Annotated in this window: 49 protein-coding genes (2 of these 49 cut by a window edge); 18 read left to right on the top strand and 31 right to left on the bottom strand. The window is 29.6% G+C overall.

Annotated elements, in window-relative coordinates; all coding sequences use genetic code 11:
• The 5 genes in view from purQ to purE are tightly spaced (at most 2 nt apart) and all read right to left on the bottom strand, a layout consistent with a single transcriptional unit that may run on beyond the window.
• Positions 1-586 carry the 5' portion of a phosphoribosylformylglycinamidine synthase subunit PurQ gene (gene purQ, locus ER639_RS00505; protein ID WP_129063791.1) on the bottom strand. It extends 80 nt beyond the left edge of the window, so 586 of the gene's 666 nt are visible here — the first part of the coding sequence; its start codon is at positions 584-586; its stop codon lies off the left edge, out of view.
• Positions 586-846: a phosphoribosylformylglycinamidine synthase subunit PurS gene (gene purS / locus ER639_RS00500; protein ID WP_129063790.1), complete on the bottom strand. Its 261-nt coding sequence runs from the start codon at positions 844-846 to the stop codon at positions 586-588. Before purS ends, purQ begins: the two co-directional genes overlap by 1 nt.
• Positions 847-848: 2 nt before the next feature.
• Positions 849-1,547, bottom strand: a complete 699-nt coding sequence (gene purC, locus ER639_RS00495; RefSeq protein ID WP_129063789.1) for a phosphoribosylaminoimidazolesuccinocarboxamide synthase — start codon at positions 1,545-1,547, stop codon at positions 849-851.
• Positions 1,548-2,660 carry a 5-(carboxyamino)imidazole ribonucleotide synthase gene (gene purK / locus ER639_RS00490; protein ID WP_129063788.1) on the bottom strand — a complete coding sequence of 371 codons (1,113 nt, stop codon included), beginning with the start codon at positions 2,658-2,660 and terminating at the stop codon, positions 1,548-1,550. It lies immediately after the preceding gene.
• On the bottom strand, positions 2,647-3,129 hold the full coding sequence (gene purE / locus ER639_RS00485; protein WP_129063787.1) for a 5-(carboxyamino)imidazole ribonucleotide mutase: 483 nt from the start codon (positions 3,127-3,129) through the stop codon (positions 2,647-2,649). The genes purK and purE overlap by 14 nt, the downstream gene beginning before the upstream one ends.
• A gap of 207 nt (positions 3,130-3,336) precedes the next feature.
• On the opposite strand from purE, the gene folD reads away from it, so the two are divergent.
• On the top strand, positions 3,337-4,188 hold the full coding sequence (gene folD, locus ER639_RS00480; RefSeq protein WP_129063786.1) for a bifunctional methylenetetrahydrofolate dehydrogenase/methenyltetrahydrofolate cyclohydrolase FolD: 852 nt from the start codon (positions 3,337-3,339) through the stop codon (positions 4,186-4,188).
• An 87-nt stretch (positions 4,189-4,275) separates the two neighbouring features.
• On the opposite strand, the gene ER639_RS00475 is transcribed toward folD, so the two are convergent.
• On the bottom strand, positions 4,276-5,424 hold the full coding sequence (locus ER639_RS00475; protein ID WP_129063785.1) for a globin domain-containing protein: 1,149 nt from the start codon (positions 5,422-5,424) through the stop codon (positions 4,276-4,278).
• A gap of 218 nt (positions 5,425-5,642) precedes the next feature.
• Between ER639_RS00475 and ER639_RS00470 the strand changes: the two genes are divergently transcribed.
• The gene (locus ER639_RS00470; RefSeq protein ID WP_129063784.1) at positions 5,643-6,068 is read left to right on the top strand and encodes an RrF2 family transcriptional regulator; all 426 of its coding nucleotides are present in this window, start codon (positions 5,643-5,645) and stop codon (positions 6,066-6,068) included.
• Positions 6,069-6,153: 85 nt separating this feature from the next.
• Here the strand turns inward: ER639_RS00470 and ER639_RS00465 are convergent, their stop codons facing one another.
• From ER639_RS00465 to ER639_RS00410, 12 genes are all read right to left on the bottom strand, one after another.
• Positions 6,154-7,965, bottom strand: a complete 1,812-nt coding sequence (locus ER639_RS00465; RefSeq protein ID WP_129063783.1) for a nucleoside-diphosphate sugar epimerase/dehydratase — start codon at positions 7,963-7,965, stop codon at positions 6,154-6,156.
• Positions 7,966-8,505: 540 nt separating this feature from the next.
• Positions 8,506-9,570 (bottom strand): serine hydrolase domain-containing protein, encoded by a 1,065-nt coding sequence (locus ER639_RS00460; protein WP_129063782.1) that lies wholly within the window; start codon positions 9,568-9,570, stop codon positions 8,506-8,508.
• Positions 9,571-9,590: 20 nt separating this feature from the next.
• Complete coding sequence (locus ER639_RS00455) at positions 9,591-10,535, bottom strand: accessory Sec system protein Asp2 (protein ID WP_164993308.1); 945 nt, start codon at positions 10,533-10,535, stop codon at positions 9,591-9,593.
• A gap of 14 nt (positions 10,536-10,549) precedes the next feature.
• Positions 10,550-12,190, bottom strand: coding sequence for a glycosyltransferase (locus tag ER639_RS00450; protein ID WP_129063780.1), 1,641 nt, complete (start codon positions 12,188-12,190; stop codon positions 10,550-10,552).
• Positions 12,190-12,576, bottom strand: a complete 387-nt coding sequence (locus ER639_RS00445; RefSeq protein ID WP_129063779.1) for a hypothetical protein — start codon at positions 12,574-12,576, stop codon at positions 12,190-12,192. Before ER639_RS00445 ends, ER639_RS00450 begins: the two co-directional genes overlap by 1 nt.
• On the bottom strand, positions 12,566-13,723 hold the full coding sequence (locus ER639_RS00440; protein ID WP_129063778.1) for a glycosyltransferase family 4 protein: 1,158 nt from the start codon (positions 13,721-13,723) through the stop codon (positions 12,566-12,568). The genes ER639_RS00445 and ER639_RS00440 overlap by 11 nt, the downstream gene beginning before the upstream one ends.
• Positions 13,724-13,739: 16 nt before the next feature.
• On the bottom strand, positions 13,740-14,648 hold the full coding sequence (locus ER639_RS00435; RefSeq protein ID WP_129063777.1) for an ABC transporter ATP-binding protein: 909 nt from the start codon (positions 14,646-14,648) through the stop codon (positions 13,740-13,742).
• On the bottom strand, positions 14,635-15,990 hold the full coding sequence (locus tag ER639_RS00430) for a glycosyltransferase family 4 protein (protein WP_129063776.1): 1,356 nt from the start codon (positions 15,988-15,990) through the stop codon (positions 14,635-14,637). The genes ER639_RS00435 and ER639_RS00430 overlap by 14 nt, the downstream gene beginning before the upstream one ends.
• Before the next feature lie 13 nt (positions 15,991-16,003).
• Positions 16,004-17,194 (bottom strand): glycosyltransferase family 4 protein, encoded by a 1,191-nt coding sequence (locus ER639_RS00425; protein ID WP_129063775.1) that lies wholly within the window; start codon positions 17,192-17,194, stop codon positions 16,004-16,006.
• Positions 17,195-17,203: 9 nt separating this feature from the next.
• Positions 17,204-18,013 carry an ABC transporter permease gene (locus ER639_RS00420; protein ID WP_129063774.1) on the bottom strand — a complete coding sequence of 270 codons (810 nt, stop codon included), beginning with the start codon at positions 18,011-18,013 and terminating at the stop codon, positions 17,204-17,206.
• Positions 18,014-18,102: 89 nt separating this feature from the next.
• On the bottom strand, positions 18,103-19,359 hold the full coding sequence (locus ER639_RS00415) for a nucleotide sugar dehydrogenase (RefSeq protein ID WP_129063773.1): 1,257 nt from the start codon (positions 19,357-19,359) through the stop codon (positions 18,103-18,105).
• Between the two features lie 247 nt (positions 19,360-19,606).
• Complete coding sequence (locus tag ER639_RS00410) at positions 19,607-20,797, bottom strand: serine hydrolase domain-containing protein (protein WP_129063772.1); 1,191 nt, start codon at positions 20,795-20,797, stop codon at positions 19,607-19,609.
• A 177-nt stretch (positions 20,798-20,974) separates the two neighbouring features.
• Between ER639_RS00410 and ER639_RS00405 the strand changes: the two genes are divergently transcribed.
• Positions 20,975-23,014, top strand: a complete 2,040-nt coding sequence (locus tag ER639_RS00405) for a CDP-glycerol glycerophosphotransferase family protein (protein ID WP_129063771.1) — start codon at positions 20,975-20,977, stop codon at positions 23,012-23,014.
• 124 nt (positions 23,015-23,138) lie between these two features.
• Here ER639_RS00405 and ER639_RS00400 read toward each other — a convergent pair whose 3' ends face one another.
• Entirely contained in the window at positions 23,139-26,390 is a 3,252-nt protein-coding gene (locus ER639_RS00400) for a CDP-glycerol glycerophosphotransferase family protein (protein ID WP_129063770.1), read from the bottom strand.
• A gap of 95 nt (positions 26,391-26,485) precedes the next feature.
• Between ER639_RS00400 and tagD the strand changes: the two genes are divergently transcribed.
• Complete coding sequence (gene tagD, locus ER639_RS00395; RefSeq protein ID WP_129063769.1) at positions 26,486-26,884, top strand: glycerol-3-phosphate cytidylyltransferase; 399 nt, start codon at positions 26,486-26,488, stop codon at positions 26,882-26,884.
• 42 nt (positions 26,885-26,926) lie between these two features.
• Complete coding sequence (locus ER639_RS00390) at positions 26,927-28,576, top strand: CDP-glycerol glycerophosphotransferase family protein (protein WP_129063768.1); 1,650 nt, start codon at positions 26,927-26,929, stop codon at positions 28,574-28,576.
• Position 28,577: 1 nt separating this feature from the next.
• Here the strand turns inward: ER639_RS00390 and ER639_RS00385 are convergent, their stop codons facing one another.
• Complete coding sequence (locus tag ER639_RS00385; RefSeq protein ID WP_129063767.1) at positions 28,578-29,672, bottom strand: glycosyltransferase family 2 protein; 1,095 nt, start codon at positions 29,670-29,672, stop codon at positions 28,578-28,580.
• On the bottom strand, positions 29,669-30,625 hold the full coding sequence (locus ER639_RS00380) for a CDP-glycerol glycerophosphotransferase family protein (RefSeq protein WP_164993307.1): 957 nt from the start codon (positions 30,623-30,625) through the stop codon (positions 29,669-29,671). Before ER639_RS00380 ends, ER639_RS00385 begins: the two co-directional genes overlap by 4 nt.
• 142 nt (positions 30,626-30,767) lie before the next feature.
• Here ER639_RS00380 and ER639_RS00375 point away from each other — a divergent pair, with 142 nt between their 5' ends.
• On the top strand, positions 30,768-31,913 hold the full coding sequence (locus tag ER639_RS00375) for a glycosyltransferase family 4 protein (RefSeq protein WP_129063765.1): 1,146 nt from the start codon (positions 30,768-30,770) through the stop codon (positions 31,911-31,913).
• Positions 31,914-31,964: 51 nt separating this feature from the next.
• Here the strand turns inward: ER639_RS00375 and ER639_RS00370 are convergent, their stop codons facing one another.
• On the bottom strand, positions 31,965-32,780 hold the full coding sequence (locus ER639_RS00370) for an ABC transporter permease (protein WP_129063764.1): 816 nt from the start codon (positions 32,778-32,780) through the stop codon (positions 31,965-31,967).
• A gap of 20 nt (positions 32,781-32,800) precedes the next feature.
• A complete protein-coding gene (locus ER639_RS00365; RefSeq protein WP_240663967.1) occupies positions 32,801-33,616 on the bottom strand; it encodes a WecB/TagA/CpsF family glycosyltransferase in 816 nt (271 codons plus the stop codon).
• Between the two features lie 236 nt (positions 33,617-33,852).
• Between ER639_RS00365 and tagH the strand changes: the two genes are divergently transcribed.
• The 4 genes from tagH to ER639_RS00345 all read left to right on the top strand — a co-directional run bounded on the left by tagH (position 33,853) and on the right by ER639_RS00345 (position 40,097).
• Positions 33,853-34,641: a teichoic acids export ABC transporter ATP-binding subunit TagH gene (tagH, locus tag ER639_RS00360; protein ID WP_129063763.1), complete on the top strand. Its 789-nt coding sequence runs from the start codon at positions 33,853-33,855 to the stop codon at positions 34,639-34,641.
• 90 nt (positions 34,642-34,731) lie between these two features.
• On the top strand, positions 34,732-35,913 hold the full coding sequence (locus ER639_RS00355) for an LCP family protein (protein ID WP_129063762.1): 1,182 nt from the start codon (positions 34,732-34,734) through the stop codon (positions 35,911-35,913).
• 107 nt (positions 35,914-36,020) lie between these two features.
• Positions 36,021-36,488 carry a DUF2538 family protein gene (locus tag ER639_RS00350; RefSeq protein ID WP_129063761.1) on the top strand — a complete coding sequence of 156 codons (468 nt, stop codon included), beginning with the start codon at positions 36,021-36,023 and terminating at the stop codon, positions 36,486-36,488.
• A 276-nt stretch (positions 36,489-36,764) separates the two neighbouring features.
• Positions 36,765-40,097 carry an N-acetylmuramoyl-L-alanine amidase gene (locus tag ER639_RS00345; RefSeq protein WP_164993306.1) on the top strand — a complete coding sequence of 1,111 codons (3,333 nt, stop codon included), beginning with the start codon at positions 36,765-36,767 and terminating at the stop codon, positions 40,095-40,097.
• A 150-nt stretch (positions 40,098-40,247) separates the two neighbouring features.
• On the opposite strand, the gene ER639_RS00340 is transcribed toward ER639_RS00345, so the two are convergent.
• Complete coding sequence (locus tag ER639_RS00340; RefSeq protein ID WP_129063759.1) at positions 40,248-40,694, bottom strand: MarR family winged helix-turn-helix transcriptional regulator; 447 nt, start codon at positions 40,692-40,694, stop codon at positions 40,248-40,250.
• Between the two features lie 303 nt (positions 40,695-40,997).
• Between ER639_RS00340 and ER639_RS00335 the strand changes: the two genes are divergently transcribed.
• From ER639_RS00335 to ER639_RS00315, 5 genes are all read left to right on the top strand, one after another.
• On the top strand, positions 40,998-42,023 hold the full coding sequence (locus ER639_RS00335) for an acyltransferase family protein (protein WP_129063758.1): 1,026 nt from the start codon (positions 40,998-41,000) through the stop codon (positions 42,021-42,023).
• Between the two features lie 66 nt (positions 42,024-42,089).
• The gene (locus tag ER639_RS00330; protein ID WP_129063757.1) at positions 42,090-43,673 is read left to right on the top strand and encodes a M20/M25/M40 family metallo-hydrolase; all 1,584 of its coding nucleotides are present in this window, start codon (positions 42,090-42,092) and stop codon (positions 43,671-43,673) included.
• A gap of 361 nt (positions 43,674-44,034) precedes the next feature.
• Positions 44,035-44,493 (top strand): LuxR C-terminal-related transcriptional regulator, encoded by a 459-nt coding sequence (locus tag ER639_RS00325; protein ID WP_129063756.1) that lies wholly within the window; start codon positions 44,035-44,037, stop codon positions 44,491-44,493.
• A 62-nt stretch (positions 44,494-44,555) separates the two neighbouring features.
• On the top strand, positions 44,556-44,738 hold the full coding sequence (locus ER639_RS00320) for a YkvS family protein (protein WP_129063755.1): 183 nt from the start codon (positions 44,556-44,558) through the stop codon (positions 44,736-44,738).
• Positions 44,739-44,743: 5 nt separating this feature from the next.
• Positions 44,744-45,340 (top strand): type II CAAX prenyl endopeptidase Rce1 family protein, encoded by a 597-nt coding sequence (locus ER639_RS00315; protein ID WP_129063754.1) that lies wholly within the window; start codon positions 44,744-44,746, stop codon positions 45,338-45,340.
• Positions 45,341-45,376: 36 nt separating this feature from the next.
• On the opposite strand, the gene ER639_RS00310 is transcribed toward ER639_RS00315, so the two are convergent.
• Positions 45,377-46,213: a bifunctional UDP-sugar hydrolase/5'-nucleotidase gene (locus ER639_RS00310; RefSeq protein WP_129063753.1), complete on the bottom strand. Its 837-nt coding sequence runs from the start codon at positions 46,211-46,213 to the stop codon at positions 45,377-45,379.
• Positions 46,214-46,277: 64 nt separating this feature from the next.
• Here ER639_RS00310 and ER639_RS00305 point away from each other — a divergent pair, with 64 nt between their 5' ends.
• Positions 46,278-47,762: an ATP-binding protein gene (locus tag ER639_RS00305; RefSeq protein ID WP_164993305.1), complete on the top strand. Its 1,485-nt coding sequence runs from the start codon at positions 46,278-46,280 to the stop codon at positions 47,760-47,762.
• 76 nt (positions 47,763-47,838) lie between these two features.
• Here the strand turns inward: ER639_RS00305 and ER639_RS00300 are convergent, their stop codons facing one another.
• The 6 genes from ER639_RS00300 to ER639_RS00275 all read right to left on the bottom strand — a co-directional run bounded on the left by ER639_RS00300 (position 47,839) and on the right by ER639_RS00275 (position 55,119).
• A complete protein-coding gene (locus ER639_RS00300) occupies positions 47,839-49,191 on the bottom strand; it encodes a TrkH family potassium uptake protein (RefSeq protein ID WP_129063751.1) in 1,353 nt (450 codons plus the stop codon).
• 13 nt (positions 49,192-49,204) lie between these two features.
• Entirely contained in the window at positions 49,205-50,794 is a 1,590-nt protein-coding gene (locus tag ER639_RS00295; RefSeq protein WP_129063750.1) for a S1C family serine protease, read from the bottom strand.
• Between the two features lie 117 nt (positions 50,795-50,911).
• On the bottom strand, positions 50,912-51,685 hold the full coding sequence (locus tag ER639_RS00290; protein ID WP_129063749.1) for a TerC family protein: 774 nt from the start codon (positions 51,683-51,685) through the stop codon (positions 50,912-50,914).
• Positions 51,686-51,813: 128 nt separating this feature from the next.
• Positions 51,814-53,376 (bottom strand): peptide chain release factor 3, encoded by a 1,563-nt coding sequence (locus ER639_RS00285; protein ID WP_129063748.1) that lies wholly within the window; start codon positions 53,374-53,376, stop codon positions 51,814-51,816.
• Positions 53,377-53,386: 10 nt separating this feature from the next.
• Positions 53,387-53,626, bottom strand: coding sequence for a YueH family protein (locus ER639_RS00280; protein WP_129063747.1), 240 nt, complete (start codon positions 53,624-53,626; stop codon positions 53,387-53,389).
• Positions 53,627-53,637: 11 nt separating this feature from the next.
• Positions 53,638-55,119: a UDP-N-acetylmuramoyl-L-alanyl-D-glutamate--L-lysine ligase gene (locus tag ER639_RS00275; RefSeq protein WP_129063746.1), complete on the bottom strand. Its 1,482-nt coding sequence runs from the start codon at positions 55,117-55,119 to the stop codon at positions 53,638-53,640.
• A gap of 237 nt (positions 55,120-55,356) precedes the next feature.
• Here ER639_RS00275 and ER639_RS00270 point away from each other — a divergent pair, with 237 nt between their 5' ends.
• Together ER639_RS00270 and ltaA are read left to right on the top strand one after the other, a co-directional pair.
• Entirely contained in the window at positions 55,357-56,523 is a 1,167-nt protein-coding gene (locus ER639_RS00270) for a diglucosyl diacylglycerol synthase (protein WP_129063745.1), read from the top strand.
• Positions 56,501-57,671: the 5' portion of a lipoteichoic acid biosynthesis MFS flippase LtaA gene (gene ltaA, locus ER639_RS00265; RefSeq protein ID WP_129063744.1), read on the top strand. Its footprint extends 32 nt past the window's final position; 1,171 of the gene's 1,203 nt are visible here — the first part of the coding sequence; it begins with the start codon at positions 56,501-56,503; the stop codon falls past the right edge of the window. The genes ER639_RS00270 and ltaA overlap by 23 nt, the downstream gene beginning before the upstream one ends.

Here is a 57,671-nt window from a genome sequence, read left to right as displayed (position 1 = left end):
GTTCTGGGTGAGGCATCATACCACATACGTTACCTTCTTTATTCACAATCCCAGCGATATCTTCAATAGATCCGTTTGGATTATCATTATAAGTTAAAATAATTTGGTTATTTGCTTTTAATTCAGCTAAAGTTTCATCTGAACAATAGTAGTTCCCTTCACCGTGAGCAATTGGGTAAACAACTGTCTCATCTTTGTCGTATAAATGTGTAAATTTCGTTTCGTTATTTACAATTTTTAAAGATTCATTACGACAAATAAATTTGTGGCTAGTATTATGCATTAAAGCACCAGGTAATAAACCAACTTCCGTTAAAATTTGGAAACCATTACATACCCCTAAGACTGGTTTCCCTTCACTTGCAATACGTTTTACTTCATCCATAATTGGTGCTACACGAGCCATTGCACCACAACGTAAGTAGTCACCAAATGAGAATCCACCTGGAATTAAAACGCCATCAAAACCTTCTAAACTTGTTTTACGATAGTCAACATATTCAGCTTCAAACCCTGTGTTGATCGCTGCATTGAACATGTCTCTATCACAGTTTGAACCTGGAAATTCAATTACAGCAAATTTCATTATTTCGTCTCCTTATCATCAACAATTTTGAAACTGTATTCTTCGATTACTGTGTTTGCAAATAATTTTTCAGATAATGTATTTACAACATTTGCTACCGCTTCTTCAGTTGATTCTTCAACTGTCATATATAATACTTTTCCGACACGGATATCATTGACTTGATTGTAACCTAAATCATGAACAGCACGCGTTAAAGTTTGTCCTTGAGTGTCTAATACCTGTGGTTGTAATGTGATGTAAAGTTCGATTTTTTTCATGATTAAATTTCCTCCAATTTAGTTAAGAATTTAGTATAAGTATCAATTAATGAACCCGTGTCTTCACGGTAAACATCTTTATCAAAGTTTTCTTTTGTTTCCTTATCCCAAATACGGCAAGTATCTGGTGAAATTTCATCAGCTAATAAAATTTTACCGTCTTTATCTTTACCGAATTCAATTTTGAAGTCTACTAAAGTTAAATTCATTTCATTCATGATTTTAATTAAAGTTTCATTCACTTGTAATGCTTGACGTTTTAATTCTTTAATATCTTCATCATTCGCAATATGCAATAATTTCACATGATCATCTGAAATAAACGGATCGTTTAACTCATCTTTTTTGTAATAGAATTCAACTAATGGCGCATCAAAAGCTTGACCTTTTTCAAAACCTAAACGTTTCACAATTGATCCAGCAGCAACGTTACGAACTACAACTTCTAAAGGAATGATTTCAACTTTTTTAACCAATTGTTCTGTCTCAGATAAACGTTTAATAAAATGACTTTCTAGTCCTTCTTTTTGTAAACGTTCAAAGAAATGACTTGTAATTAAGTTATTTAATCGGCCTTTACCTTCCATTTTATCTTTCTTAGCACCATTTCCTGCAGTCACTTCATCTTTGTATTCAATACGAAATACTTGCTCGTCATCTGTAGAGAATACGCGTTTTGCTTTACCTTCATAGACTAACATTTAAACTCGCTCCTTATAAATTGGATAATAACTATCTTGATGTGAATCTAAAAGCAATGTTAAATGACCCATTTTGCGATTATGTTTACGTAATTCTTTACCGTAAACGTGTACATGCCATTCAGGGTGTGAATCAAATAAATCTTCCATTAAATCTAAATCTTGACCAAGTAAGTTATACATTACTGCTTCACTCAATAATTTAACTTTAGGCATTTTCCAATTAGCAATTGATAAAATATGCGTATCAAACTGTGAATAGTCACATGCTTCAATTGAATAATGACCTGAGTTGTGCGGTCTCGGTGCAATTTCATTCACGTACAATTCACCTGATTTGTCGATGAAAAATTCTACTGTGAATGTACCAACAAAATGAATTTGTTTCATGATTTTTTCTACTTCCATTATGGCACGTTTCGTGTATGGATGCTCATGTTTTACTGTTGTTGAAAATAATATCTGATCTCTGTGAACATTTTCTTGAACAGGGAAGTAACTGATTTCACCTACTTCATTTCTTGAAGCTGTTATTGAAATTTCAAAATCTAAATCAATTCGTTTTTCGGCAACCAATAAACCTGCTTGAATCATATCCTTTGCGCCATTCATATCTTCAGGAGTATTAATAACCATTTGACCTTTACCATCATAGCCACCAAATGTTGTTTTTAACATAATTGGTAAACCTAACGTTGAAACAGCAGTCACAAGGTCATCATATGATGCAACTTTCATATATGGTACAACTGCGGCACCACTATTTCGGATAGCTTCTTTTTCTGCCAATCTATTTTGTAATGTTAATACCGTTTCATAACCTTGAGGTACATGATATTTATCAACAATTTCTTTCAACGCTTCTGCACTGATATTTTCAAATTCATAAGTGATGACATCACTATATTCACCTAATTGATTTAATGCTTCGATATCATTATATCCAGCATGAATAAAATGATGACAAACATGTTTAGCAGGACATGTATCATCTGGATCAAGTACAGCTACTTTAAAACCCATACGTTGAGCAGATTGTGCCATCATTTTACCTAATTGGCCACCACCAATAATGCCAATTGTTTGTCCGATCTTTAATTTATTTAAGGTCATCTTGCATAGCCTCAACTTTCTGAACTAAACTCGATTCATAGTCATCTAATTTTTTTACTAAATCTTGATTGCTAATACTTAACATTCTTGCCGCTAAAATCCCAGCATTTTTTGCACCTGCACTACCAATTGCAGTTGTCGCTACAGGAATTCCTCCTGGCATTTGAACGATAGAAAGTAAAGAATCCATTCCTTTAAGTGCTTTTGTCATAATTGGAACACCAATTACCGGTAATGTTGTCATTGAAGCAACCATACCTGGTAAATGTGCCGCGCCACCCGCACCAGCAATGATACAATCAAAACCATTTTTTCTTGCATTTCGACTGAATTCAACCATTTCAAGTGGCGTACGATGTGCTGAAACGACTTTACTTTCAAACGGTATGTCGAAAGCCTCTAACATTTCACATGCTTCTTTCATCGTAGCCCAATCTGAACTTGAACCCATAATCACAGCAACTTTCACAGAAGACTCACCTCAATAAAAATTATTTGAAAACGCTTATAAAATAAGTGTATATTACTTATATAGGATAACAATGAACTCGGTATTTTTCAATCAAATCACGAACATTTTATAAACTTTTTATAGTTTTTAAAGTTTTTGTTCGTTTTTTGAAGTAAAATTGTTATTGTATAATATTATATCGTTCGATATGTGGAGGGAAAAAAGATGGTAGCAAAAGTTTTAGACGGTAGAGAAATTGCAAAAAATTACAGAGCAGGTTTACAAGAGGAAGTTGAAAAACTTAAATCTGAAGGCATCACACCAAATCTAACAGTAGTATTAGTAGGTAATGATGGTGCGAGCCAAAGTTATGTAAATAATAAAAAGAAATCTGCTGAAAAAATTGGCATGAAGTCTGAAATTATTCACTTAGAAGAAACAACAACTGAAGAAGAGTTATTAAAAGTAATTGATCAATTAAATAATGATACAGAAGTCCATGGTATTTTAGTTCAAGTACCTCTTCCAAAACAAATTGAAGAAACAAAAATATTAGAAGCTATCTCACCAGAAAAAGACGTAGATGGATTTAGCCCAATCAATATTGGTCGTTTATATGCTGGTATGGAAACATACATTCCATGTACACCGCTTGGTATTATGGAAATTTTAAAAAATGCGGATATGTCATTAGAAGGTGCTGATGTTGCCGTTATCGGTAGAAGTCACATCGTAGGACAACCTGTTGCAAAATTATTAACAGATGCAAATGCAACAGTGACATTATTACACTCTAGAAGTAAAAACATGAAAGAAGTATTAAAACGTTCAGATGTCATTGTATCTGCAGTTGGTAAACCTGGTTTAGTAACAAAAGAAGACGTAAAACCAGGTGCTGTAATTGTCGATGTAGGTAATACAGTCGTTGATGGTAAATTAACTGGTGATGTGATGTATGATGAAGTAGCAGAAGTTGCTTCAGCAATTACACCAGTTCCAGGTGGCGTTGGTCCATTAACAATTACAATGGTACTAAACAATACTTTATTAGCTGCAAAACGTATTAATAATAAATAATAAATGATGAAATTAAAAAAACACTTTAATCCCATAATTTGGGATTAAAGTGTTTTCTTTTTATGTTTAATCTTATAATATTTTCTATTAAGCAGTAATACTCATTTTTGGACCAAATGGCTCGAAATGAATGTGTTCACGTGCAATGCCTAAATCATTTAATAATTCTAACATTGATTCCATAAATCCAACAGAACCACACATATATACTTTTTCTTCACCAGAAATTAACTGTGCTAACTTCTCTTTATTTAAACGGCCGTTTAATTCAGTGTAATTAAAATAGAATTCAACTTGCTCATTATTTTCTAATGATGCTATCTCAGATTTAAATGGCACTGCATCTTTATTATATGCAGAGTGAATAAATTTCACTTTTTTACCTTTTGATAATTGATCTTGTAACATTGCCATAATAGGTGTCATACCTACACCACCACTTAATAACACGACATCTTTATCACTTTCTTCAATTAAAAACTCTCCAGCCGGCGCAGTTAATAAAATTTCATCTCCAACTTTTACCTCATCATGTAAATAGTTTGATACTAATCCTTTTTCTTCGCCTGCAATATCACGTTTTACTGCAAAACGTAGACCTTTATCAATATTTATTGAGCAAATTGAATAATGACGTAAAGCCGTATTTTCTTCACCTAGAGGTTTTACTTTAACAGTAATGTATTGACCAGCTACTACTGGTTTTAATTCCATTGCTTCAACAGGTTGTACTGTAAATGATTTAATATCTTTAGTTTCTTCTTTAATATCAACAACTTTGAACGCTTTAAAATCTTCCCAATCAGCATTATCATATAATGCTTTCTCCATTTGGATGAATACATCAGCAATCACACCATAAGTTTGTGTCCATGCATCAACGATTTCAGGTGTTGCTGCATCACCTAATACATGTTGAATTGCCCAAATTAAGTTTTCACCAACGATTGGATAATGTTCTGCTTTAATTTCCAATGCACGGTGTTTATGTGCGATTTGGTTAACGTTTGGAATAATTGCTTCTAAATGATCAATATGTTTTGCTGCCGCTAATACAGTTTGAGCTAAGGCAGTTTGTTGACGTCCTAATTTTTGATTTGTTTTATTAAATACATTTAATAATTCTGGATGTGTTTCAAACATATGTTTATAAAATGCACTCGTAATTTCTGTTCCATGCGCTTCTAATACTGGTACTGTTGCTTTAATAATTGATTTCGTTTCTTCACTTAACATTTTGTTTCCCCCTAAATTCACTTTAAAGATACATTAATAATACATCTTTAATTCACTCTTATATCATACACCTTTACATTTGTAAGTTCAAATAAATACCGTGAAAAATAGTGTAAAAATACAGAATATCTTTTGAAAATGTCACAAAAAATTTAATTTAAGAAGTATATCATTTACAAGTTTAGATTATAATATGATTAAAGAATGGAGCGATGTATATGAAACTGACATTATATTCTGATTACTCATTACGTGTTTTGATGTATGTAGCGCAAGCAGATCATCGTGTACAAATTGATGAGATTGCTAAATTTTATAATATATCTAAAAATCACTTAACGAAAGTTGTTAATAACTTAGCGAACTTGGGATACCTTGAAACCATTCGTGGTCGAGGTGGCGGATTATTGATGAAAAAAGACCCTAAAAGCATTAATATTGGTTCTTTAATTAAGAAAACTGAAGAGCATTTTGATATTGTAGAATGCTTTAATTCAGAAACCAATACATGCCCACTAATCAATCGCTGTGGATTACAAAGCGTATTACATGAAGCAACTTTAGCTTACCTTGCTGTGCTTGATAAGTATACTTTAGATGATATATTGAATAGACGCATTTCAATGGAACAAGTACTTATCTAATGAATCAAATAATGACTATAAATCATAAAAAAACGCTAAAAATGTTTATTTTTAAACAATTTTAGCGTTTTTTAATTTTATCTTGTTAAAACTTTTTATTGGCTTCACCTATGACAAGTTTTTTTATTTCTTCATCACTTAAAGAAGGTAATAATGCAATATCTGCCTTTAGCAATTCAAAGTCTTTAGGTACAGCTTTACCAACGAAAATCTTTTCATGAACTTGTTCTCTTGAAACTTCATTTTCATTTAATAATTCTTCATACATCTTCTCACCTGGACGTAATCCAGAGAATTCAATACCAATTTCATCTACAGAATAACCTGCAAGTTCTATAACATTTTTAGCTAAGTCCGCAATTTTTACAGGTTCACCCATATCTAAAACAAATACTTCTCCACCTTTAGCAAGTGCACCCGCTTGAATTACTAATCTACTTGCTTCTGGAATTGTCATAAAGTATCTTGTGATATCAGGATGAGTAACCGTTACTGGACCACCTTTTTCAATTTGTCGTTTGAATAAAGGAATTACAGAACCACGACTACCTAAAACATTACCAAATCGTACTGCAACAAATTTTGTAGCTGAAACTTTATCTAAGTTTTGAATAACCATTTCAGCCCAACGTTTTGTTGCTCCCATAATATTTGGTGGGTTTACAGCTTTATCTGTAGAAATCATTACAAATGATTTAACACCTGCAGCTGCAGCAGCTTCTGCAACATTTTTCGTACCAAAAATATTATTTTTTATTGCTTCAGATGGATTTGCTTCCATTAATGGTACATGTTTATGTGCTGCAGCATGATAAACAACATCAGGTTTATATTCTTCCATAATATTAAAAATACGTTCTCTATCTTGAATATCAGCAATTATTGGTACAAAAATAGTATGTCCATCTTTAAACTTGTTGCGCATTTCCATTTGAATCATATAAATGCTATTTTCACCATGACCTAAAAGTAATACTTTTTCAGGCCCGAATGCTGAGACTTGACGTACTATTTCAGAACCAATTGAACCACCAGCACCAGTGATTAAAATCGTTTTATTATTTAATAAATCACGGATACCTTCTGAGTCCAATTTAACAGGATCTCGACCTAATAAATCTTCTAAATCAATATTTTTTAAATGTGACACTTCTTTTTTCCCCGTCAATACATCATCAATGTTAGGCATAATTTGAACATTCACACCACATTCTACACATATCTCATGTAATTCTTTAAGTTTATTTTTTGTTAATGACGGGATAGCAATAACGACTTTATTAATGTTATATTTTTCGATTGAAGACTTTAATTGTTGTCTTGTACCAATGACCTTAATACCATTAATTACTTGTTTACTTTTGTCTTCATCATCATCTAAGAAAATGATTGGCTTCATTTTCATTGTAGGTACATTGACCATTTGACGTGCTAGTGTTGTACCACCACGACCTGCACCGAAGATTAACACACGTTCAAAGTCACTATCATCTAAATTATCATTATTCATAATTCTTGAGATTAAACGAATACCACCTATAAACACAATTAAGAATAACCATGCAATCACAAGTAAACTAATTTCGATTGTATTATCCATTTTTAACAATGATAATACTAATGAAGAAAGCATTGCACTTGTTATAATTGCAGCAGTAACGGCATAAACAATAGATAATAATTCTTTAACACTAGCATATATCCACATTCGATAATACAAATTGAAAATGAATGCAAATATATGATACGACGCTAATAAAGTGACGCAATATAAATAATAATATGTAACTGGATGAAAACTTGAATCTTTAATAATATACCAAGCTAGTAAAATTGCCCCTATTACAACTAAAGAGTCAATTAAAGCAAGGAATAATGTTTTTATCTTTTTACCCATAATGACAACCTCTTTTTTATTGTTAAATGAAATATTACTCTAAATTATTTCATAAGTGAAAAATACACTACCTATTAACTTAGATTTTTTGAACCTACTATTAATTTTTTTTAACAGTAAACTCTTTCTAATCAATTATTTTAAATAAAATTAATATAAGCTATATTAATTTTTTTAATTGGTTAGTTTTAAAACGAAATATGTAATTACTCTAGTAGTTAAGATGAACAAGTTTGTCATCATTCCATGAAATTTCTATTCTTACTTTATCACTCCCGTAATCCATGAGTAATTTGTAGTTCTATCTTAGATTTTCCTTCATCAATTTTTAACAATTATTGTTTATTGTTGATATTGCTTTTATTTTATCATATTGAATAGGGATTTTTATTACAATTAAATGATAAATTCAAATACTTATTTATTTTTTTCTTATTTATACCAATAAATATTGGGTTTAACCATTTAAACAGACAAACTGGTTTTAAAAAAATAAAACTAAGTACTAATGTTTTTGAACAATAGTACTTAGCATTTTTTCTATTTCATTAATATCTCATGAACAGTCTTCATCAAGTTCTCATTACTTTTATCTTTTATAGATCCTACTTTATTTGTTGCTAGTACAATTGTATAGTCCTTATTAAACCAAGTGAGCATATCTTGGCCAAAGAAGTATCCTCTTGATCTATAAAATCCATTCATAATATGGAACCCGTATCGATACTTTTGATTGATAAATCTATAAGATGTCATATTTTGTGTAGTTGTTTTATCAAAAAGTTTATTTTCTGCAAATTTACTTGCTAATTCGCCAAAATCCCTTGCACTCATATATAAATTACCAGCACCATAATATGCACTAACTTGAATCGGCTTTACTGAAACAAATTTTTCATCTTTATATTCCATTCCTTGAGTAAAGTATTTATTTAAAACCTTATTATTGCTAGTTGCGGTATGTTTTAATTTATTTGGGATTAAAATATACTTTGCTAAACTTTTTTCATATGATTGATTGGTAACTATTTCAACAATCTTTGCAAGTACAATATAATTTGCATCATTATAGTGATACTGATTAATCCATTGTGAACTCAAACCATCTTTATTAATTTGTTGAATAGAATCAATTAATGAAGAATTTCCCTTTACTGGTTTATAATCTTTCAAACCGCTTTTATGCAAAATTAAATCTAAAATTGTTGAGTTCTTGTTAGGAAAATTAGGTATATATTGAACAACTTTATCATTAACATTCAATAATTTCTCTTTTTCAAGTTGCTTAATAAGCATAGCAGTCACGAATTTATTAGCTGAACCAACTAAAAACATTGAATTGATTGTATTTTTATCATTTGAATTTAAAGATTTGACTCCGAAAGCGCCGGTATAAATTTTGTTATTCTTTTTAATATATATTGACCCGTTAAAGTGATTCTTTTCTAATAAATCCTTAATCTTTTTTGTTTTTTCAGATGCATTTAAAGAAAGAGTACCAGCAACAGGTCGTTCTTTTTCATTATATGCCGATTGTGTTTGTTGACATCCAGATAATAGAGTTAAGCATATACATAAACTTAAAACATTTTTTTTTATTTTCATAAAGTTCCTTTCAAATCAAACTATGAATTCAAAATACAATTAATTGCTTTTTGAGCATATTGGGGAAAATAATGTACAACATCATTATGATTACTATAAGGTCCTAGATCTAATTCATATGTTGCTTTTTTTGTTTCATCTATTAACTTTAATAAATGAACTGCATGTCTTGTATATCTTGGTTCTTTTTCACCAACATGATAAAACAAATGTGGTTGATGTGTGCTGTCCTTTAATGCATTAATGATTAATTTGTCCAATTGATTTATAGAACTAGCTTCAAAATCACCCATGATATGTTGTATGATTTTTTTTCCGCGTTCATTATCTTTATGCATCTTACCTAAATATACTGTTGGCGAGCCAAGTATAGCACTGCCATAGCCATATTTAAATGTATAATATAGTGACGCAAAGCCACCTTTACTTGAACCAAATAGAACAACGTCTTTTTGATCAATTTGATTTTCTTTTCTAACTTTTTCTATTAATTTATATACTTTTTGCTCATATTGTAAATTTCCATTTCCAAGATAATAAGCACATGAAGTATCCTGTCCATCAATATTATCATCTGCTAAATACAATTGATGGACATCTTTTTGTTTAAATTGATTTAAATAATTATATTTATTTGCTTCAATAGCACTAGAAAATATAACAAACAGTTTTTTGCTATTTTCACTTGCATAATAAACATAAGGTATATCAATTTTACTTTCATATCGTTCAGGAATAATTTTACACCTTTTTATTTGTTCATTATAAATGCTATCATCTACATTTAAGAAACTATAACTATACTGATGACATGGATTTAAATGTTCTAATCGAATACCAACATATTCTTCCTCTCCGGTAATACAGTATGTTTCAACAACTTTATTTTCGAATTCATCAATAATCACTAAATTTTTATGATTAATACCATTAGTATTTATACTAATTGGATTAACTTTATACATCATCAAACTCCTTTTTATTGAAATGATTTATTTTTTTTATGTAACCAATATTTTTTTTGTAAAGCACCTAATTTTGAATTGGATAAATTATTGTATTTCTCTCTTAGCCTTTTAACATCTTTTCTTAACCTTTGATTTTCTTTAACTAACTTCTCTACATTAATATCAACTTTATTAAATTGTCGTTGTACTTTATCTAATGAAAATTGTTTTGGATCCTCTTTATATGTAATTTTCTTTTGTTGTTCAATTTTGTATACAACATCTAAAACATTCATTTTCATAGAATTATTATTTGAGACAGTGATTATTGCATGATCACCAATAACATTAACATTTTGAATATCATGTACTTGAGTTATTTCTTTTAAATTCATTAAATAATTTTCGTTTATTAATAGTGCATATATTTGTTGATTTTCATCATAAATTAATGGTTGAGTATTATCTGCTTTTGATATCAAATTATAAATATCACTATGATTGTCATTATTTTTATTTATAAATGGCATTAATCTAATAAATGTAGCATTAAATGAATATTGTCCTGCAATTTTAAATACTTTTTCTGCAATTTCTTGATATTGTTGAGGTGATTCAATAATTAAATTGAGTACATTGTAAAATGATGCATCGTCATTCGCAAAATAAGGATAATCTTTACCAAAAATTCTTTCATGCATTTCAGTCCTATTTAAAATTGGTGGTACCCCAAGACTACAGTATTCCAACAACTTTGTAGATAACTCTAATGAATCACTTAAATCTTCATGTCGATATGTAAGTCCAATATCACATTGACGAATCAAATTTAAAGTATCTTGTCTTGGTAAACCACCTAGCCAATAGACATTTTTACTATGCTCTATTAAATACTTGGCATTTGCTACAAACATTTCATTTTTATCAGTGTTTTTGAATTGATCTCCTGCAATATACAATTTTGCATTTGGATGCTTCTCAACCACTTCTCTAAATTGAGTAATCATTTCAATGATATTCCACTCATATGCAAATTTACCTGTATAACAAAACGTATCATATGCCTTTTTTTCCTTAAATAAATCATTGAAAGACAATGTTTGATTTGGAATCATTGGATTCAAATCAATAATATGATTTGAGTCTATATTCGTTTGTTTTAATATATGATTTTTCATTTCTAAGGTCTGACATAATAAATAACCACTATTATTTGTAACATTGCTTAATAATTCTATTTCTTGTTCACTTAATAGTTGTTGATCAGATGTGATACCTGTAATGTATGCATATAACTTTGAAGCAATAGCTTGCGATTTTTGCAACATAGCATCCACTACTTCTAAAGAGCGAATAAAAATAGCATCATATTTTTCTAACTCATTAGAATGTAAAATTAATTCTGCATATTGTTGTTTTGTCAATTTATTTTTATCTAAAAATGAAAACGAAGTAAATCTTTCATCCACAAATGGATCAATAATATTTACATTATCTAACTTAATTAAATCACCTAATACAATATCTCTTTCGTATGGAACCGCTAATAATAAATCAATTGTTGCATTAGGATGCATTGCAAGGACTTGGGTCAAACTAGAAATAAATATTGCTGAACCATCGAGTACATTTGTATTAATATATCCAGATACTAATATGCGTTGCTTTGACATTAAATTGCACTCTCCTCATTTAAAAGCTTTGTTTCATAAAAATGGACATATTGATCATTTCGTTCATTTTTTATACTAATTTTTACTTTTATAGGCTCCTTGAATAATAGCATGTTTAATTTTAATGAATTTTTGTGTTTCGTATACTTTCTATGTAATATACGATCTTTTTTATTTAATACTTCAAACAAAAACAATGGGTTATTCCCTTTTGAAATTGCAATAACTTCTAAATTGTCTTCAATTTGATTAACTTCTACACGATTTATTTGAGCTGTCTGATGATTCTTTTCTTCTTCCATCAACTTTTGAATCATTTTCATCATATCAAGCATTTGATCTTCTAATTCAATATATCTTTCTTTCCAATTAATATTATCGTTCACTTAAAATCACCTTCATTTCTTTATCAATAACAACAGATTCACTCGCAATTTCTCTTATAGAAACCGCAGCTTGATTTGAAATTTTATTAAACAACAGCTCATTAAAGTAAATTCTTTCAATTTGATATGCAATGGATTCCGGTGATTCTTTATCTGCCAACAATCCTGTTTCATTATGTGTTACAAACTCAGGAATTGCTGTAGTATTTGATGAAATAACAACAAGACCACTACTCATCGCTTCACACATAGATACACCTTGTGAGTCTAGACGCGTTGGACAAAGAAAGACATCAAATTTTTTATGAATATTTGCTATTTCTTTTTGTTCCAAAAATGTATTATGTAGAAATACATTCTCATATTGATGTAATGATTCAGTAATTTTAGGATATAACTTACCTTCTCCATAGATATGAAATTCAATATCATTAAAAAAAGGTTTCTTTGAAAGTATATGAATAGCATCTGCTGTTTGATCATTAGCATATTTATAAGATGCAAATGGACGTATAGATAATATCTTTAATTTTCCTTTTCTTTCTTTAGGCACATAATTAAAAACTGAATCATCTACGATGTTTGGAATAATTTCATAGTTCAAAGGGGAAAACTTAGCATCTACATCTGCAATATGTGTTTTAAACCATTTTGAAACATGGATAAAAGTGATATCATATTGTGTTTCTTTATATAACTGGTTCATAAATTCTAACTGATTCGGATAATAGTCATTTGCTTTTTCAATAATTTGATTAAGTTCAAATGTACTTGATAAGAAATTAAACCATCTTCTATGCCAAGCCTCTGCCTCAAAACCATGAATCCATACAACAATTTTTGGTGAAGAAATAGTTTCAATAATCGGATAATACATTTGTGGATTGATAAAATGTATTAAAAATGTTTTATAAACTTGTTTATTCTCATTTAAAAATTTTTGATAATGTATTTCATTTCCAAAAGTAACATTTACCCCATCATACTTGTATACTTCTTGTTGAGTAGCATTTAAGTGTAAATAAAAGACATCGATTTCATACCCTTTTTTTTGATATGCTTTTACTCTACGATGAATAAATCCGTTTCTATATATCGCTTCTTTTGATGGATAAGCATTGCATACTATTAAAAATTTATTATTCACTATAGTTCCTCCAAAATTAATGAGTTATTTGTAACCAAGTTGAAATCAAGAAAAATAATGTGCATCCAATCAGAATGCCTAAGTTTTTAATCTCAAATTGTTTTTCCTCAGTTTCAACTACATTATGATTACTTTCTTCCCTTTGTTTGTTATGCATATCTTTTTTATATTGAATTTGCTCTACTTTTGTTAACTTTTTATATTGATTTATATGATGCACATAGTGATCAACTACTTTGTTACATTCTCCATACTCTCTTACTTCACCGAAATGTATCCATAATGCTTTATCACACATTTTTCTTATTTGACCTGCAGAATGAGATACAAAAAATATAGTTTTTCCACTTTTTTGAAAGTCTTTCATTTTTTCAATACATTTATTTGAAAATGTTTCATCACCTACTGATAGTGCTTCATCTACAATTAGTACATCAGGATTTGTATTAATAGCAATTGCAAATCCTAATCTTGAACGCATACCACTAGAATAAGATTTTATAGGTTGCTTGATAAACTCACCTAGTTCAGAAAAACTTACAATTTCATCAAATTTTTCATTAATTTCTTTTTCACTCATACCGTGCATCAAACATTTCATTCTAATGTTTTCCTCACCTGTAAACTCATTATTTAAACCTGCCGAAATGGCTATAAGTGAACTTCTACCATCAATTTTAATAGTTCCAGTTGTTGGCTGAGTAACTTCAGCTAACAAATTAGATAATGTAGATTTTCCAGAGCCATTTAGACCAATTATGCCTACACTTTCTCCAGCATTTACTGAAAAACTAATATCTCTTAAAGCATAGTATGGTTTTTTATTATTGCCATTTTTGAAAGAAAACAATGATTTTAATTTATCTGATTTTTTATGATTCAAATCATAAACTTTACTTACATGACTAACATTAACTTTCTGCATAAATAAAATCCTCACCTTTTATATGATCAAAATTTAAATGCATATGCGTAGAGGTTTCATTTTCAAGGTTTTCATAATATTGCATAAGTTTTTTCTGTTCAATATCCCAGTTGTATTTTAATTTAACCATTTTACAATTTTCACTATATAAAGTTCTTATTTCAGGGTGTTCAATTAAATAATTTGTAGCATCTGCAATTGAATCTACATCATGACTATCAATAGCAATACCTACACCTTGTTCAACGACATTCTTTATCTCTGGGAAATTACAACTTATAACTGGAACATGTGCCATTATATATTCAAATAATTTATTTGAACTTGCTGAATAATGATTAAAACATACGTTTTGAAGCACTTGGAATCCTAAATAAGCATTTTTAGTATATGATGGTAATTCAGTAAAATGAACTTTGTTTACAAATTTAATTCTTTCTTTTGCCGGACTATTTTCTGCTAAAGACTTCAGTTTTTTCTCTAACTTTCCATTTCCTAAAAACACTAATGTACCTTCTTTTATTTTAGGCATCGCTTCAATCAACAATTCCAATCCTCTACCTGCTTGTAGTCCACCTTGATATAATAATATTTTTTCATTTTTATCTATTTTTAATAATTGATGTAAATCTATGTCTTTTTTTTCTTCTATCTCAAATTTTTCTGAGTAGTTATACAATGTTTTGGGATAAAACCCATAAAGTTTTTCATTGTGTTTAGCTCTTGTATGATTTTCTACCATCATTTCATCGACAAAGCATAATAAAACTTTCTCAATAACTTTAATCAGTTTTTCATTATAACCCGTTCTAGAAGTTTGTACTTCATGTGAATCATAAATTAATTTTTTAGGTTTTAATCTAAATTTAGAACAAATAATCCCTTGAGGTAATGTATTAATATCATTCGAATGATATATATCTGCATGATCTTTATATCCTTTAAAAATCATACGTGAAATAATGATACTATTAACAAAATATTTTGTTAGCTTGCCAAATTTAATGCCTGCTAATAACATCAACATCAAACTTGCTAAATATATTAATAACATCCAATTAAAATAAAATAAACCTACACTTATAATTGTTGAAACTGTACCAACTTTCACCATAAAACTTTTTTTATCATGTTGGTAACATTCAATAATAAATGGATAACGCTTCACTCTAGAGACTTTAAAGTTGTTATTGATTTGTTCTTCTCTCTGAACACGATCATCTTTAGGATCATCGATAGCAATTAAATGAACATCATATCGATCACTTAATGATGTACACTCACGGTTTACACGAGCATCATTTGTAAAATGATTCCAAACAAACATTGTTACTTTTTTCATAATAACCTCCAAATTATGCTTCAATAAAAGAAATCAATTTTTTAATATTGTTTTCCCATAAAAAGTCTCTATTTTTTACACGTCTTGTATTTTCTTTATATTCATTTAATATTTCTGAATTACTTCTAAAATATAAAATTGCTTCCATTAATTCTTCTGTTGTCGCACTTTCTTTAGCAAATCCTATTTTCTCATTATTGATCAATTTATTTGTATCTCCACCAAGATTAGTAATGACAGGAACATGAGTACATATTGCATCAACGACTTTACCTGGCATCACATTTAAAAATACCTCCGTATCTTTTAATATCGACAAAGATAAATGATTTTTGCTCATAAAATTTAAACATTCATTTCGCGTCATAGGGTCATGTACATGAACATATTTTAATTGATGATCTGAGACATACTTTCTAAAAACTTTTGCGTTAATGCCATAAATAATCGTATTAAAATGTATTTTTTCTTCATTTAATTTTTCTGCAATTTCTATTAGTTGATCGACATTCTGTGCAAGTCCTATGTTACCTGTATACACAACACTAAACTCATCATATGGTGTACGGAAATGTACCTCTTCTTTATTCACAGCGTTTGGAATATAAATGATTGGTTTCTTTTTAATCATCATTTTTTGAATATGTGAAATAAAATTTGTATTATTTACTACAATTTTATTTGCATTATTATACATTTTCATTTCTAGCAACTTTAAAATTGGTAAACAGAACGATATATTTACTTTATCTATTGCTTCTACACTGTCAGGCCATAAATCTCTTATTTCTAAAATCGTATTAAAACACTTATGCTTTTGAAAAAATAATGCACCCCAAGCAGTAAATATATTTGGACTCGTAATATATACATAATCAAATATATGATTTGTCTTTTTTACAAAGTAATGGACCTTTAACATAAATTCAGTATAATAATATAACCTAGAATTAAATGAGTCTTTGTGTTTTTCATGTCTCATTTTAATACGTGTTATACTAATTCCTTCTAAGTCATCAATAAACTTTTCATTAAAAAATTTAGCATCTTTATATAATTTTTTATTAGGATATGACGGTTCAGTTGTAAAAACATGTACATCATACCCATTTTTTTTAAATTGCAAAAATAAGTTCTTCATCCTATTTGCAGCTGAACCTATTTCTGGATAAAAATTTTGGGTAACTATTAGTATTCTCGCCATTGTCATCTCCTATAAATAATCCACAAGTTTATTTCTAAATTTAAAATGTATTCTAGCTCCTATAAATAAAATCAAGATTGTAAGCGACCAAAAATATAAATGATCATATACATTCCCTAAATAATTCATATTTGGATTAATAAACGTAACTCGATAAATATTAATTAAATAGCTGAAAGGATTTAAATCACTAATTTTTCGCATAATATGATTTGCATTCTCAACTGTCCAAAATATTGGTGTTAAAAAGAATCCCATACGCATAACATTTTGCAAAATATTTTTTGTATCTCTTATTAAAATTACTAACGTACTCATAATTAGCGAAATACCAAAAATCAACATATAACTACTGAATATAAAATATAATAAAAATAAATAATGCCAAATAGGCACAAGTTGATAAAACAATGAAATAATTAAGATAATAGATGATGTGGTTAATAAATTGATTAACGCATTTGTAAATGATATTGATAGCAAAGTACTAGATGGAAACTTCATTTTTGTTACTAAACTCAATTTTGACTGAATGGCGCTCGAACCAGCCATAATTGATTGTGAAATGAATAACCATGGAAACAGGCCACTTATTAAAACAACAATATAAGGTATACCATTAACATCTGCATGTGTGCCACGTAATCCCATCCCAAATACTAAATAATATAATCCGACTTGCAGCATCGGTTGTAAAAAATTCCAAAATACACCCAAATAATGATTAGTATACTGACTTTTCACATTATATATTGCAAGTTTATAAATAAGTTCAATGTGATTGATTTGTTCATAAATCAATTTAATTAATTCTTTCATAAAACTACTCCTATACATTTTCATAAAATCTTTTTGTGTGATATAAGTTTATAAAATTAAAGGTCGGAACAAATTTGTCCCAACCAGAGTTAATGTGTATAGGTATACAAATTCCCATAATTGTAATACTGAACTTCATTAAATTGTGATTTCACAACATTTTTCGTATCAAAAATAATTTTATCTTTCATACCATTTAAATCATCATCACTTAAATGTTTAAACTCAGAATGATCACTTAAAATTAATACTAAACTGCTATCTGCTACAGCTTTTTTCATATCTTTTTCAACGAAATCTTGCTCTACATGTGGGTCATAAGCAACAACATCAATATTTTGTTGTTTTAACATTTCATAAATATCAAATGCTGGCGATTCGCGGATATCATCTACATCACCTTTATAAGTTAATCCGAATACCGTCACCTTATTGCCTTTAACTTTCTTTAAAATGCCGTTCGTATGTTTGATGACATAATGAGGCATTGAATTATTGATTTTACGTGATACTTGAATGATATCTGAGTTAATAGGGTCTTTTGCAATAATGAAATATGGGTCCACTGCTAAACAATGTCCACCTACACCTGGTCCTGGTAAGTGTATATTAACGCGTGGATGTTTATTTGCCATTTCAATCACTTCTAGTGCATTGATTTCTAAATGATTACATACTTTCGCTAATTCATTTGCAAGAGCAATATTTACATCACGATAAGTATTTTCCATCAATTTACTCATCTCAGCAGTTTTAGCATCTGTTTCGATCATTTCACCTTGCACAAATGTGCCATATACACGTTTTCCTGCTTCGATACATGCTTTTGTAACGCCACCAATAATTCGGTTATTATGAATTAATTCATGCATGATTTGTCCTGGCAATACACGTTCTGGACAATGCACTAAATAGATATCTTCTCCAATTGTAAATCCTTTACTTTCAACAAGCGGTTTCACGAAATCATCCATTGTTCGTGGTGCGATTGTTGATTCTACGATGATCGTGTTCCCTTTTTCTACTAAAGGTAAAATGCTTTCAACAGCGCTCATCACCATTGAAATGTCACATGATTTAAATTGATCATCTTTATTAGGTGTTGGCACTGCAATAATGAAGACATCTGCTTTTTCAGGAGTCGTTGTTGCTTTAAACGTTCCTGATGCTAATACGCTTTCAAACGCTTCTTGTAATCCAGGCTCTTCGATATGAATCTGCCCACGATTTAATGAATCTACTGCACGTTGATTAATATCTACTCCTACTACATCTACGCCATATTTACTAAACATGATAGATGTTGGTAAACCAATATAACCTAAACCAATTGTCGTTAACTTCAAAATACTCCGCCCTTTATGTTAAATTAATATTTTTAATAATTTTAATCGTTGCTTTTATGTATCTTATCTATAATTTCAATATAACTATAGAATATAGGACTTTCACGTGTTTTAAAGTACATTTACAATATCTTTAGTGTGGGTTTACCGTTTATATAATCAGTTAATAATTCCTTTATGATATTTACAAAAAATTAAAAAAGACCACATCAATGATGCGATCTCTTTAATTTATACTATACTGATTTTAAAGTATTGCTTGTTTATTTAATGAAGGACTGATAGTTGTATGGTTCGTTTGGTTTCTGTTTAAATTATCCATTCTAACCATTTCAAAAATATGTTTAATATCCGCTTCATTGATGTGTGTTTCTTCAAATCTAATTTTATTGGTTGCCAACACTATAGAAATATTTTTATTAAAGTAACAAACAACATCTTGCCCGTACATATAACCTCTCGTACGGTAATAGCCTTGCTCTTTATAAAAACCATAACGGTATTTTTGAGCGACATCAATCGCTAAATTACCCATTAATTGATTGGTTGTATTTACATCAAAAATTTGATTTGTTGCAAGATGATGTGTCAGTGTCGCTAATGCTTCTGTGGACATATAAACATTACCTGCGCCATAAAATTTATCTAAGTTAGTGACATTACTTTTGATCCAATGATTTTTATAAAAATCAAATCCATAAACAAATTTAGACTTCAAATTTTCATCATTAAAAAATGCTGACTGTGTTAAATGATAAGGTTTAAAGATTCTTTCATTTACATTCTTTTCATAACTTTCGTCTGTTACTTTTTCGATAATTTTAGCAAGTACAATATAATTGGCATCATTATAAAAAAATGTACCTTTCGTTTTAAAATCGACGCCTGCAGATATAATGGATTTAACTGATGAATCTAATCCATATCCTTTGTCAGGTACATTATAGTAAACTAAACCACTGCGATGTAATATTAGGTCTTTTACTGTAATTGAGTTATTTCGAAATTCTGGAATATATGATTTAACTGGTGCATTTATGTTAATTTTATGTTCCATTTCAAGTTGCTTTACAATGATACCTGTAATCATTTTATTACATGACCCGATTAAAAACATATGCTCTGGTTTAAGTGGAACAGATTCGTCCAATGATAAGTTCCCATATGATTGATTAATAACTTCTTTTTGATGATTCATAACATAAACATTGATATGATTACGATTTTTCATTTTTAAGTATTGATCAATTTTTTGAGCAAGTTGATTATTTTGTACATCCTCTTTTGTGAATGTCTTTGGTTTCTTTAAAGTAGGTTCTTCTTTTTTCGTCTTTATAGATGCTACTTGTTTTTCTGTTAAATCTTTATATTTCCATACAGAAATTGCACCAATACCTATCACTACTGTTAATAGCGTTGCAAATAATATTTTTTTCATTTAGCACCTCAATATAGTTATGCATGATAGAATTAATAAAATGATTGTAACACAAAAGTAATTTAATCGTAACATAATTTTAATATATATTTTCTTTTCTTAGATCTCATTAATTTATCAAGTAAATGTATATAACATGATATACTGATAATAAACTTAATTTTAAAGAGGTTCCTTATGAAAAGTATACAAAATCTATTAACCTATATAGAGCATCCATATACTCATTTTCCAAATAAAATGGAAATTATTAATGATGTAAACACGCTAGTTCGTGAGCAAAAAAAGATTTTTTCTTCTATTGCTATAGCCATCATCATACCAAAACAATATGAAAATCAATTGAAAAATTTAATAAATATTGATATTCCTATCCATATGATTTACTTCCATGATACTACACAATTGATTGATCTTTTAAACGACAAAATTAAAAATACGAAAGAAACTCATTTATATATTTCTAATTTACAAAGCATTAATTTTGATTTGTTTAAAAGTGACATTCAGCATACAAGAATCGCTATTAAAGAAAACCAATATTTAAGCATCGGCAATGAATTATCAAACGTCATTTTTCATGTACCTACATTCCATAAATACAATGTTACTTTCAATAAAAATTATCCAAATTTCTTTTATATTAAAGGGTATATAGATTACATCACCAATATATCAAAACAAAATATAGATATATTAGCAGATCATCGCAATACCATTAACAATTTGTTAACGTTCGATGGTTTACCTAGTAATATGCATCGTCATTATTATCGTGAATTTCTCAAAATTAGACCTATATTACCTAGTAATCATTCTCTGCAAAGAATGTTTGACCAGTATTTCAATTCAATCATATTTAAAGCGTTCAATCCTTCAACAAATCATTATCAATCGTTTATCAATGAATTCATGGAAGATTTACGACAATATTTTATATCACACCGTCATAATCTATCTTTTATTCAAAAAATTGAGCGCTTTTTATTTATTAATAAAAGAAGAAATAGCATCTATTTTGAAATCTCAATTCGGAAGTGGATTCGAAGTATAAAGCGAGTATTACAAAATCCAACTAAATTTGCAGTTACATGTTATGAATTACTATTTTTGAAATTACCTATAAAACAAAACACTTTCATCTTTGAATCATTTAATGGGAAAAGTTACTCTGATAGTCCGAAATATTTATACGAGTATTTAGAAGCACATTATCCGGAATATCGATACATTTGGGTATTAAACGACCCTTCATCAAATCAAATTTCAGGTAAAGTAACAAAAGTAAAAAGATTATCAATAGCATATTATTATTACTATGCTACCAGTCAATTTTGGATATCGAACACACGATTACCCTACCATATATTAAAAAGATCAGAACAGATATATGTTCAAACGTGGCACGGTACTCCTTTAAAAAGATTAGCTCTAGATATGGAAGATGTTCACCTTGCCAATACAACAGAGCAAGCTTATAAATTAAAATTTATGCAAGAAGTAGAAAGATGGGATTACCTTGTCTCACCAAATACATATTCAACAAAAATTTTTGAATCTTGCTTTAGTATTCCATCAAATCAAATCATAACGACTGGTTACCCTAGAAATGACTATTTAGTAAATAATAAAAGTAATAAACATCTTATTAGCCAAATCAAAAAAGAACTCGGCATAGCTTGTCATCAAAAAGTAATTTTGTATGCACCTACTTGGCGAGATGATACTTTTGATGAAAATGGTATATATCAATTTAATCTCAACATTGATTTTAAAAAATTATTTAGCGCCTTGGATGATGATATCATTGTTTTATTGCGATTACACTATTTGATTGGTGACAATTTAAAGGATCCAATTCATCCTAAAGTTAAGAATGTATCCACTTATCCCGATATCGCATCATTATATTTAATCTCTGATATGTTAATTACTGATTATTCAAGTGTCTTTTTCGACTTTAGCATTTTAAAAAGGCCACAATTATTCTATAGTTATGATTTACAACAATACGAAAAAAACTTGCGAGGATTCTATTTAAACTATAATGAAGCATTACCTGGCCCTATTGTTGACAATCAAGAGGATTTAGCAAAATGGATTAATCTACTGTTGAAACAACCGAAAATAATGAATCAATCATGGTATGAACAATTGAATACCTTTGAAGATGGCAATGCTGCAAAAAAAGTAATTCATAAAATTTTGAATAAGTAAGCGTGAAGCTAAATCTTAAATTTTAAATATTTATTATGATCAAAAATGAAGCGGGTGAGACTTTAAAGTCTCACCCGCTTCTAATTAATTACATAGAACCTAAAATCATTTTAAATTTTGTTATCTATTTAATAATTTGCTCAACGATATATTTTGAAGCATTTCCATTTTCAAACTCACAATATTTATTGAAAAATTGATTATATTTTTCTTGATAAGAAGTCTTTATTTTATCAATGTTTTTAATCGCTGAAATTAACTCGGCCGTATCATAAATTAGTGGGCCTGGTGCTTCTTTCTCAAAATCCATATAAAATCCTCGTAGTTGATCACGGTATTTTTCTAAATCATAAGTATAGAATAAGAGAGGTTTTCGTGTATTTGCAAAATCAAACATTACTGAAGAATAGTCAGTGATACAAATATCAGTTATAGCATAAAGTTCATTTATATCTGGGAAATCATACACATTGAAAACGAATCCTTGATAATCATCTGGAATGATTAATTTTTTTCCGACTAATAAATGAGGTTTAATCAATATAATATAATCGTTTGAAATCTCCCTCAGTTCATTTAAATCAAATGGTAATGAAATAGATCTAGATTTGAGTAAATCATCTCTAAATGTAGGTGCATACAATATGATTTTTCTTCCATCATTTATCCCTAATTTGAGTTTGATAAGCGCTTGAAATTCAGCCATTTCACTATCACTCATATTATGAGCCCAATCATTTCTCGGGTAACCGGCTTCTATAAAGTTTTTTTCATATCGAAATGCACTTTTGAAACATGTTGTTGCATAACGACTCGGTGATATCAAATAATCCCATTTACTTGTGGCAATATTTACTCTATCTTTATATCCTGCATCACGACCCTCAAATTGATTAACATCATTAAGCATTTTCTTTAAAGGTGTTCCGTGCCATGTTTGAATATAAATCGTATTAGGATGTTTCTTTATATAGTAAGGGAAGTTTTGATTATTGATCCAATATTTCGCAATCGAAATGTAATAAAAGTATTCAAAGGATAACCTTTTAACCGTAATTACATTTTCATCATCAAATGGATATTGTTGATTACTCACCCAAACCACTTTGTAATCTTTATTTTGTTTTTTTAGTTCATCATAAATATTTTTAGGACTATCAGAGACCGATTTCCCTACATTACTTTCAATGAAAATCAATTTTTCATCAACCTTATGGCATTTTGTTAAATAAAGATTCAACATTTTCATTGCTTTGAAATATACTTTTTTGTTTTTTCTGAATCGTTTTAAAAAGTGTTGGGACAAAATATCATATTTCAGTTGATTGATTTGGCGATGATGATTTTCAAAATTAAGAGCAGACATATAAATTCGTTCTGAGTTATTCATATCTCGGTATTTTACAAAACGGTCTATCTTATGTTTTACCGTTTCACTTATTTGACAATTATCATCCAATAAACTCTTTAATTTATTAATTAATTCTTGCTCATTATTCACGATATAGCCTGGTAGTTCACGCTCAATATCTAAATGAGATGGATTTTTTCCTATAAATTGTTTTTTGTCAAATTGGTAATAAATAACCGGTTTGTATAAGAAACTAAAGTCAAATCCTACACTTGAATAATCTGTAATCATCAATTTACTTTCTTTAATAAGTCTTTGAACATCTACTTCACCTTGGCTAATTGTAGTAATATAATTCGGTACATCAAAGAACTTTAAGAAATTTTGCATATTCGGGTGTAAACAGAAAATTACTTCTGTCCCCGATTGTGCAATGGTTTTAATCTCATCACGATTTAGAAGTTGTGAGTAGTTCAAAAAATAATCCGAAATTAAAAATTGCTCGATATTCGTCAACCAGTCTCTCCATGTTGGTATAATTAATATTTGATTTTTAATTTCACATGTTTTAAAGAGCTCATCAAATCTTGATAAACCTGTAACTTTTATTTGCTGTGGCGAAAATTTTAAATCTCTTTGCACAATTTGTTTTTCACGTTCTGAACTTACCAAAAACATATCTACATTAAAATCATTTAATTGATTGCCATTTATTTGCGTTAAATTTTTTGTACCTAGTACCCCATGTTGTAAAAATATTTTCTGGGCTTTAATTTCTTTTATATATTCTCGATCATTCATCGGATAAATTAGTTCAGGATGATGTGTTGTAAATATTTTCGTAGCTTTTGCCATTATTTCAAAATGTTTTGGTGATCTATAGTCAACGACATTTCCATAAGGTTTGACATTTTTATATTCAATAGAATCAAAATCAATAATATAATAGGTATCTATTTCTGGATGATTTAATCTCATGTATTTAAAAAAATGAAAGCCATTATCTTGAGCTTTATAATGTCTTTCACCTACTACCCATAACTCTTTTGTAGACATCATAGATTGTGAAAAAGCTTCATAAGATGCGTCACTTTCATGTGATAATTTTGCAATTTTAAATGAAAGATTACGGCCTTTTAAAGTAAAATAAGGCATTAAATAATAAATACCATCGTTTCGATCAAATCTTAATTTTCCTTTTAAAAATCTCTCAACTAATATTCTAGGATTACCAATTTTAATTTTAATAGGAGTTTTCAGTGTATTTAAATATATTTCAATGTACATATCAAGTGTGTCACCATCATTTAGGTTTAACTGAAAAATTTCTTCAATATGATCTTCTTCTGTAATTTTAAAATAATATGCATTATACGTTTGAGATCGTAACTGCTCTGTTTTAAAAATATTTAATGGCCATTTAACCCCTAGTCCTGATTCACGATGTTCAATAACTAAATTTACTTTTTCAGCAAGTGCATTAATTAAAGAAAATTTGCCAAATAAATTTATTTTACTATTTTTAATATTAAATGAATCAATTTGTTTATAATTAAAATATGTCGATGGTTTAATATTTTGAAGCAAAGAAAGAGAAAATACAGATTGTTTATCAAAATAGGGAGTCACTTGATAGTCATTAATATTAACTGTTTCAAATGGTGAAATTGAAATTTCAAATCGCTTCAATGAAATTCTGTATTTAAGCGATACTGTAACAATATCATCCAATTGGAAATAGTTTTTGGTTGGATAATCTGGATAGTCATTTTGTAAATTAACATTCTTTATTAACGCTTCTTTATATGTCATCGATTGATTAGATATTAAAAATATTTTGATTTTTTTCATGTAATCTGATTGAAGTATTTCTAAAACTTCTGATAGACAGATTTGGACTTGAAATTGATTGATTTCCTTTCTGAAAATCTTATCATCCGCTTCAAATTGTATTATTTGGTACTGTTCATCAATATTAGAAAATAACAACTTGTCATTATTTTGTTTAATTGAAATAAATGTCATAATTTCACCTTTCAACTTAATATTATTTACAAAAACTCATTAGTATATTAACATAAAATTTACGAATGATACATTTATAACTTGGAGGTCTTCTGATGAGACGCGTTATTACTTATGGTACATATGATTTATTACACTACGGGCACATTGAATTATTACGTCGTGCACGTGAGATGGGTGATTACTTAATTGTAGCACTTTCTACAGATGAATTTAACAAATTAAAAAATAAAAAATCTTACTATGACTACGAACAACGTAAAATGATGTTAGAGTCAGTACGCTATGTTGATTTAGTTATTCCAGAAAATAATTGGGAACAAAAGAAAACAGATATTGGTAAATATGAAATAGACACGTTCGTTATGGGTCATGACTGGGAAGGCGAATTCGACTTCTTAAAAGACCAATGTGAAGTTGTTTATATTAATCGTACTGAAGGTATTTCGACTACTCAAATTAAAAGAGAATTATACGGTAAAGATGCAAAATAAACTGCTAGAGCTCAAGCTCTGGCTTTTTTTTCGAGGTGACATATGATTTCATTTATGAATATTCAAGAAAATACGCTTATTTCCTACAATTTAATAAAGGATATTAAAACAGATTATGTTATTTTTAATACGGAAAATATGTTTATTGACAAGTATCAACTTCATGCTGTTAATCTATCCAACGACCATATTTTTACTGATTATTTATTGGATGATGACTATACGAATCAATGGTCTATTTTTGGTGAATCTCAAGTCGATACATCGTTACTTCTCGCTGTGAATTTTCAGCCTGCTATGATTTTTCATGTAGAAAAATTAAAGCGGCTTTTAAAGGAGCACAATGAATATACATTATTTGATTTATCTTTAATGGTGTTATTAAATCAAGCAACAATACTTGTTGATGGTCATGTAGTATTTTCATTTAATCAGAATTTAAAGCCTACAAAACACTTAGTTCAATCCTATGGAGATCGTTTAGAACAACTTGGTAGATATTATGGAAATCAGATAAAATGCATCAATAATGATGCAAGTACGTTATTGTCAATCGATACTTTAATGAACCGTTTTAACTTATTAAACTTTTTTATTAGTAAATTAAAATTATATCCTGCATTGTATCGATATTTCTTGAAACGAAAATTAAAACCGTATCAACACCTTGTTCAAGAAAGAAATATTAAAGCTACTAAACAAATAATTGTGTTTTTAGGATTCGATTTTCAGTATCGAGGCAACTCAAAATACTTATTTGAAGAGATGATACAAAATAATCATGTTCCTATTTATTTTATTTTAGAAGATAATGATCCATTATTACACACAAATAATTCAAACTATTTTGTGCCAAAATCTCAATCAAGCAAATTGATTGAACACGCACGTGTTGTCATATTAGAGTCATTTGCTCCTGATGACTTCATTACAAATGGTTATGTATTTAATTTATGGCATGGTACACCGATTAAAAAGTTATTTTTAGATAGTTTAGAACCATACCAAAATCAAAACATCTTTTTATATAAATATAGAAAGTACAATAAACTAATGAGAACGGATTATTTTTTAACAGATCATCCATCAGCAGATAACTTATTCAAAACTGCTTTTCATTTAAAAAATACAAATATCATTCATTATGGTTACCCAAGATTACATTATTTGAAAGCACAACGTCTAAATCAGCAACATACAATTAAAGATACAATTCTTAACAAATATGGATTAAGTAATGATAAACCTATTCTTATTTATTTACCTACTTGGAAAGATTATGATTATGAACCGTTAGAAATGAAACAATTAGAACAATATTTTCATGTTTTATCTAAGCCACATCCTACATCAAATGCAACTGTGAATGGCAAAATAGTCGAAGAAGCAACTGAAGATTTATTGGTCATTGCTGATGTTGTCCTATCAGATTATTCATCGGTTATTTTTGATAGTTTAGCTTTAAATATCCCATCTTATTTATTAATGGATGATTATGAAACGTACATTGCTACTAGAGGTGTATATGACAGTGTTATTAACGATTTACAACCGATTATTTATTACAACAGAGAAACACTTATTCAAGACTTAATATACAAAACACATGTAGCCCACTCTTCTAAATTCATAAATCAAACGACAAATAACGATCAATTAATAAATTTAATCAAAAAACGCCTAAACACTTAATTTAGTGTTTTAGGCGTTTTTTGATGGTTAATTTTATTTGATCCTTCGTGTTGTTCAATGAACGTTTCACTATAAATGACATTTTATGATTAGGATTTAAATTGAGTTTTTCAAAATCAAATTTCTTCTGTCTTAAATATAAATTTAATTGCATTCGATCACTTTGATTTAAATACCTAAATAAGAATTCAATGAGTTGTATCAAGCTTTTTTCATCGTATGTATCTTCAAAAATGTGGTTCAAATAAGGTATTATTGAATCTTGAAATTGAATTGAAGCTTTTTGTTGTAATGCATTTTTCAGTAAGTAGCTTATTATCAAATTATCCATACGGTAACTATAATAAGCTTTCACACGGTCACATGCTACATTAGTTTCAATATCATTTGTAGTATTGATTAAAGTAAACATATTTTTCCTTACTTTAATTGCATCTTTCATGTACTTATCTAAATTTGTATAATCTTGTGTGATGCTATTGCGATCATCTTGTGTGTAGTAATAGACAATTTCATTTAATACAAATACCGATTTTAAAAATACACGCGTGTTAAACGTGTGTTCTTCACAAAATGTAATACCTGAATCAAATCCTTTTTTAATCCATTGACGATGATACAATTTCGCTCCTGGACCAATTGATTGGAGTAATTCAGGTTGCTCGCTTAAAGTAGTTGGTCCTGGCTTTAATTGGTGATTTTTAAGTTTAATGATTTGATTATTTTTGAAATGAACAAGTTGTCCAACATAAACTGCATGATTTGGATATTTTTGAAGAGCATCTACAAAAATATCGATTGCATTTGGTGCGAGCTGGTCATCACTATCTAAAAACATGATATATGGAAAGCGAGCATGTTGAATACCTTCATTTCTTGCAGCTGCAGCACCTTGATTCGCTTTCGATAAAATACGTAAAGTTTGATAGTTAGGTAAGTCATTTTTATATTCTTCAATTACATTAACACTATCATCTGTTGATCCATCATTAATGCATAGTATTTCTATCGGAATCGCTTTAATGGATTGTATGGATGCTAATGCACGTTGGATATATTCCGATGCATTGTACACAGGAATAACGACTGTAATCATCGAACCCTCTCCTCTATATAATGGATTAAATGTGCTAGTGCATCTTCAGTTTGATAATTTACCCAATTTGTTATGTCAATTGGCTGTATATTATTTAAACAAGCTTTCAATTCAGATTTATTATATGCTTTATTTTTTTTAGAGATATTAAAATAGGCTTCATTCAATCCTCTAGTTTGATGATATTTTTCTTCATCAGGAACAAATAGCATTACTGGTTTACCTTTATATGCCGCTTCTACAGCCAATGAACTATAGTCTGTAATAACTACACTACTCATCGTAATCAATTCATCCAATGACTTATTCTTAATGATTGACGATGTTTGGTAATTGCAATCACTAGGATGTGCTCTAATGATTAGTCCCTCTATATCATGTTCATTTAATTTGTCTTCTTCCGAAATTTCGTAATCTCTATACGTCGGTAAAAATAGTATTGGCTGCTCTAGCACATCACGATTATGGATTGTATATTCTTGATTTAATCGTGCTAATCCAAATCTTAAGAATTGTTTCTTTTCTGCATCAAGTGAGCGTTTAAAAATAGCTTCCATTTGACTACCTGCAACGACATAACTATCTGTAAAATTGTAGACTGACTTATACTGACGTATCATTTTTTGATCATTTTGATTTAACGCTGCATCCTCTAAACCGAATTTTTTTAATGCACTACTTGCGTGCCATACTTGAATGACTTCTTGTTGACTCGACTTTTTTAAACTACCTAACATTAAATAATATGTATCAATAACGACGATAGATGCGCTCTTAATGGCTTTAATATGCTTTAAAACATATCGATTGCCAAGAGGAATTTTGACGATATCATGATATTTTGGTAATTGCAAGAATGATTCATATTTCGGATGATATAATAAAGTGATTCGGTACGTACCTTTTTGATGCAATGCATCAAGTATCGGCATCATATCTTCTTTAAAAGTCATCAGTAACACTATGTTTTTTTTGTTAAAAATTGTTTTATTGGTTTTCGTTTTGATTAAACAATCAAAAAGTTTAATTAGGGTTAAATAAGTCCCTTTTATCAATTTTCTTTTCATAAAAATACCTCATTTACAGGAGAATCATATGCAATCATTTACATTTTTAATTCATAATATTTATCATATTGGTGGCACAACAAGATCTATCACACATTTAGCAAATGAATTAAGTGAAAAAGGACATGCTGTAACCATTTTAACGGTATTTAAAAATGGCACGCAAACGGCCTATCCGCTACATCCAAATATCACTATTGATTATATCATTGATTACTCGAATAAAAAGCACTTAACACCTTTGATAGCAAATAGAATAAGAAAATATACGCCTTTACTCAAACCAAAATTAATTCAACCTGATGAGCCAGGAATTAATCAATTTTCTAGTTACATTGAAAAAGTATTAATTAATAAAATAAAAACAGTAAGCACAGATTACCTTGTTGGTACCAGAGCAACATACAATCTGTTAATCGCAACTTATGCGACAACAAAAACGATTGGAATGGAACATATGCATTATCATGCACACACACCACGTTTGCAACAGCGCATAAAACAGTTATATCCGAAATTGGATTATTTAACGACATTGACCGAACTTGATAAACGCACTTATGAAACTATATTTAATGAACACCTTAAAATCATTTGTGTACCAAACATTGCCAAAGCAGAGCTTCAATCAAATATGCAAAAAGAAAATACCATTCTTGCACTTGGAAGATTAGAATATGAAAAAGGCTTTGATTTATTAATTGACGCAATTAATAAAATTAAAATGTATTTACGTAAAATGAATTACAAAGTAAATATTTATGGCGATGGTAGTGAACACAACACATTAGAAAAATTGATTCAACAGCATCACCTCAATGATTTAATGACCATACATCCAAGCACAACAGATGTAGAATCATTGCTTCAAAAATCCAAAATCACTGTGATTCCATCTAGAAGTGAAGGTTTTGGCATGGTGATTTTAGAGGCATTTTTATTTAATAATGCCGTCGTGAGTTTCAATGCGCCATTAGGTCCACAAACGTTATTAAAACATCATGAAAACGCACTTGTTAGTGAATGTTTCAATACCACACAATTCGGTGATCAAATCATCCAATGCATTCAAGATGCTTCGTTAAGAAATAAACTGATTGAAGGTGGAAAGGTCACTTTACAAAGTTATACAAGTAACCATATTTACCAACAATTTATTAATGCACTTACATAAAAAGGTATGCGATGTTCGCATACCTTTTATTTTTATATACAGTTTCATTGTCTACATAAAATCGCTAAATCGATGTCTAAATTTCATATGTAAGATTGAGCCCACACTGAAAAATAAAATTACAAATGCAATATTGTATAGTGTTAAATATGGATGCTCGATAAAATGCCATTTATGATATAGTATTGCACTTCTATAACTATTTGCTAAATAACTTATCGGATTTAAATTGATAGTCGTTTGAACAAATTGCATGATGTGGCTATTACCTTTTGCCTCCCATAAAATTGGTGAAAGGTAAAATAAAATACGTAAAATTGATTGTACCATCATTTGAGTATCTCGAATCAATACTGCTAAAGTTGACGTTAACATCGTAACAGATAAAGCAAATATATATACCCATGGAATGTATATTAACAATTGTAAAATATAAATACTCGGATATATACCTTGAATAGCACATAATACAATCACAAAAACTACCAATACTAAATGTGCATAAAATTTACTCATTAAAATATAACTTGGAATTGTTGATAATGGGAAATTCATCTTTGAAACTTGATTGAATTTCATACCTATTGATTTCGTGCCTTCCAAAATACCTTGATTGACAAAAAACCACATACTAATCCCCACTAACATCCATAAAAAGAATGGTACGCCGTGTACTGCATGGTTACCTCTAATCCCTAAACCAAAAACAAAATAATAAACCCCTATTTGGATTAATGGATTAATAATTTCCCAAGCGAGTCCTAAGTAATTATCATGGTTTGAAATCTTTAATTGAAATTGTGCAAGTCTTTGTATTAAATAGAAATTTTTAATTTGTTCTTTTAATACAGTGAATATTGCATTCATGTGTCTCCTACTTTCTTAAACTACTCTTTTTCTTTGAAATGAGCATGTGGATTTAGTTCTGGTGTATGCTTTTGTTGAAATACTTTCATTAAAAACATTGGTATAATCAATGCCCGCTTTAAACGTTTAAAATCAGTTAGAATACGATATAACCATTCTAAGTTTAAATTAATAAAAAGTTTTGGTGCACGCTTTACATTACCACTAAAGACATCAAAACTGCCACCGACACCCATAAACACAGTATGTTCAAAATGATGCTGATTATAAAAAATAAAGTCCTCTTGCTTTGGACAACCCATTGCAACAAATACAAAGTCAGGATCAAATTTCTTTATCTTTTGTAATGTTTTATAATCATGAACGTCTTTATAACCATGTTTGGATTTAAAGTCAACATTAGGATAAGTATGTCTTAATTTTCTTTTACATTCTTTAACGGTCTCTTTTGATGCTCCTAATAAGAATACACGTAATTCATGTTCATCTGCAATACTTAACATATTCTCCATCAATTCAATGCCAGGCACACGTTCTTTCATTGGTTGTTTTAAATATTTAGCTGCTTTTATAATACCAATGCCATCTGGGACAATAAAATCTGCTGTTTTGATTTTATTGTAGTAACTTTCATGCGTATGAGCATAATAGGCAATTTCAGGGTTTGCAGTCACAATAAATAGGTTTTCTTTTGTGCTAGCATTTACAAATTTATGAATATGATCTGTCATTTCTTTTTTCGATACATTATTAAATGGGATGCCGATAATAGAAACATTTTCACTTTTATGGTTTTTCCAATCATATGTAGATAAACTTGGTATCATTTCTGTCATATCGGCACCTCCTTACTGTATTTTTTGAGTCGTATATAATTTACATGATTTTAATTTTATTTACAATGTTTTTACAATGTAGTATAAGTGTAATATTGAAAATAAAAAATGATTTTATAAAAAAATACGATTTCATGACGTAATCGCTACTTTCAACTATAATAGGTATTAAATGATTATACATGATATAATGAATCGTTACACTGTATTTGTAATAAAAATAAAGGATGATGAACATGACTCATTCCGTTGAGTTTATCAATGTGAGTAAAGAATATAAAATATTTAGAGATAATAAAGAACGTATTAAAGATATATTTATACCTACAAAGACAAAGAAATTTTATGCATTAAAAGACATCTCATTTACCGCAGATCATGGAGATATCATTGGCTTAGTAGGTATCAATGGATCTGGTAAATCTACATTAAGTAATATATTAGGCGGCAGTGTTCCTGAAACTTCTGGTACTGTCATTAAAAATGGTGAAGTCAATGTGATTGCAATTAATTCTGGTTTAAATGTTCATTTATCAGGTATTGATAACATTGAATTCAAACTTTTATTAATGGGTTTCTCAAAAAAAGAAATCAAAGTATTAACGCCAAAAATCATTGAATTTTCAGAGCTTGGCGAATTTATTTATCAACCTGTAAAAAAATATTCAAGTGGTATGAAATCAAAACTCGGCTTCGCAATTAGCGTTACCGTTGATCCAGATATTCTTGTAATCGATGAAGCGTTATCAGTCGGAGACCAAACTTTTACACAAAAAAGCTTAAAAAAAATGCACGAATTTAAAGAAGCAGGAAAAACCATTTTCTTTGTGAGTCATAATTTAAAACAAGTTAGAAAGTTTTGTACGAAAATCATTTGGATTGAAGGTGGCCAAATTAAAAATTATGGACCAACTGATACTGTCATGGATGAATATGAAGCATTTTTAAAAGATTATAAAAAATTATCTGCTAAACAACAAAAACAATTTAAAAAGGACTTAGATGCCAAACGCTTTTTTTATTAATTGATAAACACTCATGTAAATGTGTTTGTAATACTTCTTAAATCAAAGTATAATATTGTAGTTTTATAAAAATGATAAAGGTGACGATATATGAATAAATTCATTAAAGTCGTACTTATACTCTTAAGTTTATGTTTAATCATCGTTCCAGTAACTTATGCTAGTATTTTGTACGTGACAACAAAAGGTGCAATCGATCAATCATTTTCTAATGCAAGTAAGCAGTCTAAATTAAGACAAAAAGCCGTCGATCCTGCATTGGATCATGTTTCTATTTTATTTTTAGGTATTGATGATAGTTTATCAAGAAGAAAAAATGGACAAACGATGGAAGAAGCAAGAACTGATGCTATGATTTTAGCAACATTTAATCGTGATGATAAACAAGTCCGATTAGTAAGCATTCCACGAGATACATTGAGTTATATACCTTCTGTTGGTTATTATGATAAAATCACACATGCACATGCTGAAGGTGGTCCAAAATCATCTATGGAAACAGTAGAACATATTTTTAATACGCCTGTAGATTTCTACGTTCGAATAAATATGCAAGCATTCGTAGATATAATTGATGAACTTGGTGGTATTGAGTTTGAAGTACCATTCGATATTGATGAACCAAGTAAAACAGACAAAGGACGTACAAAATTAAAAGCAGGTCTTCAAGTTGTAAATGGTGAAGAAGCATTAGCGCTTGTTAGAAGTAGACATGTCGATACAGATTTAGGTCGAGGCAGAAGACAAATGGAAATGATTGAAGCCATAGTCAAAAAAGCTAAAGATACAAACTCATTATCAAAATTAGATGAACTTGTTGAAATTGTAGGTAATAATGCGAAACATAACCTTACATTTGACAACATTAAATCATTAGCAAGTGAATATTCATCAAATGATGTCTACTTTAAACGCCATCAACTAAAGGGAACGGATTATATGTACAATGGCGTTTATTATTACAATCCGGATTTAGACCATATTTATAGTATTTCGAAATTGTTGCGTAAAGATTTAGGTTTAGAAAGCAAACCTAAGCAATCACTTTTAGATTATAAAATGGCATTTGTTTATGGAGATTTAATTCCATTAGAAAAAATAAATTTAGATACTTTAGAAAAAGATTACAAAAAACATAAAAATAATAAAGATTTAAATCCAAAAACACCAAAAGTTGATCAAAATAACGATGAACAAAATACAAATAATGTTCAAAATAGTACAGATACAAGTTCTGAACAATCAAATGTAACAAATACAACAACTTATTAATCATCTCAAATAAACGATTAGTATATATATTAAAGAATAAAATTAAAAAAAGCGCGTTGTCTATATTGCATTTGCAAAATTTATTATTCAAATACTGAGGTGATTTTATGAGAAAAACATATGAGAAATATGCACAAATCAATAAAATGTTTGATGTATTAGAACATCAAATCACAGCACCTAATGATGAGGCATACGTAAGGGATACTTATTACTTTATCAATTTTGAACATCGACAAAACTACGAATCATTATTAATTTATTATAGTGATGCAGTTGACAATCCTATTATGGATGGCGCATGTTATATATTATCCATTCCAGAAATTTTTAGTAATGTATCTATTTTTGAATATGAAGTACCACTTGATTTTGTATTCGAAAATGGTCAGCTCAGTGCAACATTCACAAATTTAGATGTGTATTATCAATATTTGGTTGCAGCTGTCTTAGAAGTTTCAGATGTTCATATATTCAAACCAAGTGGTTATACTATGGGAATGACCCATTGGAATATCAATCAATTAAGATTATTTTGGCAATATACAGCCATTATACGAAAAGACGCACTTTAAAAGCTCGAGCAATGCTCGAGTTTTTTATTTGTACATTGTAATATATTTATTCGATATATAATTTGATATGATGTATGCAATTTTATTGAAATTAATTTTTAAAACTTTATTTTATTGTTTAAGTTTTAATTCATTTTAAAATTTATAAGTAATGTATGACAATTATTAAAGTAATATTACATTTTTGATATTGATATCCCTTAATAGGCATTTTAAATTATAATGGATTTATTCATGCAAAGTGAAAGTGAATCTATATTTAAGCGAGGTATAAACATGGAAAATAAATTTTACTATAAAACACCTGCAGTGATTTTGATGATGTTAGCAGGTTCTTCAGCTGTTGCACACGCTGCTGAAAATGACACAACTGTTAAACAATCACCTACCACAAATGATGCAACAAATTCTAAAACTGCAAACGCGCAATATTCACAAGCCAACCAAACAAAATCAACTACGACTATTCCTGTTACGCAAACGAATAAAGCAACTGATTTGCAAAAATCAACTGCAACATATACGGCGACTTCAACTGCGACAAGTGAGCAAACAAGTAATAGCATTTCTATTACAAACTCTAATAGCATGACTATCAACCAAATGACATCTTCTGAATCAAGTCAATCTGCTACAAAAACGAATTCACTTTCAACTGCTTCAACTGTAGAAAGTCAATCAATCGCGCAATCAAACACTGTAAGTAATGATGTACAACCACTTTCTGTCAATACAAAGAAAATTAGAACATTACAAGCGACACAACCTGTTCAAACTGTTCAAAAATCAACTACAAATATGTCAGTAAATGATTATATTAAATACAATAACTTTAAAGCAGCACCAATCGTAGAAGATTTTTCTAGTCATATTCCTAAATATGGATACCGTAATGGTGTTGGAAAACCTGAAGGAATCATAGCTCACGAAACAGCAAATAATACTTCTACCATCTGGGGTGAAGTACAATATATGAAAAACAATTATCAAAATGCCTTTGTACATGCATTTGTTGATGATAATAACATCATTGAAACTGCACCTACTGATTATTTAGCATGGGGAGCTGGACCAGTTGCTAATGAACGCTTTATTCATGTCGAATTAGTACGTGTTCAAGGTAAAGATCGATTTGCTCGTGCGATTAATAACTATGCTGATTATATCGCAACGAATTTGTTGTATTATAATTTACCTGTTGATAGTGCGGAATATGATGGCAATGGTACGTTATGGTCTCATAAAGCAGTTTCTAACTTCTTAGGTGGTACTGACCACTCTGATCCATATGGTTGGTTCCAAATGAATGGTTACTCAATGGATGAATTGACACAGTTAGTAACAGAAAAATACAATGCAAAACTTAATGGTAACGTTTCACCTGCTCCAACGCCAACACCTATACCAGTACCTGGGAACACTCCGGTTAAAACTGGAACTGTAAGTACATCATCTACATCTAAAATGGCTAAAATCAATTCTAGTACTGCTCAAGTCTATTCAAAAGTATTAGATGTAACTGGTAATAATGCTGGAACTAAAGCAAACAATACATATTACGTTAATAAACAAGCCACTTTAAACAATGAAACTTATTATTCACTTACAGATAATACTGGCATCGCTCGCGGATGGGTAAAAGCAAAAGATTTAACTTTAGCTACGCGTTCTCAAGAAACAATATTAAATACACAATACAAAATTAAATCAACAGTAAATGGTTTATTTAATACACCTTGGGGGACAAATTATCAAAAAGTGAGTGATTTAAAAGCCAATTTAAATCAAAACTTTAAAGCAACTAAAAAAATAAAAGTTAATAATACGACATATTATTTTGGTACTGTAAATAACTTATCTGGTTGGATTCAAGAAAGTTATTTAGCTTCATTAGTACCATCAGTAACACCCGTAAAAACAGGTACAGTAAAAACATCATCAACATCAAAAATGGCTAAAATAAAATCAAATAATGCACAAGTTTATTCAAAGGTTTTAGACGTTACTGGTAAAAATGCAGGAACAAAAGCAAACAATACATATTACGTTAATAAACAAGCGACTTTAAACAACGAAACTTATTATTCGCTTATAGATAATACTGGTATTGCACGCGGCTGGGTAAAAGCAAAAGATTTAACATTAGCAACGCGCTCTCAAGAAACAAAGTTAAATACTCAATATAAAATTAAATCAACTGTAAATGGGTTATTTAACACGCCATGGGGAACGAGTTATCAAAAAGTGAGTGATTTAAAAGCCAATTTAAATCAAAACTTTAAAGCAACTAAAAAACTTAAAGTAAATGATACGACATATTATTTTGGTACTGTAAATAATTTATCTGGATGGATTCAAGGTAAATATTTAACTACATTGGTAACGAATGTTAAACCAGTAAAATTAATCGGACGAACAGCTAAAACTGGTGTTTTAATTTATACAGATTTACAAAATGGTACTAAAGCAAAAACAAAACCAGTAGATACACAATTCTACATTACAGAAGAAGCAACTAAATCTTCTACCAAATACTTCAAATTACAGGATATTAAAAATAAAGTGGTTGGTTGGATCAACGATAATAGTATTAATCAAAAAACACACCAAACAGTGAGTTGGGAAAAAGCACCATATATTGTAACGAACCCTCGTGATTATGTATACAGTATTCCAGGTGGATCAAAAACACAACGAATAAAAAAATTAAGCTCACTCCCTACAAAAATTGTTAATGTAATTCGTACAGATAAAGTAGGCACTTCAACTTGGTATAAAGTATTATTTGATGATAAATCAGTAGGTTATGTATCAAGTAAAAGCGTTAAAAAATTTGTTAAACAACAACCTATTATTTCTAAACAAAAAGCACCTATATCTTTAACACAAGCTATTAATAAACAAATGCAATTAATCAATAAAACAACGAACTCAGGACCAAAATATACTTATATCAATTCAAACGGTAAATCAGTCACACGAATTGCAACACGTGATGAAGTAAGTAAAAATATCAACCCTTCTAAATTGTTAAATGATGCTGTACAAAAATATCAATTTTTAAATTTAAATAAATCTCAAGGCATCTCAGGCAATGTATTAAATAAATTACTTGTTGGTAAAGGTATCTTAGAGAATAAAGGCGATGCATTTGCAACTGCAAGTAAATTATTAAACATTAATGAAATTTACTTAATTAGTCATGCTATTTTAGAAACGGGTCATGGTACAAGTAAGCTTGCAAACGGTTTAGGGTTAAATGCAACTGAAAGCAAAATCATTGAAAATGCAAAGACGAAATACTACAACATGTTTGGAACTAAAGCTACTGACAATAATGCTTTATTAGGTGGAACACGTTATGCGAAGTCACAAGGATGGAATACACCTGAAAAAGCAATCATTGGTGGCGGTAAGTATGTCAATGACAATTACTTCAAAAACAATCAAGTGACATTGTACCAAATGCGTTGGAATCCTAGTAATCCAGCAACACATCAATATGCGACAGATGTTGAATGGGCAAACAAAAATGCTCGTTTAATTGCAAACTATTACAAAACATTAGGTTTAGAAGGTTTATATTTTACTGTTAGCGAGTATCTTTAATTTACCTACATCTTAAATAAATATGAAATTTTTAAAAGCGTGGAAACCCACGCTTTTTATTTTTTATAAATAGTAAATAGATAACGAAAAAATTTATAAAAAAATAAAAACACTATTCATTGAGAATAGTGTTCAGGTCTATTTGGTCAATTAATATCTAAAAGGATCTCTTAAAGTGAATGATTGATAAATTTTATCTAAAATCGTCATTAATTGTTCACGTTCAGTGACATTCAATTCACGCATAAAATTTGTAACAACTTTTGATTTAATGTCATCAGCTAATATTAACGCTTCTTCGCCTTTTGAAGTGATCTTCAATACAGTAGATCGTAAATCATACATACTTTGTTCTTTTGTAATAAATCCATGGTCGACTAATTTTTTTATTGAACGAGATACCGCTGTTTGCTCTTTATTCAACTTATAAATTAATTTTTTTTGCGTCATATTTTGTTCGCCATTAATTAATTCTAACATATAAAATTGTTCCCTTGTTAACGCGACATCAGTTAATTCCGCTGACGCAATTTCATCGATTTTTGAATCCATAATATAAATGATTTGACCAAATCTTTTTAAATGCTTTTCGTCCATTCCAGATCTCCCTTTTATGATGTTAAGAAAATTATAAAGGAAACATTTTACTTTAGCAACGACTTATTACAGAATTCAAAAAAATCTTAAACTATTTAATCATTTCTTAATATTCTTGTCTACTTTTTTCTCAAAAACAATTTCAAATCATGTACATTACATCAAAGTTATTCGATAATAATAAATTCTATTGTAGTCTTTATATTTTGTAGTTGAAATGAATATTTGTAATTAACTTAATGGTTTATCTTTGTGAAAAATAGTGAATAGTATAATAATGAATAAATTCATCGAGGTTTTAATATGAGCAAAAGAAGAGAGCATTATTTTGATAATGCAAGATTTTTACTAATTACTTTAGTTGTGTTTGGCCATTTATTACGTTCATTTATTTTTGAAAATCAATTTATATTAGCTCTGTACTTATTTATTTACAGTTTTCATATGCCTGCATTCGTACTCATATCAGGCTATTTTGCGAAAGGCATTCATAAAAAAGGTTATGTCATGAAAGTGACAAAAAAGTTATTGTTACCTTATTTAATCTTCCAAAGTTTTTATGCATTTTATTATTATTTTATTGATGATGTAAGCACAGTAGATTTAAATCCTTTCGATCCACAATGGGCAATGTGGTTTTTATTGAGCTTATTCAGTTGGCAAATCATGTTGTTTTTTGTTAAGAATATGAATATGTATTATGTACTTTCAATATCATTTATATTAGGTATTGCTGTAGGTTATTTTTCATTTATTAATAATACATTGAGTTTATCAAGAACCTTTGTCTTTTTCCCATTCTTTTTAATTGGTTTTTATTTAAAACCAAGACATTTTGCATTGATTCGTGATAAAAAATATGTGCCACTTAGCCTCATCACATTAATTACTGTTTTTGTCGTATATTTGAATATAGAAATTAATTTTGAATGGCTATTTGGTTCTAAACCTTACGAAAACCTAGAACATCATGAAGCAACAGTATACAGCGGATTAAAAAGAGCAATCATTTATCTCATTATAATAATAAGTACAAGCGCTTTTTTAAACCTTGTACCAAATCGCAAACTACCACTTACTTATATTGGTTCAAGAACAATGTTTATCTATTTATTGCATGGATTATTTATAGGGTTATTTCGTTCACAAAAATGGAAAGACTTTTTACATGATGATCATGTGTTTATGGGTACAACACTTGTATTGATAACGATTATTTTAGTTTATGTGTTCAGTACTGATGCAATTAAGAAAATAACTGCACCAATAATTGAATTAAAAATTCCAAAATTAAATTATTTTACACAACAAGAAAATCGTAAGTTATAATAATGTTGTAAACGAATACAATCCATTTCATATGGATTGTATTTAATTTGGAAATGAGGTGCTTTAATGTCTATGCTATGGCAAACAAAAGAATCACGAATACAGTTATTAAAAGATATCGTCGCTCATGACTCTGTAACAGGATCACAAGGAGAGCTAAGTTTTCCTTACTTCATAAAAGAAGAATTAATGAAGTTAGACTATTTTAATCAAAATGAATCACATATTAAAATGATTGAAACAAGTGATTATAAACACGCTTTAATGGCAATGTATCGTTCTTATACCACAGATAAAACAGTGATTATAATGAGTCATTATGACACTGTTGATGTCATTGATTTTGGACATTTTGAATCGATTGCTTTTGATAGTGATGCCTTACATAAAGCTTATAATAAACATGTTGATGCATTTAACCCTTATATCCAAAAAGATATTGAATCAAATCAATATCTTTTTGGACGTGGCGTAATGGATATGAAATCTGGATTAATGATGCACATGAGTTTATTAGAACGTGCAATTAACGAATCTTGGCCAATTAATATTATCTTGTTAACCGTACCAGATGAAGAAGTCAACTCTAGTGGTATGAGAGATGCTGTCGTTTATTTAGATCAATATATTAAAGAAGAAAATTTAAAACTTATATTAACATTAAACGGTGAACCTACTTTTTCACAACATCCAGAAGATGATCAATACTATATATACTCAGGTAGTATTGGGAAAATTATGCCAAGTGTCTTTATTAAAGGTAAAGAGACACATGTTGGAGAGCCTTTAAATGGTGTCAGCCCTACTTATTTATTAAGCCAAATTAACCTTAATATTGAATATAATAAAATATTTCAAGATTATTATAAAAATGAAGTTACACCACTTCCAGTGAGCTTACACCATAAAGACTTAAAAACACATTATGATGTTCAAACACCACATTTAGCTGTAGGCTATTATAATATTTTTAAGTTTACAAAGAGTAGTGAATCATTATTTAAGTTATTTCATGAAACTGTAAAAAAATCTGTTCAAAGTGCAACAAAACAATTGTCTTCTATTTACGAACATACCATTCATTTCGAAGTCATTACTTTTGAAACGCTAATTGAACAAGCAAAAGAACGATTAAAAGAAGAAGATTATTTATCAATTATTAATCAAAATCTTCATTTAGACGACCGTGAATATGCAATACATATTATTGAACAGTTATTAAACGAAGTGTATCCAGATGGTTATGTTGTCGTAACTTACTTAAGTGCACCATATTATCCTTCAGTAAATAGTTCAAAAGATAAACTCGTAAAACATATAAGTAAATATGTTATTAAACAAATGGATAAACATTATAATCGATCAACTGAAAGAATCAATTATTTTAATGGCATTTCAGATTTAAGTTATGTGAAATATGAACATGGACCAAATGATGCAACATCATACGAAAAAAACACACCTGGTTTTGGTTCAAAATATACCATTCCATTTAAAGCAATGCATGCATTAGATGCGCCGGTAATGAATATCGGTGCACTAGGAAAAGATGCACACCAAAATACAGAAAGAATACATATTGACAGCGTATCAGAAGAAGTTCCATTCATTTTAGAAAAAGTATTTCATAAGTTCTTGTTTGATCATTGAGACTGGGACAAAAGCGAATAACAACAAGTAAAAACCTCACATGAGCCAAAATTGTTTTTTAATTTTGAGTGATTGTGAGGTTCTTTACCGAAGTTGCTGCTTTTGTTCCGTTGATTAAATTGAGACTGGAACAAAAGTGTTGATTAATTGGAAATGAGGATGAGACATTTGTCTCATTCTTATTTTTTTATCAAAATTTCAATTTTTGATAAAAAACTTAAATATTTGAATTCAAAAATTCAATTTTTGATTTAAACAGATGTTTTTTTAATCAAAATTGAAAATGTAATATCTATAAAAATTATATACATTTTAAACATCCGGAAATCCTTAATATCTAGATATTAGAAATCAGGTAAAGATGTTTGAAAAATTATTAGAAGAATATCAACGTTATATTCATTATTTAATTCAGAAATACCATTTAAGTTATGAAAAAGATGAATATTTTCAAAAATTAAGCATCAAACTATGGGAACTTAATCAACAATTTGATGCATCGAAACAAAATAAGCAAAAATATTTGATGACCAAACTCAACTTTTATTTAATCGATGAATTGAGAAAGCAAATCAAATACCAAGAGCGTAATGTATATGACGAAACACTTTTAATGTATCAAAAAATTGAAGATGATGCTTCTCATTTATTAATTGAACATATTAAAAGTCAACTCACGGCTAAAGAAAATGATTTACTTGAAAAATTAATATTAGGATATATGATAAAAGAAATCGCTCAAGAGCAACAAGTAAGTGTTTCTTGCATTAAGCAACAAAAAAAGCGACTGAAAGAAAAAATTGAACATATTATAAAATAATGATTTTAATTATTACAATATTTTAGTATAATGTCCCTTAGTATTGTTTTAGGAGGATTATTATGAATGTTGCTAAAGTAGGAAATATTGTAGAATTTCACGATGGTTTAATTGGACGTGTTGAAAAAGTAAATGAAAACTCAGTAATTGTTGATTTAACAATTATGGAAAACTTCGAAAAATTAGAGTTACAAGAAAAAACAGTTATTAATCATAAACGTTACAAAATTATTCACGAAGGTTAATGCTTATGAAACGATCTAAACCATTAATCTTGTTTGCATCGTTATTTATTTTATTTCATTTGATATTGTTACTTATGCACCAAGAAAAGCAAGTTTTTTGGCATATTTATACGGGATTTATGTTACTTCTTTCATTGAGCTATATTTATTACGAACGTAACATCAATTCAAAACGACTTTTAGAATCAATCATTACCGGGGTACTTACGGCTATTATCATATTAATAGCGCACGCATTACTTTCTGTCGTACTTCCAGACATTCGCTATTTTCATTTCTTAAAAGTAATGGTTTCATTAGGTATTTATTTTAAATGGCAGTTGATCATTTCTTTTATTGTGAGTTTTTTATTTGAATTGTATATCCGTAGTATCTTACAAAATGAATTAATGCAACGATTAAATGTAGGTTTAACGATCTTCATAGTCGCAATCATTAGTACCAGCTTTTTCAGTTGGGCTGTAAGTTTGCAAATACTTTGTTTTATTTTTATTGTGGAATGTATCGTTGCAGCAAGTTATCAAAATACTAAACGATTAATTACACCACTTATAGGTAAACTATTAGCCATGCTCATTTTAATGTTAATGTATGGACAATAAAAAGCGAGTAAGACAGATTCGTCTTACTCGCTTTTCTTATGACTTCAAATCATAATAAAGCGTATCATACATTTGAATATCTTCTTGATACATAGATAAATCTATTGCTTTTGAATGCATTTGTTTTAACTCAAATGAATTCGTACGTTCTTTAAAAACCAGTTGAATATGGCCAAGGTATTCATTTGGTTGAATACTGATTATTTTTGTATCTTCAATATTCGTAGATACAATGGATTCAGTCGTAATCAATAAATCAATACCTTCAATTGACTTTACGATATTATATGCTTCAGTTTGTTCATAATCGAATTGGGGTTGATGCAATGCAATCACAAAATCTAGCGATTCATGATCATGCATATATCTGATCCAACGTTTACACGCGCTTATCGTATCTTCCACTTCTATACATTCTTCACTAGTCATATCATTATCAATCTTACCGTTTGCTGAAATACCGATAATCCCTATCTTTAATTGCCCTATTTGCTTAATAATATAAGGTGTCCCATAGTATGGTTCTTTCGTAACAGTATGGATAACATTAGCTGATAAATGCCTAAACTGACTTAAACTTTGGATTTGATTAAATTTCCTTGAAGGATCAATTAAATCGTTGAGTCCTATACAGCTCGCATCAAAATTTAATATGTTTAATGCTGTTACTAATGCATTTCTGTGAAAATGTGTAGTCTTAGGTTGTACTTTTAAAAAGTGATTTCCTAAATCTAATAAAATTGTTTGCATTGAAGATTGTTGTAACATTTTTATATATCTTGATATTTTTAAAATATTGACGTGATTTTTAAGTGAAAGTGTACTATCTATTTGATTTGTTGTTATAATATGTATATTAATTTTACTTTCCATACGACACCCCTTTAACAATATTATATACTATCATTTCGATATGAAATCAATCAATGGAGTAATTATGAATAAATTTATAAAATATGGTCTATTAAATATCTTCCTTTCCTGTATTGTTGCCTTAATTGGCTATTCAATATTTTTTCAAATACATAAAAAGGAAGTAGCATCTTCTGTAAACCAAAAAATTAATATGCATGCTAAACAAGTTGAAACTTTTATTACAGATGTCGTTTCATCTATTAACTCGATTTCTACAATGGCTTATTATGAGAAAGATAATAAAAAGATTAACGATAATATGGCTCAAATTAAACAAAGTGATCCTAGAATTATTAATTTATATGTTTTAAACGAAGATGCTATTGCAGTAAACTCAAGTAGTGAACTCATGTTAAATAAAAAAGTAGAATCTCTTGCCTTTTTTTATCAATATGCAGATGTAAATTTAGTTTCCATTTCAAAAGTAAGAAAAAATTTGCTGAATGAAGGTGTCGTTTACATTTCCAAACCAATCGTTAACGCAAAAAATAAAGTGTTTGTTGTTGCTGAAATTGATATCAATACCATTGGCACTGTTATCGATACGATAGAAAAGAACAGCAACATTACCATTAAAGATTTAGATGGTAGCAAAATTTTTGAATCTAGAGACCAATTGCCATATATCTATTCAAAGTCACTTATATTTCAAAAAGCACCATGGTCTTTAACCATTTCTTCCGGTTCTGATACAAAAATGACTGCAATACAAGAATCATTCGCTTTATTTATTATTTCATTTATAATCATTACCATCATACAAGCATTATATTTTTATATTCAAGAGAAAAACAGAACGTTACAAATGATTGATGATATTAATAAACAAAAAAAAGAAATGATTGGTTTAATGGCTGCAAATACCGCACATGAAATCAAGAATCCATTAACTTCTGTCATTGGCTTTATTGATATTATTCAAATGAAATACGATGATAATCATCAAAATCCACATTTCGATATTGTTAAAGGAGAATTAAAGCGTATTAATAATATCGTAGGACAATTTTTATTACTTGGAAAACCAACAAAAGTTGAAAGTGAAGTTCATAATATCGTTGATATCATTAAGGAAGTTGTTCAATTATTACAATATGAATTTGACTATAGCCGAATTAAACTTATTATTAAATACGATGATAATGATATCTTTGTTGATATACCTGAAGATCAATTTACACAAGTCATGATTAACATTCTACAAAATGCAAAAGATGCAATGCATTCTAATCGCATTGGCATTATTGAAATGGTTGTTGGTAAAGATCGTGAAAATGCATTTATTTCAATTAAAGACAATGGTATCGGAATGGATGCAAAATCATTGCATCAATTGTTTGATCCGTTCTTTACAACGAAAGATAATGGTACAGGACTCGGCATGAGTGTTACTAAAGGTATTATAGAAGCGAGTCATGGACAAATTCATGTAAACAGCCAAGTCAATATCGGAACAAAAATCTTCATTACATTCCCACTTGCATCACCAAATAATTATGAAATTTAAGAAATTAGCTTTTTTATTTCATTAATCATAAAAAATGAGCAATGACATATTTTGATGTCATTGCTCATTTTTTTGTTTAACCAATCATGATTTTTTCTTTTGGATATCGGAATTTATCAATTTCTGCTTTTCCACCAAGCATGATAATAAATGAAATTAAACCGACACGGCCAATAAACATTAATGCCATAATAACTAATTTCGAATACATTGTTAAATCACCCGTTATGCCCAAGGACAATCCGCATGTACCAAATGCACTCATCACTTCAAAGAAAATAGATAATAAACCGAATCTGCCCATCTCAAATTTTAAAATCAATAATAATGCGACAAAGCAAATAATCGTAGCTAATACAATTACAGCAAAAGTACGCTGTATATCACCAGGATCAATTTCTTTATTAAATACTTTTATCGTTGTTCTACCGTTAGAATAATTCAGTAAAAACAAAATTAAGATGGCAAAAGTTGTTGTACGAATACCACCACCAACTGAACTTGGTGAAGAACCGATAAACATTAATCCTGACATAAAAAATCGTGTTGCTTCAGTAAAGCTATTTAAATCAATGGTTGTCAATCCTGCACTTCTTGTGGATGCTGATTGAAACATTGCATAAAATATCGCTTTGTGCCAAGAAATATTTTTAAATGCATGATCATATTCAAAAAGATAAATAACTATCGTTCCTACGATAAATAACAGTGCATATGTTGTCATCGTTAACTTCGCAAATAAACTAAATCTAAAGTTCGGTAATTTATTTTGTAAGTACGTCTTTATTTCAATAATTACAGGAAAGCCAATTGCACCTAATATGATAAGCGCCATTGTTATGGTTTGAACAAAGTAATCATCTGCATAAACATTCATACTCTCTCCCGTAATATCTAAACCACCATTTGTCGTTGCCGATACAGACGCAAACAATCCGTGATATAAAGCCATTTTGACAGAATCCATATCTTTGTAAAAATAAAATGCCAATATCAATGCACCTAAAATTTCTATCACCAACATTGTTCTTACAATTTCAAATATTAATTGAACAATACCACTCATTTTATTTTGATTATTATCCACCATGATCATTTGGCGCTCTCTCATACCTATTTTCTTTCCAAGTATCACCCACAAAAGTGTTCCCATAGCCATGACACCAATGCCACCTAAATTTAAAATAACCAATATAAGCATTTGCCCAAACGTAGAATAAGTTTCTGCAATTGAAACTGGCGTTAATCCTGTAACACTAATGCCAGATACTGCTACAAACATCGAATCGATATATGAGATTTCTACACCAGGTTTATGAACCCAAGGAATTCTCAATAGTAGAAATGAGATGAACATTGCTACTAAATAATAAAGTACAATCCCTTGTTGTGGTGTTAGTTTTTCAAATAATTTATTAAATGATGCCATCTCATCCTCCGCATTATTTTAAATGCATTTTTACTTTGTTTTTACTTTGACCTCTGTAGTATATTACTTCTACTGTGTCACCAAACTTTTTCTCATTAAACATATATTTTCTAAATTCAATTCGACTTTTAATTTTCTTACCATCTAAAGCTACAATCACATCGCTTTGCTGTAACCCAGCACCCTCACCAATAGCATTTGGTTCTACATCTGTAATCACTACACCTTGAGTAACATTACTTGGTAAAGTTGTTTGTAAGCTTGTGACATTTAAATCTTCTAATAATAACCCTAATTTTGGTCTTTTAATACCATGATCGCGTTCTAAAATTTTAATAAACTTTTGAACTTCATTAGATGGAATACTAAAGCCAATGCCTTCTACACCATCCATCGTAATTTTCATTGAATTAATGCCAATTAATTCACCTGATTGATTAATTAAAGCACCACCTGAATTACCTGGATTAATTGCTGCATCCGTTTGAATCACATTCATTTCCCAATCGTACACTTCATCTCCATCGATATCAACAGGAACACTACGATGTAATCCTGAAATAATACCTTGAGATACACTACCTGCAAACATTTCACCTAACGGGCTTCCTATAGCGATAGCCGATTGACCAACGACTGTTTTATCTGAATCACTAAATTTAAGTCCATTAGAAAACTTTTCTTTAGGAATTGTAATGACTGCTAAATCCGTCCACATATCACTGCCAACTACTTTAGCGTAAGCCTTTTTTCCATCGCTCGTTGTTACTTCTATTTTATTCGCATTGCCAATAACATGATGATTTGTAACAATGTAAGCTTTATCACCTTTAACTTTATAAATAACACCACTGCCAATGCCAGCTTCCTCTGGGTTTTGCTTAGCATCTTTTCTAACCACTTTATTTGCTTTTTGTAGATTCACTACACTCACAACATACTTTTTAGCCTTTTGAATCGCCTGTTCAGTAGATACCTCACCATTAACATGGTCACCCTTATAAAAATAGCTAAAGAGCAATATCCCTATTAAAGTACCCAATAACAATGAAAATAATGCTACTGACCATAATGAGCCTTTTTTAGATTTATTTTTATATTCATCCTGATCAGGTTTAGAATGTTCTTTATTAAGATTATTCGTCTCTTGTGATTTCTGTGTATGAACAGGTGTTGACTGGACGTGTTGTGAATGAACTTTTTCTTTTTGAACTGGTTCTTCAATTGATGTTTGATGCGACGTATTTTCTTTTAATTTTGGTTCTTCTTGAACCGTTGCATTTTGTTTGTCTGAATCAATTGAAGTGAAATCTGAATCTTGTTCTTTTGTATCCTCACCATCATTGACCGGTCCATCAATGTTCCCATTTTCAATTTCCGGGTTGGCTACGTCTTGATTTAATTCATTGATTTTACTTTGTTCAAATGCATGATTTTGCTTAGAAATTTCATCTATTTTTGAAGCATCCGTTGAATCGTATTGAACTTGAGAAGTATTTTGTTGTTCCGGTGTTTCATGAGGATGTAATCTTTCTTTTTGACCTTTAAAGAATAATCGTTTTGGTCGCTTATAATCTTTTTTTCGAATGGTAATTTTATGCATATGGCCCTCCAAAAAACTTAATATTACAATTATACTAGAGTTTCAGTCAACTTTGTGCAATTTTATTAATAAAAATAAAAAGCGAGTGGCTTCATTTAAAAACCAGCTCGCTTTACATTAATTTTGTGCTTTACGTTTACCACTAAACCATCCAATAGCTAGAATGCCTAGTAAGACAGCCCAGAAAATCGATTGCCATAATAAAGAATGTGGGAAATCATGAGGTAATATTTGAATCTTTTCATGAGACAATACCATTACAATCAGTTTAATACCAACCCATCCAACAATAGCAAATGCCGCTGCTTCTAGATTAGGATTATCATGTAATAACTTCACAAACCAAGTTGCTGCAAATCTCATAATGATAACACCCAACATACCACCTGTGAACATTACAAGAAATTGCCCTAGGTTCATTCCTCCGAATTGCGGTCCTACTTCAGGTAATGTTAATGCGATCGCTATCGCTGCAAGCATAGAATCGATTGCAAAAGCAATATCTGCGAATTCTACTTTTGCAACTGTCATCCAAAAGCCTGAGCCTTTACTTTCGTATTGTTCTTCAAGTTCATGTGCTTCTTCTTCAGATTGTGAATCTCCTGTTTTGTAGAAATCAATTAAATTTTTAATCGACATATAAAGTAAATATGCTGCACCTATTGCTTGAATTTGCCAATACTTCGCTAAATACGCAATGACAAATAAAGACGCAAATCGAAATACAAATGCTCCTAAAAGTCCATAAAACAAAGCTTTTTTCCTTTGTTCTTCTGGTAAATGTTTTACCATTACAGCCATTACAATTGCATTATCTGCAGCCAATAAACCTTCTAAAACAACTAGTACTATTACAATCCATAAATAACTAATTAAAATCGATATATCCATTTATATTCTCCAACCTTAATGTTTAATTTTATACAATATAAAAATCATATAAAAACTATTATACGATAAAAAGCGTATTTACTCATCATAAATACGCTTTTTTAATGAACACTTAATATTAAAACCTATTACAATAAACTGTACAACTTGATTTCTGGGAATTTATCCATAAACCAACGTGTTGCAAATTCATTTTCAAATAAGAATACTTTATTGCCGAAGCGATCATCTACTAAAATAGAACGACTAGAGTTCATCGCATCTCTTATATCTTCTTCATTTTCTATCCATCTAGCAATTTTACGACCAACTGGTTCCATAATGACATCGACATTATATTCATTATTCATACGATGTTCAAATACTTCAAATTGTAATTGTCCAACTGCACCTAAGATGATTTGATTTGTATGAAGTGTACGATATAACTGAATCGCTCCTTCTTGTACCAATTGCTCAATCCCTTTGTGAAAATGCTTTTGTTTCATGACATTTTTCGCTGAAACTTTCATAAAGATTTCAGGAGTAAATTGAGGTAATTTCTCAAATTTAAACTTTTGATTGCCGCCTACTAATGTATCTCCAATTTGGAAATTACCTGAATCGTATAACCCGATAATATCACCGCTTACAGCATGATTAACTGTTTTCGTATCATCTGCCATGAAGCTAGTCGATCTTGAAATTTTTAATTTTTTATCAGTTCTTGTTAACTTTACATCCATACCGCGTTCAAATGCACCACTTACAACACGCATAAATGCAATTCTATCTCGGTGTTGTGGATTCATATTCGCTTGAATTTTAAAGATGAATCCAGAGAAACTTTCATCAAAAGGTGAAACGACTTCACCTTCTTCAGTTTTTCTACCTGATGGCATTGGCGCATGATCTACGTATGCATTTAAAAAGTTTTGTACACCAAAGTTAGACAATGCTGAACCGAAGAATACTGGTGTTAAATCGCCTACCAATAATTTCTCTTTATCAAATGCTTCACCCGCTTCATCAACTAACATCAATTCTTCAATCGCTTGAGTAAACGCTGAATCATTTGAAATAGGATGTGATTCTTCAAGTTCATAATCTTCATTAATGTGTAATAAATTTTCTTCATCTCTAAATGGTTCAATCGTACGTTCTTTACGATCAATAATACCGAAGAAAGATTGACCCATACCGATTGGCCAGTTCATTGGATATGTTTCAATTTCTAATGTTTTTTCAATTTCTTCAAGTAATTCAAATGGTTCTTTTCCAACACGGTCAAGTTTATTAATAAAAGTAAAGATTGGAATACCACGCATTTTACATACTTTGAATAACTTTAATGTTTGAGGCTCAATACCTTTTGCACAGTCAATCACCATGACCGCACTGTCAACTGCCATTAAAGTACGATACGTATCTTCTGAGAAGTCTTCGTGACCAGGTGTATCTAAAATATTAATTTTGTAATGATCATAATCAAATTGCATAACTGAACTTGTAACAGAAATACCACGCTCTTTTTCTACATCCATCCAGTCACTTGTAGCGAACTTGCCTGTTTTTTTCCCTTTAACAGTACCAGCTTCACGAATCGCCCCACCGAATAAAAGTAATTTTTCAGTTAATGTTGTTTTACCAGCATCCGGATGGGAAATGATCGCGAATGTTTTTCTTATTTCTACTTCTTGTTTTAAACTCATTATTTTCTCCTTATGTTTCACTTGTCCATTGACTGATACGTAAAGCTAACTCATTCGCATCATCATGGTCTAAAATATTAAATAAATGTAGATATAAATGTTCTACTAAACTTTCTCCATATAAATCATAGTCAAATTGAATTGAGAAGAAAATATCTGGGATACTGACTAAGAAATTTTCTTCTTTTTTATTCTCATGAATATAAACTTTACATGTTAAATTTTCTCCATTACTTATTCTTATTTTCATAATGCCCTCTTCTAACTTTCTGTTTTTCCGTATTTTTTGTATGCCGCTTCTAATCCAATCAAATCATCACGATGTGGTACTTTAACGTAATTTTTCATAATTTGGTAAGGTTCACGACCTTTAGATGCTAATACAACCATATCACCAGGTTCTGAGACTTCAATCGCATGACGAATCCCTTCTGCTCTATCTTCAAAAGAAATATAATTTTGGTGTGTTGCACCAGATTCTAATGCATCCGTTAACTTTTTAGGATTGTCATTTGCGGGATTATCTGGTGTAAAGATGACGTAATCTGCTCGACAAGCTATGGCTCCCATTTCAGGTGTCTTCGTTAAATCACGCTCACCCGCCATACCAACTAGAAAAATCAATTTACCTTTTACAAAAGGTTGTACTGCATCAATCAGCTTATTCATACCATCGGGTGTATGTGCATAATCAATAATGAGGTCAATTGGTAAGTTACGATCTAAAACTTCTAATCGCCCTTCAACTGCACCTAATTGTTTTGTGACTTTCACTAAATCATTTAATGCGTGCCCTTGTGTCCATAATGCACAAATTGCACTCGTTAAGTTATAAACATTAAATAATCCTAAATAAGGACTTTCAACATCAAATACACCTTCTGGGGTATCTAATTTAAAGGTAGTACCAGATAATGATTCTTGAATATCTAAAGCTTTAAAATCTACAGCTTCATGAATACCATATGTGATGACTTCTCTTGGTGTCGCTAAATTTATCTCTTTTGAATAAGGGTCATCACCATTTACTACTGCGTAACTCGGATTTTCGAAGTCATGGCCAAGTCCAGCAAACAATAATGATTTATGAAATCCATAACGTTCCATTGTGCCATGAAAATCTAAATGATCTTGCGTTAAGTTGGTAAATATGGCCACATTAAAATGCACGCCATTGGTTCTTCCTAAAGCAAGTCCGTGACTTGAAACTTCCATACTCATCGCTTTGACATTATGTTGTAAAGCTTCATTGATATAATGGTTTAATGTAATCGTTTCTGGTGTTGAATTTGTTCCTTTAGCACTATTTTCATTAATTTGAAAACCATTCGTGCCTAAATAAGCAGCACTAATATTTAATGCACGGTGCAATTGATGAATCATCGTAGCAACACTCGTCTTACCGTTTGTACCAGTGACACCATACGTTGTAAGTTGCTTACTCGGAAAATTGTAAATTGCTTGTGCAAAAATACTTGCTACCTTTAAAGTATCTTTTACAACAATTTGGAGGACATCTTCACTGACATCTGGTTGGTATTGATTAACTACGATGACTTTGCATCCTTGTTGAATCACATTTGGAATAAAGCGGTGGCTATCCACTGTATAACCAACACTTGCTACAAACACACTTGATGGAGTAATTTTTCTAGAATCTACTTCAATATGTGTGACTTCATCAGGTATTTTTCCATATATTTTTTTAGCTTTAATCATAGATAATAATGCATTGACTTTCATCAGGTAGCCTCCTTCTTATACAATATTCTATTATACACTACTCTATTAGTTTTGTTCGACATCCAATTCGATTATTTTGTGATATGTAATATGAAAGATATGAACAAATTGTTAAGATACTTACCGTTTTTTGTAATTTTTTTGTAATGTCACATAATATGTTTTCACAAAATACTGATTATGCGTTAAAATAACATAAATGCATAGTGTGTAAATCAATTAACTGGAGTGTGTGGCATGCAAAATAAAAAAATATTGATTCTTACAGGATCTTTTGGAAATGGTCATATTTCTGTAACGAACAGTATCGTGAATCAATTCAATGAAATGAATTTAAAATCTCTCAATATTATTGAACACGATCTTTTCTTGGAAGCACACCCTGTGATTACTAATATCGCAAAAAAATATTACTTAAACAGTTATAAATATTTTAGAAAGAGCTACAAACATTTTTATTATGCCAATCAAAATGACCTTGATCGCTGCTTCTATAAATATTATGGTCTTAATCGGTTAATAAATATTTTAATCAAAGAAAAACCAGATTTAATTCTACTTACATTCCCAACACCGGTTGTTTCGTTGATTAAAGATGCGTTCAATTTAAATATACCAGTTGTAACTGTGATAACTGATTATAATTTTCATAAGAATTGGTATACGCCAAAATCTGAACGTTATTATGTCGCATGCGAAAAAGTTAAAAATGAACTATTAAATATTGGTGTAGATGCTCATCGAATCGAAGTGACTGGCATCCCTATTCATAATAAGTTTGAGCAGAAAAAAGATCGCACTGCATGGCTAACTCAACATCAATTAGATCCATCGAAAAAAACTTTATTAATGGTTGCTGGTGCTTTTGGTGTTGTTGAAGGTTTTAATACAATGCTTGAACGAATGAGTCAAGATGAAACAAAACAATTTGTAGTCGTTTGTGGTAGCAATCAACAATTACTAAATAATTTAAAAAATCAATTTAAGCATGCACATCATGTTTTAGTGATTGGTTACACTCAAGATATGGATCAATGGATGGATGCTTGTGATTTAATGCTTACAAAGCCAGGCGGCATTACTATAACAGAAAGTTTATGTAAAGCCATCCCATTAGTATTCTTTAATCCAGCACCTGGTCAAGAAGGTGAAAATGCCATTTATTTTTCAAATCAAGGCTATGGTCGTATTACACATACTTATGATGAAACAGTACATGTGGTTCAAGATTTATTAAACCATGATAAAGAACTATTAAAATTAAAACAAAATATGCAATTATCCTATAAACCGAATGCAGCAAAAGTGATTTGTGAAGACATTATTTACATGTTGAATGAATCAATGATGACGAAACAATTATTATCGAAAGCTTCACTGTATGCAAAACTTATCTCAAAATAAATATATATCAGGCAAGAACTTTTGGTTCATGTTGATTATTCTGTTTTTAATGGAATTTGCAAGAGGGATGTACATACTAAGTTATTTAACCATATTACCTACAAATAAAACTGGTATTACAGTAGGTATTGTGTCAGTATGTATTTCTCTTCATTTTATTTTTGATGCATTAACGAATTTTACAGTTGGCTTTTTGTTAAAACGATATGGTACAAAACGCGTTTTAAACTTTAGCTTTCTTTTTGGTTTTATAGGTTTAGGATTAATCGTATTTTTTACAACACCAATGACACTTATATTTGCAGCAATTGTTTTAGGAATTGCTGTTTGTCCAATTTGGGTTATTATGTTAAGTTCGGTCAATGATAATGAGCGCACAAAGCAAATGGGTTATGTTTATTTTGCATGGCTTGTCGGTATGATTGCAGGAATGATTGGGATGAACTTACTGATTAAAGTACATCCAACACATTTTTCATTTTTAATGCCGCTCTTTATTCTCATTGCATGGATACTTTACTTTTTTGTCAATGTAGAAGTATCTTATATTGAGAAAAAGTCTTTGAAGGTACAACTCAATAAAATTTATACAGTTGCTAGAAGACATATGAATTTATTCCCTGGCATATTATTTCAAGGTTTAGCAATTGGAATGCTAGTACCCATCTTACCAACGTTCGCGATGAAGCACTTGAATGTTACAACATTAGAATATACATATATTTTAATCGCCGGTGGATTCGGCTGTACCATTTCAATGTTATTTATTTCAAAAATAATGGATCAGATTTCTAAAAAATATACTTATGGCATTATTTTATTAGGATTTATTGTTTATGGTAGTCTCATTTTTTATTTAACAACCGTTACCAATTACTATATTGCTTGTGCTATCGCATTTACGATTGGTATATTTTATGGTTTATTACTACCTGGTTGGAATGCATTTATGGCAAGTGAAATACATGAACAATTAAAAGAAGAAACATGGGGTGTATTCAATAGTATTCAAGGTATTGGAACAATGTTAGGTCCAATTATCGGTGGTTTAATCACTGAGATTTTCCGAGAATCCAAATATACTTTTTATGTTTCAGGTAGTTTGTTCATCTTCTTAGCTTGTTTCTATACTATTTACTTTATTAAAC

Origin of the sequence: Macrococcus sp. DPC7161, from assembly GCF_004117835.1 — a bacterium.
Classification (GTDB): domain Bacteria; phylum Bacillota; class Bacilli; order Staphylococcales; family Staphylococcaceae; genus SDSC01.
The sequence above is the reverse complement of the archived record's forward strand: the minus strand, read 5'-3'. Positions and strand labels throughout refer to the sequence as shown.

What these genes read in the sequence shown, in the direction of transcription:
- ER639_RS00300 (WP_129063751.1), bottom strand. Translation starts at nt 49,191, where the DNA reads ATGGCATCATTTAATAAATTATTTGAAAAACTAACACCACAACAAGGG.
- ER639_RS00335 (WP_129063758.1), top strand. Translation starts at nt 40,998, where the DNA reads ATGAGCAAAAGAAGAGAGCATTATTTTGATAATGCAAGATTTTTACTA.
- ER639_RS00365 (WP_240663967.1), bottom strand. Translation starts at nt 33,616, where the DNA reads ATGACAGAAATGATACCAAGTTTATCTACATATGATTGGAAAAACCAT.
- purC (WP_129063789.1), bottom strand. Translation starts at nt 1,547, where the DNA reads ATGTTAGTCTATGAAGGTAAAGCAAAACGCGTATTCTCTACAGATGAC.
- ER639_RS00340 (WP_129063759.1), bottom strand. Translation starts at nt 40,694, where the DNA reads ATGGACGAAAAGCATTTAAAAAGATTTGGTCAAATCATTTATATTATG.
- ER639_RS00320 (WP_129063755.1), top strand. Translation starts at nt 44,556, where the DNA reads ATGAATGTTGCTAAAGTAGGAAATATTGTAGAATTTCACGATGGTTTA.
- ER639_RS00400 (WP_129063770.1), bottom strand. Translation starts at nt 26,390, where the DNA reads ATGACATTTATTTCAATTAAACAAAATAATGACAAGTTGTTATTTTCT.
- ER639_RS00460 (WP_129063782.1), bottom strand. Translation starts at nt 9,570, where the DNA reads ATGAAAATAAAAAAAAATGTTTTAAGTTTATGTATATGCTTAACTCTA.
- ER639_RS00435 (WP_129063777.1), bottom strand. Translation starts at nt 14,648, where the DNA reads ATGCAGAAAGTTAATGTTAGTCATGTAAGTAAAGTTTATGATTTGAAT.
- ER639_RS00325 (WP_129063756.1), top strand. Translation starts at nt 44,035, where the DNA reads ATGTTTGAAAAATTATTAGAAGAATATCAACGTTATATTCATTATTTA.
- ER639_RS00330 (WP_129063757.1), top strand. Translation starts at nt 42,090, where the DNA reads ATGTCTATGCTATGGCAAACAAAAGAATCACGAATACAGTTATTAAAA.
- tagD (WP_129063769.1), top strand. Translation starts at nt 26,486, where the DNA reads ATGAGACGCGTTATTACTTATGGTACATATGATTTATTACACTACGGG.
- ER639_RS00310 (WP_129063753.1), bottom strand. Translation starts at nt 46,213, where the DNA reads ATGGAAAGTAAAATTAATATACATATTATAACAACAAATCAAATAGAT.
- ER639_RS00385 (WP_129063767.1), bottom strand. Translation starts at nt 29,672, where the DNA reads ATGATTACAGTCGTTATTCCTGTGTACAATGCATCGGAATATATCCAA.
- ER639_RS00410 (WP_129063772.1), bottom strand. Translation starts at nt 20,797, where the DNA reads ATGAAAAAAATATTATTTGCAACGCTATTAACAGTAGTGATAGGTATT.
- ER639_RS00375 (WP_129063765.1), top strand. Translation starts at nt 30,768, where the DNA reads ATGCAATCATTTACATTTTTAATTCATAATATTTATCATATTGGTGGC.
- ER639_RS00425 (WP_129063775.1), bottom strand. Translation starts at nt 17,194, where the DNA reads ATGGCGAGAATACTAATAGTTACCCAAAATTTTTATCCAGAAATAGGT.
- ER639_RS00345 (WP_164993306.1), top strand. Translation starts at nt 36,765, where the DNA reads ATGGAAAATAAATTTTACTATAAAACACCTGCAGTGATTTTGATGATG.
- ER639_RS00275 (WP_129063746.1), bottom strand. Translation starts at nt 55,119, where the DNA reads ATGAAAGTCAATGCATTATTATCTATGATTAAAGCTAAAAAAATATAT.
- purS (WP_129063790.1), bottom strand. Translation starts at nt 846, where the DNA reads ATGAAAAAAATCGAACTTTACATCACATTACAACCACAGGTATTAGAC.
- ER639_RS00470 (WP_129063784.1), top strand. Translation starts at nt 5,643, where the DNA reads ATGAAACTGACATTATATTCTGATTACTCATTACGTGTTTTGATGTAT.
- ER639_RS00380 (WP_164993307.1), bottom strand. Translation starts at nt 30,625, where the DNA reads ATGACTTTTAAAGAAGATATGATGCCGATACTTGATGCATTGCATCAA.
- ER639_RS00430 (WP_129063776.1), bottom strand. Translation starts at nt 15,990, where the DNA reads ATGAAAAAAGTAACAATGTTTGTTTGGAATCATTTTACAAATGATGCT.
- tagH (WP_129063763.1), top strand. Translation starts at nt 33,853, where the DNA reads ATGACTCATTCCGTTGAGTTTATCAATGTGAGTAAAGAATATAAAATA.
- folD (WP_129063786.1), top strand. Translation starts at nt 3,337, where the DNA reads ATGGTAGCAAAAGTTTTAGACGGTAGAGAAATTGCAAAAAATTACAGA.
- ER639_RS00455 (WP_164993308.1), bottom strand. Translation starts at nt 10,535, where the DNA reads ATGTATAAAGTTAATCCAATTAGTATAAATACTAATGGTATTAATCAT.
- ER639_RS00285 (WP_129063748.1), bottom strand. Translation starts at nt 53,376, where the DNA reads ATGAGTTTAAAACAAGAAGTAGAAATAAGAAAAACATTCGCGATCATT.
- ER639_RS00390 (WP_129063768.1), top strand. Translation starts at nt 26,927, where the DNA reads ATGATTTCATTTATGAATATTCAAGAAAATACGCTTATTTCCTACAAT.
- ER639_RS00370 (WP_129063764.1), bottom strand. Translation starts at nt 32,780, where the DNA reads ATGAATGCAATATTCACTGTATTAAAAGAACAAATTAAAAATTTCTAT.
- ER639_RS00315 (WP_129063754.1), top strand. Translation starts at nt 44,744, where the DNA reads ATGAAACGATCTAAACCATTAATCTTGTTTGCATCGTTATTTATTTTA.
- ER639_RS00420 (WP_129063774.1), bottom strand. Translation starts at nt 18,013, where the DNA reads ATGAAAGAATTAATTAAATTGATTTATGAACAAATCAATCACATTGAA.
- ER639_RS00355 (WP_129063762.1), top strand. Translation starts at nt 34,732, where the DNA reads ATGAATAAATTCATTAAAGTCGTACTTATACTCTTAAGTTTATGTTTA.
- purK (WP_129063788.1), bottom strand. Translation starts at nt 2,660, where the DNA reads ATGACCTTAAATAAATTAAAGATCGGACAAACAATTGGCATTATTGGT.
- ER639_RS00405 (WP_129063771.1), top strand. Translation starts at nt 20,975, where the DNA reads ATGAAAAGTATACAAAATCTATTAACCTATATAGAGCATCCATATACT.
- ER639_RS00475 (WP_129063785.1), bottom strand. Translation starts at nt 5,424, where the DNA reads ATGTTAAGTGAAGAAACGAAATCAATTATTAAAGCAACAGTACCAGTA.
- ER639_RS00350 (WP_129063761.1), top strand. Translation starts at nt 36,021, where the DNA reads ATGAGAAAAACATATGAGAAATATGCACAAATCAATAAAATGTTTGAT.
- ER639_RS00465 (WP_129063783.1), bottom strand. Translation starts at nt 7,965, where the DNA reads ATGGGTAAAAAGATAAAAACATTATTCCTTGCTTTAATTGACTCTTTA.
- ER639_RS00270 (WP_129063745.1), top strand. Translation starts at nt 55,357, where the DNA reads ATGCAAAATAAAAAAATATTGATTCTTACAGGATCTTTTGGAAATGGT.
- ER639_RS00290 (WP_129063749.1), bottom strand. Translation starts at nt 51,685, where the DNA reads ATGGATATATCGATTTTAATTAGTTATTTATGGATTGTAATAGTACTA.
- ER639_RS00280 (WP_129063747.1), bottom strand. Translation starts at nt 53,626, where the DNA reads ATGAAAATAAGAATAAGTAATGGAGAAAATTTAACATGTAAAGTTTAT.
- ER639_RS00305 (WP_164993305.1), top strand. Translation starts at nt 46,278, where the DNA reads ATGAATAAATTTATAAAATATGGTCTATTAAATATCTTCCTTTCCTGT.
- ER639_RS00450 (WP_129063780.1), bottom strand. Translation starts at nt 12,190, where the DNA reads ATGTCAAAGCAACGCATATTAGTATCTGGATATATTAATACAAATGTA.
- ER639_RS00295 (WP_129063750.1), bottom strand. Translation starts at nt 50,794, where the DNA reads ATGCATAAAATTACCATTCGAAAAAAAGATTATAAGCGACCAAAACGA.